The organism is Bacillus sp. 95MFCvi2.1 (assembly GCF_000374965.1).
Classification (GTDB): Bacteria; Bacillota; Bacilli; order Bacillales; family Bacillaceae_G; genus Bacillus_A; species Bacillus_A pseudomycoides.
This window is the reverse complement of sequence record NZ_KB895699.1, coordinates 128,715-186,385: the sequence shown is the minus strand read 5'-3', so window position 1 is coordinate 186,385 and position 57,671 is coordinate 128,715. Positions and strand designations below refer to the sequence as shown.

General features: G+C 35.9%; 65 protein-coding genes, 3 pseudogenes and 2 riboswitches (2 of these 70 cut by a window edge). Of the genes and pseudogenes, 29 read left to right on the top strand and 39 right to left on the bottom strand.

All coding sequences use genetic code 11. The annotated features are described in order from the left end of the window. From C568_RS0115835 to C568_RS0115825, 4 genes and pseudogenes are all read right to left on the bottom strand, one after another. Window positions 1–110: the start of a VOC family protein gene (locus tag C568_RS0115835; RefSeq protein WP_018782088.1), read on the bottom strand. Its footprint begins 253 nt before the window's first position; the window shows 110 of its 363 coding nt (coding positions 1–110); its start codon is at window positions 108–110; its stop codon lies beyond the left edge, outside the window. Between the two features lie 151 nt (window positions 111–261). After that, window positions 262–393: pseudogene (locus C568_RS34300) on the bottom strand (DUF418 domain-containing protein); the annotation flags it as partial. 4 nt (window positions 394–397) lie between these two features. Beyond that, a complete protein-coding gene (locus C568_RS0115830; protein ID WP_003208774.1) occupies window positions 398–547 on the bottom strand; it encodes a hypothetical protein in 150 nt (49 codons plus the stop codon). A 15-nt stretch (window positions 548–562) separates the two neighbouring features. Next, a complete protein-coding gene (locus tag C568_RS0115825; protein ID WP_003208776.1) occupies window positions 563–826 on the bottom strand; it encodes a YtzC family protein in 264 nt (87 codons plus the stop codon). A gap of 110 nt (window positions 827–936) precedes the next feature. Between C568_RS0115825 and C568_RS0115820 the strand changes: the two genes are divergently transcribed. The 6 genes and pseudogenes from C568_RS0115820 to C568_RS0115795 all read left to right on the top strand — a co-directional run bounded on the left by C568_RS0115820 (window position 937) and on the right by C568_RS0115795 (window position 5,708). After that, a complete protein-coding gene (locus tag C568_RS0115820) occupies window positions 937–1,896 on the top strand; it encodes a TIGR01212 family radical SAM protein (protein WP_006096271.1) in 960 nt (319 codons plus the stop codon). Next, window positions 1,893–2,465: a class I SAM-dependent methyltransferase gene (locus C568_RS0115815; RefSeq protein WP_018782087.1), complete on the top strand. Its 573-nt coding sequence runs from the start codon at window positions 1,893–1,895 to the stop codon at window positions 2,463–2,465. The genes C568_RS0115820 and C568_RS0115815 overlap by 4 nt, the downstream gene beginning before the upstream one ends. 127 nt (window positions 2,466–2,592) lie before the next feature. Then, window positions 2,593–2,739: pseudogene (locus tag C568_RS35480) on the top strand (ATP-binding cassette domain-containing protein); the annotation flags it as partial. 245 nt (window positions 2,740–2,984) lie between these two features. Continuing rightward, window positions 2,985–3,668: an aspartate/glutamate racemase family protein gene (locus C568_RS0115805; protein ID WP_018782085.1), complete on the top strand. Its 684-nt coding sequence runs from the start codon at window positions 2,985–2,987 to the stop codon at window positions 3,666–3,668. Window positions 3,669–3,680: 12 nt separating this feature from the next. Beyond that, entirely contained in the window at window positions 3,681–4,223 is a 543-nt protein-coding gene (locus C568_RS0115800) for a hypothetical protein (RefSeq protein ID WP_018782084.1), read from the top strand. A 174-nt stretch (window positions 4,224–4,397) separates the two neighbouring features. Beyond that, window positions 4,398–5,708, top strand: coding sequence for a PepSY-associated TM helix domain-containing protein (locus tag C568_RS0115795; RefSeq protein WP_003208782.1), 1,311 nt, complete (start codon window positions 4,398–4,400; stop codon window positions 5,706–5,708). Between the two features lie 146 nt (window positions 5,709–5,854). Here C568_RS0115795 and C568_RS0115790 read toward each other — a convergent pair whose 3' ends face one another. After that, window positions 5,855–6,916 carry a tetraprenyl-beta-curcumene synthase family protein gene (locus C568_RS0115790; protein ID WP_029427349.1) on the bottom strand — a complete coding sequence of 354 codons (1,062 nt, stop codon included), beginning with the start codon at window positions 6,914–6,916 and terminating at the stop codon, window positions 5,855–5,857. Window positions 6,917–6,952: 36 nt separating this feature from the next. Then, window positions 6,953–7,756 (bottom strand): alpha/beta hydrolase, encoded by an 804-nt coding sequence (locus C568_RS0115785; RefSeq protein ID WP_018764577.1) that lies wholly within the window; start codon window positions 7,754–7,756, stop codon window positions 6,953–6,955. A gap of 74 nt (window positions 7,757–7,830) precedes the next feature. Between C568_RS0115785 and C568_RS0115780 the strand changes: the two genes are divergently transcribed. The 3 genes from C568_RS0115780 to C568_RS0115770 all read left to right on the top strand — a co-directional run bounded on the left by C568_RS0115780 (window position 7,831) and on the right by C568_RS0115770 (window position 10,186). Beyond that, entirely contained in the window at window positions 7,831–8,343 is a 513-nt protein-coding gene (locus C568_RS0115780) for a gamma carbonic anhydrase (protein WP_018782082.1), read from the top strand. 145 nt (window positions 8,344–8,488) lie between these two features. Next, a complete protein-coding gene (locus tag C568_RS0115775) occupies window positions 8,489–9,031 on the top strand; it encodes a phosphatase PAP2 family protein (protein ID WP_018782081.1) in 543 nt (180 codons plus the stop codon). A gap of 12 nt (window positions 9,032–9,043) precedes the next feature. After that, complete coding sequence (locus C568_RS0115770; RefSeq protein ID WP_018782080.1) at window positions 9,044–10,186, top strand: glycosyltransferase family 4 protein; 1,143 nt, start codon at window positions 9,044–9,046, stop codon at window positions 10,184–10,186. 81 nt (window positions 10,187–10,267) lie between these two features. Here the strand turns inward: C568_RS0115770 and C568_RS0115765 are convergent, their stop codons facing one another. Continuing rightward, the gene (locus C568_RS0115765; protein WP_018782079.1) at window positions 10,268–10,876 is read right to left on the bottom strand and encodes a molybdenum cofactor guanylyltransferase; all 609 of its coding nucleotides are present in this window, start codon (window positions 10,874–10,876) and stop codon (window positions 10,268–10,270) included. After that, window positions 10,873–11,382, bottom strand: coding sequence for a MogA/MoaB family molybdenum cofactor biosynthesis protein (locus C568_RS0115760; RefSeq protein WP_003201309.1), 510 nt, complete (start codon window positions 11,380–11,382; stop codon window positions 10,873–10,875). Before C568_RS0115760 ends, C568_RS0115765 begins: the two co-directional genes overlap by 4 nt. A 408-nt stretch (window positions 11,383–11,790) precedes the next feature. Between C568_RS0115760 and C568_RS0115755 the strand changes: the two genes are divergently transcribed. From C568_RS0115755 to C568_RS0115745, 3 genes are read left to right on the top strand one after another with little or no spacing between them, the layout of a single operon-like run. Beyond that, on the top strand, window positions 11,791–11,970 hold the full coding sequence (locus tag C568_RS0115755; RefSeq protein ID WP_003208786.1) for a hypothetical protein: 180 nt from the start codon (window positions 11,791–11,793) through the stop codon (window positions 11,968–11,970). Window positions 11,971–11,976: 6 nt separating this feature from the next. Further along, the gene (locus C568_RS0115750) at window positions 11,977–12,168 is read left to right on the top strand and encodes a hypothetical protein (protein ID WP_018782078.1); all 192 of its coding nucleotides are present in this window, start codon (window positions 11,977–11,979) and stop codon (window positions 12,166–12,168) included. 13 nt (window positions 12,169–12,181) lie between these two features. Continuing rightward, the gene (locus tag C568_RS0115745; RefSeq protein WP_003201303.1) at window positions 12,182–12,706 is read left to right on the top strand and encodes a GNAT family N-acetyltransferase; all 525 of its coding nucleotides are present in this window, start codon (window positions 12,182–12,184) and stop codon (window positions 12,704–12,706) included. Window positions 12,707–13,202: 496 nt separating this feature from the next. Here C568_RS0115745 and metK read toward each other — a convergent pair whose 3' ends face one another. After that, on the bottom strand, window positions 13,203–14,402 hold the full coding sequence (metK, locus tag C568_RS0115740; RefSeq protein ID WP_003201301.1) for a methionine adenosyltransferase: 1,200 nt from the start codon (window positions 14,400–14,402) through the stop codon (window positions 13,203–13,205). 164 nt (window positions 14,403–14,566) lie between these two features. Then, window positions 14,567–14,689: riboswitch (SAM riboswitch) on the bottom strand. A 229-nt stretch (window positions 14,690–14,918) separates the two neighbouring features. Between metK and pckA the strand changes: the two genes are divergently transcribed. Then, entirely contained in the window at window positions 14,919–16,505 is a 1,587-nt protein-coding gene (gene pckA / locus C568_RS0115735; protein WP_018782077.1) for a phosphoenolpyruvate carboxykinase (ATP), read from the top strand. A gap of 325 nt (window positions 16,506–16,830) precedes the next feature. Here pckA and C568_RS0115730 read toward each other — a convergent pair whose 3' ends face one another. After that, entirely contained in the window at window positions 16,831–17,202 is a 372-nt protein-coding gene (locus C568_RS0115730) for an ATP synthase subunit I (RefSeq protein WP_017153754.1), read from the bottom strand. A gap of 453 nt (window positions 17,203–17,655) precedes the next feature. On the opposite strand from C568_RS0115730, the gene C568_RS0115725 reads away from it, so the two are divergent. After that, complete coding sequence (locus C568_RS0115725) at window positions 17,656–17,877, top strand: hypothetical protein (RefSeq protein ID WP_018782076.1); 222 nt, start codon at window positions 17,656–17,658, stop codon at window positions 17,875–17,877. A 28-nt stretch (window positions 17,878–17,905) separates the two neighbouring features. On the opposite strand, the gene C568_RS0115720 is transcribed toward C568_RS0115725, so the two are convergent. Then, complete coding sequence (locus tag C568_RS0115720; RefSeq protein ID WP_018782075.1) at window positions 17,906–18,811, bottom strand: DMT family transporter; 906 nt, start codon at window positions 18,809–18,811, stop codon at window positions 17,906–17,908. Between the two features lie 114 nt (window positions 18,812–18,925). Continuing rightward, on the bottom strand, window positions 18,926–19,249 hold the full coding sequence (locus C568_RS0115715; RefSeq protein WP_006096284.1) for an iron-sulfur cluster biosynthesis family protein: 324 nt from the start codon (window positions 19,247–19,249) through the stop codon (window positions 18,926–18,928). A 126-nt stretch (window positions 19,250–19,375) separates the two neighbouring features. Here C568_RS0115715 and C568_RS0115710 point away from each other — a divergent pair, with 126 nt between their 5' ends. Beyond that, window positions 19,376–20,293, top strand: coding sequence for a Nif3-like dinuclear metal center hexameric protein (locus C568_RS0115710; protein ID WP_018782074.1), 918 nt, complete (start codon window positions 19,376–19,378; stop codon window positions 20,291–20,293). Beyond that, window positions 20,294–20,626, top strand: coding sequence for a hypothetical protein (locus C568_RS0115705; protein ID WP_018782073.1), 333 nt, complete (start codon window positions 20,294–20,296; stop codon window positions 20,624–20,626). Window positions 20,627–20,748: 122 nt separating this feature from the next. Here C568_RS0115705 and C568_RS0115700 read toward each other — a convergent pair whose 3' ends face one another. The 7 genes and pseudogenes from C568_RS0115700 to C568_RS0115670 all read right to left on the bottom strand — a co-directional run bounded on the left by C568_RS0115700 (window position 20,749) and on the right by C568_RS0115670 (window position 27,871). Beyond that, entirely contained in the window at window positions 20,749–21,969 is a 1,221-nt protein-coding gene (locus tag C568_RS0115700; RefSeq protein WP_003201289.1) for an ATP-binding protein, read from the bottom strand. A gap of 335 nt (window positions 21,970–22,304) precedes the next feature. Beyond that, window positions 22,305–23,504, bottom strand: a complete 1,200-nt coding sequence (locus C568_RS0115695) for an ATP-binding protein (protein ID WP_018782072.1) — start codon at window positions 23,502–23,504, stop codon at window positions 22,305–22,307. 363 nt (window positions 23,505–23,867) lie between these two features. Continuing rightward, complete coding sequence (locus tag C568_RS0115690; RefSeq protein ID WP_029427345.1) at window positions 23,868–25,685, bottom strand: acyltransferase family protein; 1,818 nt, start codon at window positions 25,683–25,685, stop codon at window positions 23,868–23,870. A 266-nt stretch (window positions 25,686–25,951) separates the two neighbouring features. After that, a pseudogene (locus C568_RS36455) lies at window positions 25,952–26,038 on the bottom strand (DUF2196 domain-containing protein); the annotation flags it as partial. Between the two features lie 116 nt (window positions 26,039–26,154). Continuing rightward, window positions 26,155–27,117 (bottom strand): metallophosphoesterase, encoded by a 963-nt coding sequence (locus tag C568_RS0115680; protein ID WP_018782070.1) that lies wholly within the window; start codon window positions 27,115–27,117, stop codon window positions 26,155–26,157. 222 nt (window positions 27,118–27,339) lie between these two features. Then, window positions 27,340–27,573 (bottom strand): hypothetical protein, encoded by a 234-nt coding sequence (locus C568_RS35470; RefSeq protein ID WP_018782069.1) that lies wholly within the window; start codon window positions 27,571–27,573, stop codon window positions 27,340–27,342. 1 nt (window position 27,574) lies between these two features. Then, the gene (locus C568_RS0115670) at window positions 27,575–27,871 is read right to left on the bottom strand and encodes a DUF3986 family protein (protein WP_018782068.1); all 297 of its coding nucleotides are present in this window, start codon (window positions 27,869–27,871) and stop codon (window positions 27,575–27,577) included. Window positions 27,872–27,991: 120 nt separating this feature from the next. Between C568_RS0115670 and C568_RS0115665 the strand changes: the two genes are divergently transcribed. From C568_RS0115665 to C568_RS0115655, 3 genes are read left to right on the top strand one after another with little or no spacing between them, the layout of a single operon-like run. Beyond that, window positions 27,992–28,996: an ABC transporter substrate-binding protein gene (locus tag C568_RS0115665; protein WP_018764595.1), complete on the top strand. Its 1,005-nt coding sequence runs from the start codon at window positions 27,992–27,994 to the stop codon at window positions 28,994–28,996. Between the two features lie 11 nt (window positions 28,997–29,007). After that, on the top strand, window positions 29,008–29,772 hold the full coding sequence (locus tag C568_RS0115660) for an ABC transporter ATP-binding protein (RefSeq protein ID WP_006096294.1): 765 nt from the start codon (window positions 29,008–29,010) through the stop codon (window positions 29,770–29,772). Then, the gene (locus C568_RS0115655) at window positions 29,765–30,571 is read left to right on the top strand and encodes an ABC transporter permease (RefSeq protein WP_018782067.1); all 807 of its coding nucleotides are present in this window, start codon (window positions 29,765–29,767) and stop codon (window positions 30,569–30,571) included. Before C568_RS0115660 ends, C568_RS0115655 begins: the two co-directional genes overlap by 8 nt. Before the next feature lie 68 nt (window positions 30,572–30,639). On the opposite strand, the gene C568_RS0115650 is transcribed toward C568_RS0115655, so the two are convergent. Beyond that, a complete protein-coding gene (locus C568_RS0115650; RefSeq protein ID WP_018782066.1) occupies window positions 30,640–30,867 on the bottom strand; it encodes a hypothetical protein in 228 nt (75 codons plus the stop codon). Window positions 30,868–31,074: 207 nt separating this feature from the next. On the opposite strand from C568_RS0115650, the gene C568_RS0115645 reads away from it, so the two are divergent. Next, window positions 31,075–31,734, top strand: a complete 660-nt coding sequence (locus C568_RS0115645) for an HAD family hydrolase (protein ID WP_018764598.1) — start codon at window positions 31,075–31,077, stop codon at window positions 31,732–31,734. Window positions 31,735–31,905: 171 nt separating this feature from the next. Here the strand turns inward: C568_RS0115645 and C568_RS0115640 are convergent, their stop codons facing one another. The 3 genes from C568_RS0115640 to C568_RS0115630 form a co-directional block, all read right to left on the bottom strand. Beyond that, entirely contained in the window at window positions 31,906–34,011 is a 2,106-nt protein-coding gene (locus tag C568_RS0115640; RefSeq protein WP_018782065.1) for an N-acetylmuramoyl-L-alanine amidase, read from the bottom strand. 747 nt (window positions 34,012–34,758) lie between these two features. Continuing rightward, window positions 34,759–35,238, bottom strand: a complete 480-nt coding sequence (mutTA, locus tag C568_RS0115635) for an antimutator 8-oxo-(dGTP/GTP)ase (protein ID WP_003202680.1) — start codon at window positions 35,236–35,238, stop codon at window positions 34,759–34,761. Window positions 35,239–35,323: 85 nt separating this feature from the next. After that, on the bottom strand, window positions 35,324–35,641 hold the full coding sequence (locus C568_RS0115630; protein WP_018764600.1) for a hypothetical protein: 318 nt from the start codon (window positions 35,639–35,641) through the stop codon (window positions 35,324–35,326). 108 nt (window positions 35,642–35,749) lie between these two features. Here C568_RS0115630 and ytzI point away from each other — a divergent pair, with 108 nt between their 5' ends. Genes ytzI through C568_RS0115610 form a run of 4 tightly spaced genes read left to right on the top strand, consistent with a single transcriptional unit; the run spans window position 35,750 to window position 36,640 of the window. Then, window positions 35,750–35,899, top strand: a complete 150-nt coding sequence (ytzI, locus tag C568_RS0115625; RefSeq protein ID WP_018782064.1) for a YtzI protein — start codon at window positions 35,750–35,752, stop codon at window positions 35,897–35,899. 1 nt (window position 35,900) lies between these two features. Then, entirely contained in the window at window positions 35,901–36,131 is a 231-nt protein-coding gene (locus tag C568_RS0115620; RefSeq protein WP_029427341.1) for a DUF3953 domain-containing protein, read from the top strand. A 27-nt stretch (window positions 36,132–36,158) separates the two neighbouring features. After that, window positions 36,159–36,389, top strand: a complete 231-nt coding sequence (locus C568_RS0115615; protein ID WP_018782063.1) for a DUF3953 domain-containing protein — start codon at window positions 36,159–36,161, stop codon at window positions 36,387–36,389. Between the two features lie 26 nt (window positions 36,390–36,415). Next, window positions 36,416–36,640: a DUF3953 domain-containing protein gene (locus C568_RS0115610; RefSeq protein WP_018782062.1), complete on the top strand. Its 225-nt coding sequence runs from the start codon at window positions 36,416–36,418 to the stop codon at window positions 36,638–36,640. A gap of 94 nt (window positions 36,641–36,734) precedes the next feature. Here the strand turns inward: C568_RS0115610 and C568_RS0115605 are convergent, their stop codons facing one another. The 6 genes from C568_RS0115605 to luxS all read right to left on the bottom strand — a co-directional run bounded on the left by C568_RS0115605 (window position 36,735) and on the right by luxS (window position 43,457). Further along, entirely contained in the window at window positions 36,735–37,157 is a 423-nt protein-coding gene (locus tag C568_RS0115605; RefSeq protein ID WP_003208871.1) for a DUF5412 domain-containing protein, read from the bottom strand. Between the two features lie 134 nt (window positions 37,158–37,291). Next, window positions 37,292–38,281 carry a LacI family DNA-binding transcriptional regulator gene (locus C568_RS0115600; protein WP_018782061.1) on the bottom strand — a complete coding sequence of 330 codons (990 nt, stop codon included), beginning with the start codon at window positions 38,279–38,281 and terminating at the stop codon, window positions 37,292–37,294. Window positions 38,282–38,305: 24 nt separating this feature from the next. Then, on the bottom strand, window positions 38,306–39,352 hold the full coding sequence (locus C568_RS0115595) for an aldose epimerase family protein (protein ID WP_018782060.1): 1,047 nt from the start codon (window positions 39,350–39,352) through the stop codon (window positions 38,306–38,308). Then, window positions 39,349–40,854: a UDP-glucose--hexose-1-phosphate uridylyltransferase gene (gene galT, locus C568_RS0115590; protein ID WP_018782059.1), complete on the bottom strand. Its 1,506-nt coding sequence runs from the start codon at window positions 40,852–40,854 to the stop codon at window positions 39,349–39,351. Before galT ends, C568_RS0115595 begins: the two co-directional genes overlap by 4 nt. 165 nt (window positions 40,855–41,019) lie before the next feature. Continuing rightward, on the bottom strand, window positions 41,020–42,201 hold the full coding sequence (locus C568_RS0115585) for a galactokinase (RefSeq protein WP_018782058.1): 1,182 nt from the start codon (window positions 42,199–42,201) through the stop codon (window positions 41,020–41,022). 782 nt (window positions 42,202–42,983) lie between these two features. Further along, window positions 42,984–43,457, bottom strand: a complete 474-nt coding sequence (luxS, locus tag C568_RS0115580) for an S-ribosylhomocysteine lyase LuxS (RefSeq protein WP_003201393.1) — start codon at window positions 43,455–43,457, stop codon at window positions 42,984–42,986. 129 nt (window positions 43,458–43,586) lie between these two features. Between luxS and yidD the strand changes: the two genes are divergently transcribed. Further along, a complete protein-coding gene (gene yidD / locus C568_RS0115575; protein ID WP_018764610.1) occupies window positions 43,587–43,817 on the top strand; it encodes a membrane protein insertion efficiency factor YidD in 231 nt (76 codons plus the stop codon). Here yidD and C568_RS0115570 read toward each other — a convergent pair. Further along, a complete protein-coding gene (locus tag C568_RS0115570; protein ID WP_003201390.1) occupies window positions 43,814–44,377 on the bottom strand; it encodes a beta-class carbonic anhydrase in 564 nt (187 codons plus the stop codon). The genes yidD and C568_RS0115570 overlap by 4 nt on opposite strands. 224 nt (window positions 44,378–44,601) lie before the next feature. Here C568_RS0115570 and cydA point away from each other — a divergent pair, with 224 nt between their 5' ends. Both cydA and cydB read left to right on the top strand, forming a co-directional pair. Further along, window positions 44,602–45,948 (top strand): cytochrome ubiquinol oxidase subunit I, encoded by a 1,347-nt coding sequence (gene cydA / locus C568_RS0115565; protein WP_018782057.1) that lies wholly within the window; start codon window positions 44,602–44,604, stop codon window positions 45,946–45,948. Beyond that, window positions 45,938–46,966, top strand: coding sequence for a cytochrome d ubiquinol oxidase subunit II (cydB, locus tag C568_RS0115560; RefSeq protein ID WP_018764612.1), 1,029 nt, complete (start codon window positions 45,938–45,940; stop codon window positions 46,964–46,966). The genes cydA and cydB overlap by 11 nt, the downstream gene beginning before the upstream one ends. 46 nt (window positions 46,967–47,012) lie before the next feature. Here the strand turns inward: cydB and C568_RS0115555 are convergent, their stop codons facing one another. Then, a complete protein-coding gene (locus C568_RS0115555) occupies window positions 47,013–47,246 on the bottom strand; it encodes a spore germination protein (RefSeq protein ID WP_003201384.1) in 234 nt (77 codons plus the stop codon). Window positions 47,247–47,425: 179 nt separating this feature from the next. Here C568_RS0115555 and C568_RS0115550 point away from each other — a divergent pair, with 179 nt between their 5' ends. After that, a complete protein-coding gene (locus C568_RS0115550; protein WP_018782056.1) occupies window positions 47,426–48,454 on the top strand; it encodes a YdcF family protein in 1,029 nt (342 codons plus the stop codon). A 204-nt stretch (window positions 48,455–48,658) separates the two neighbouring features. Here the strand turns inward: C568_RS0115550 and C568_RS0115545 are convergent, their stop codons facing one another. Continuing rightward, window positions 48,659–49,522: a LysR family transcriptional regulator gene (locus C568_RS0115545; RefSeq protein ID WP_018782055.1), complete on the bottom strand. Its 864-nt coding sequence runs from the start codon at window positions 49,520–49,522 to the stop codon at window positions 48,659–48,661. Between the two features lie 99 nt (window positions 49,523–49,621). Here C568_RS0115545 and C568_RS0115540 point away from each other — a divergent pair, with 99 nt between their 5' ends. Next, complete coding sequence (locus C568_RS0115540) at window positions 49,622–50,776, top strand: MFS transporter (RefSeq protein WP_018782054.1); 1,155 nt, start codon at window positions 49,622–49,624, stop codon at window positions 50,774–50,776. Window positions 50,777–50,986: 210 nt separating this feature from the next. Here C568_RS0115540 and C568_RS0115535 read toward each other — a convergent pair whose 3' ends face one another. The 7 genes from C568_RS0115535 to C568_RS0115505 all read right to left on the bottom strand — a co-directional run bounded on the left by C568_RS0115535 (window position 50,987) and on the right by C568_RS0115505 (window position 57,235). Beyond that, on the bottom strand, window positions 50,987–51,796 hold the full coding sequence (locus C568_RS0115535; protein WP_018782053.1) for a DUF4247 domain-containing protein: 810 nt from the start codon (window positions 51,794–51,796) through the stop codon (window positions 50,987–50,989). 13 nt (window positions 51,797–51,809) lie between these two features. Beyond that, complete coding sequence (locus C568_RS0115530; protein WP_003201369.1) at window positions 51,810–52,316, bottom strand: DUF4178 domain-containing protein; 507 nt, start codon at window positions 52,314–52,316, stop codon at window positions 51,810–51,812. A 22-nt stretch (window positions 52,317–52,338) separates the two neighbouring features. Further along, window positions 52,339–52,743, bottom strand: a complete 405-nt coding sequence (locus C568_RS0115525) for a DUF350 domain-containing protein (RefSeq protein ID WP_003201367.1) — start codon at window positions 52,741–52,743, stop codon at window positions 52,339–52,341. Window positions 52,744–52,983: 240 nt separating this feature from the next. Then, a complete protein-coding gene (locus C568_RS0115520) occupies window positions 52,984–53,649 on the bottom strand; it encodes a PspA/IM30 family protein (protein WP_003201365.1) in 666 nt (221 codons plus the stop codon). Between the two features lie 1,189 nt (window positions 53,650–54,838). Further along, window positions 54,839–55,006 carry a FeoB-associated Cys-rich membrane protein gene (locus C568_RS0115515; RefSeq protein WP_003201403.1) on the bottom strand — a complete coding sequence of 56 codons (168 nt, stop codon included), beginning with the start codon at window positions 55,004–55,006 and terminating at the stop codon, window positions 54,839–54,841. Between the two features lie 16 nt (window positions 55,007–55,022). Continuing rightward, window positions 55,023–57,011 (bottom strand): ferrous iron transport protein B, encoded by a 1,989-nt coding sequence (gene feoB / locus C568_RS0115510; RefSeq protein WP_018782052.1) that lies wholly within the window; start codon window positions 57,009–57,011, stop codon window positions 55,023–55,025. After that, window positions 57,008–57,235: a FeoA family protein gene (locus C568_RS0115505; protein ID WP_003208854.1), complete on the bottom strand. Its 228-nt coding sequence runs from the start codon at window positions 57,233–57,235 to the stop codon at window positions 57,008–57,010. Before C568_RS0115505 ends, feoB begins: the two co-directional genes overlap by 4 nt. A 360-nt stretch (window positions 57,236–57,595) precedes the next feature. Then, window positions 57,596–57,671: riboswitch (TPP riboswitch) on the top strand (it continues 26 nt past the right edge of the window).

Sequence of the window (57,671 nt, the reverse complement as noted above, 5' to 3'; positions counted from 1 at the left end):
CCCATTGGATCGTTACGATATACTTCAAATCCAGCTTTCTCTGTCCAAAATTCAAGTGCCTGTTGTTGATCATCTACGTAAATCGCTACTGTGCCGATATGTGCAATCATTATTTCTTCCTCCGTTACTATTCTTACTTGAAACTTAATTATAACGGAGAGATTCAAAAATACAAAAAGCTGCTCCATTTCTGAAGCAGTTTTTTCTCCAACATTATTTTTTTAAAGGCGTAGCTGTCCAATACGTAATCACACGCCAAATTTATTCGAATGGCCCCATCTTGAAAAACTTCATCTAGATGACACTGAAAATAATTTAGATTGTATAAATTGCGATACATACATATAGAGTCTGCATATACATCAGGTTTCCTGTAAAATTAAACAAGCGACCTGGCTTACTCTGATTGCTTTGATTTTTGTGGTTGTCCTTTTTTACGATTACGCTGTTTTGCTTGTACCACTGGATCGAGTTCATTTGAGAACTCAGCGTTATGTCCATTTTGCGTTTTTTGCTCTGGGTTATTTTGATCTGAGCGCTTTGCCATTACATTCACTCCTTATTAGTGCGGTGTAATAATCATTTGGTGCTGTAATTGACGAACTGCCATACGTGCACGATTTAATTGCTCACGTTGTTCATCATTCGCATGTTGCTGCATAATTTGTAAATCATTATAAGCTTGTTCTAATTGTAATTGTGCATCAGAATACTCCATTGTATTGTAATGCTCTTGTCTACTTCCGATATCTAATTGCTCTTTTGCATATTCTATAGCTTGCTCTGCTTGCGTAATGTATTCTTCAAGTGATTGACGCTCTGCCATGATGTAGCCTCCTTGCCTTTAGTTCTCCCTTAGTGTGTCCCTTCCATATCGACCTTATGAGTATGTTATAATGGATTTTGTTTCATTTTAGGCTTTAGGAGGGATATGTAATGAAGGTTCAAAACCCTTTTCCATATACAAATGACAATAAACGTTACCATACGTGGAATTATCACTTACGAAAAGAGTTCGGCGAAAAAATCTTTAAAGTTTCATTAGACGCTGGATTTGATTGCCCAAACCGTGATGGCACAGTCGCATACGGCGGATGCACATTTTGCAGCGCTGCTGGTTCTGGTGACTTTGCTGGCGATCGCCGCGATGATGTTGTAACGCAGTATCATGAAATGAAAGAAAAAATGCACTCGAAGTGGAAAGATGGAAAGTGTATCGCTTATTTCCAAGCATACACCAATACGCATGCTCCATTAGAAATGCTAAAAGAAAAATTCGAACCGCTGTTGGCAGAAAAAGATGTTGTTGGTCTTTCAATCGCAACTCGTCCCGACTGTTTACCTGACGATGTCGTTGAATATTTAGCTGATTTAAATAAACGCACGTATCTTTGGGTTGAACTTGGACTGCAAACCGTTCATGAGCGCACTGCGAACCTCATTAACCGTGCTCATGATTATCCATCATATGTAGAAGGTGTAAACAAACTTCGTAAGCATGGCATTAAAGTATGCTCCCATATTATTAATGGGCTTCCGCTTGAAGACTACGACATGATGATGGAAACTGCACGTGAAGTCGCAAAACTTGATGTACAAGGTATTAAAATTCACTTACTTCATTTATTAAAAGGAACACCAATGGTGAAGCAATATGAAAAAGGACAGTTAGAATTCCTTTCTCTTGAAGATTATGTCAGTCTTGTTGTGGACCAACTTGAAATCATTCCAGCAGATGTCATTGTGCACCGCATCACAGGTGACGGTCCACCTGACTTAATGATTGGTCCAATGTGGAGCTTAAATAAATGGGAAGTATTAAATTCCATCGATGCGGAATTTATACGCCGCGGAAGCTGGCAAGGAAAATATGCAAATGAGGTGAAACCCGTATGAAATTAGAACGTGTATTACCGTTTGCACGCACGCTTTTGCAAACAGCTGTCAAAGAAGGTGATTATGCTGTAGACGCAACACTTGGCAACGGTCACGATACTTGTTTTTTAGCGGAGATTGTTGGCGAACACGGGAAAGTATTCGGATTTGATATTCAGCGTAAAGCAATTGAAAGTTCGGCTACTCACCTAAAAGAAAGAGGACTTGAAGAACGAACTGTTCTCGTTCATGATAGCCACGATACTTTGTTATCTGTATTACCAGAAGAAGCAAAAGGCAAAGTAACCGGAGCCATTTTCAACTTAGGTTACCTTCCTGGCGGTGACAAGCATATCGTTACAAAACCAAATTCAACGATAGCTGCTATCGAACAATTATTAGAAGTCATGGCACCAGAAGGCATCATCGTCCTAGTCATTTATCATGGTCATCCAGAAGGACAAGTCGAGCGCGATGCTGTCCTGCAATTCGCCGAAGAGCTGGATCAAAAACAAGCTCACGTACTTCGTTACGGCTTCATCAACCAACAAAATAACCCGCCATTTATTGTGGCGATTGAGAAACGCTAAATATATCGGCGATTCAACAAGAATCGTTATAAAAAACGTGCATGTGCTGCACGTTTTTTTATTGTTCCGAGAATAAAATATACCATATAATGGATGCGCGAAATCTATAAAGACGGAGGCAATCATTTTGTTATTAGAACGAAAAGAAATACAAAAGACCTATGGCAAACAACTGCTACTAAAAGACATTCATTTATCTATTCCAAAAGGACAAGCGGTTGCCATTATCGGTGGCAATGGTACCGGAAAAAGTACTTTACTCAAAATGATTGCTTCCATTCATCTCAAAAAAGAAATGCCGGAACTATTATGGGTTTTTCCACCTATCAATAGTTTTCTGATGTTTGGACAATATGAACATCATTTGCTTGTTCACGTGCTTTTGCTTACTGCATGAGCACTTGCATATTCATTTGTTTTAATGAGTTTGTTTCTTTATCTTGTACGAAAAAGAAGGAACATGTAGACGAAAACAAGAATTTCTAAATTTAGATTATGAAATCAGGAGGATATACAACAATGATTGGAATACTAGCAGGAATGGGGCCGAAATCCACAGGCCCCTTCGTTGATACAGTAGTTGAGCAATGCCAAAAAGTATACGGTGCGAAACATGATATGGATTTTCCTCATATGATGATTTATTCCTGTCCAACACCTTTTTATATGGATAAACCGATTGATTATAAAGCTATGGAAAATGCTATTATAAATGGCGCACAAAAACTTGAAAACACAGGTGTCGATTTTATTGCCATACCTTGTAATACAGCGCACTTATATTTTTATGAATTACAAAATTTAATTTCAGTTCCCATTTTAAATATGGTGGATGAGACGATAAAAGAAATACCCGATCACGTAAGGAAAGTAGCTCTCTTAGCAACCGATGCGACTGTTCAATCCGGTATATATCAAGATGGGATTGCAAAACGTGGTATGGACTATATACATAAAAATAGCTGGCAAACGGCTATCACTCAAATTATCTCAAACATAAAAATAGGAGACTTGCCTGACGCAACTAAATCATGGCGTACACTTTGCATAGAATTAGCTGAAACGGTAGATGGAGTTATTATAGCTTGTACAGATTTAAACGTTGTATTAAACACCGGAGCACACAGCCTTTATTTAGTGGATTCATCAGCTTGCCTTGCGAAGGCAGTGGTGAATGAATACTTGTCCAACAAAAAAGTATAGAAGGAGAATTCCATGCAAATAGAAAACATCCCTTTTGAAATGGGCTATACATTCGATGAAAATCTCCGCGAAAAACCACTATCCCTTGCTGAAATGAAGCAAGGGATTACATTTTTAAAAACAAATTTAGCTCATTCAGATATATCATATGCGAAGCAATGCGGTTTAATCGGTGTTTACGACCGAATCGTAGGAAACCTTTCTGAGAGCAAATACTACTTACAAAAGGCCATAGAAAGATATGAAGCCTTACAACATACGCAAGGAATTTTTATTAACAAACTTCGCCTTGCTCATGTATATCATTGGGAAAGTGACTTTGAAAAAGCAAATGAAATCTTTGCTGAACTCTTTCATATGTTGCACCAAAATGATTTAACAAATTACGAAGATTTTCTCTATCAACATTACGGAAAAAGTAAACTAGATGAAGGAGATCTGAATGTAGCTTTGCCTTACTTTCAAAAAGCACTCCAAATTCGAATAAAAAAAGGAAATGAAGAACTTATTCGCTCGACAGAACTATGTATCCAACATTGTTCCTCGCGCCTATAAATATATCAACCCCTCGACAGAAATCGCTAAAAAGACGTGCACATGCTGCACGTCTTTTTTATATGCCCCTAAAACTTTTAACATTTTTCACAATTCTTTCAAAGTAATCACACTTTATCCCGATATATTAAATGAGCATTCATTTTATAAAAGGTTGGACGGAGGATTTAAAATATGAAAAAGAATCGATCGCTTCATTATATTTTCTGGAGATGGCATTTTTACGCCGGTCTCTTCATAGCACCACTACTCATTACTTTATCACTCAGTGGCATTGGTTATTTGTTTCGAGAGGAAGTTGAGAATTTCATCTATAAAGATTTATATTTTGGAAATAGTAGGCAAACAGAATCTCTTTCTATGTCTGAATCCATTTCAACAACAGAAAAGAAATATCCTCACTATAACGTGACGAAAATTAGCTATTTTAAAGATGATCATAATACAAGACTCACAATGGCAAATGAATATACAGGTGATCAGAAGTATGTTTACTTAGATAAACATAACCAAATTGTTGGGGATCAAAATGCTGATGCAACGTTTGCAAATATTATGCGAGAATTACATAGCTCTCTTCTAGTAGGCGGTACCGTTGTAAACTACTTAGTCGAACTAGCCGCTTGCTGGACGATTTTTTTAATTGTTACTGGTTTATATATGAGTATAAAACGCTTCAAGAAACCCCCAGTATCAAACGCTAGAGAGAGATCCAAACGACTTCATAGCATAATCGGTATTGTATTTACAATTCCACTCGTTCTCTTAGTACTAACAGGATTACCTTGGTCTGCTTTCATGGGAAAACAAATTTATAACATAGCAACTTCCAATGAATCACTAGGATATCCGAAATTATATATGGCTCCTCCAGAGTCTAAGTTTAAAGAGTTACCGTGGGCGACTAGACAAGAAACACCGCCACAATCAGATTCAAACGAACAGACAGCTCTTTCAATTGATGAGTTAGAGAAATCGATTCAAATTGAAAAACCATATGTCATTTCATTACCAAATGAGCCAAAAGGAGTATTCACTATTTCAAAATCTAGCGGTTCTGGTATTACAGGAATGCACGTATCACCAAATGAAGAGATTACTGCTTATTTTGATCAATATAGCGGCACTCTCATTTCAAAAATTGACTATCGTGATTATGGCTTATTTGCACAGTGGTTTTCTTATGGCATCCCCCTTCATGAAGGACATTTATTTGGATGGCCAAACAAAATACTATGCTTACTTACAACCTTGTCCTTACTATTCCTCATTTATTTCGGTGTTAAAATGTGGCTAGCAAGAAAGCCACAAGGTAAGGTGGGAGCACCATCAAAACAAAAGGATAAAAAAAGCATATTTGCCTTTATACTTATTATGATTTTATTAGGAATTGTCATGCCTTTATTCGGTTTATCTGTTCTTATTATTTTTGTAGTTGAGTTTTTACTATATCTATTCTCTAAAATACGGGTAAAAAAAGTATAGAAAAAAGCATTTGTACAATTCATCTTGTACAAATGCTCTTTATTTATGACCAATTTTTTCTTTCTCTCACGAATTAAAAAAAGAACATCATCAAAAATCAACATAGAAAAAGACGTGCACCAAATGCACATCTTTTTCTATTTCTATCACTGCGCCATTTTCTTTCGGTACATCTTCCCGTTCCAATAGAAGAATCGTGAAGTGAATCCACCATATTTCACGATGCGCCGTGCCATTTGCTGCATATTCTTTTGCTCTGATACCTTTTGATCAGATAAATAAATCCCAAGGAGACCGCGGCTAATAAGGCGATGAAACTTCGCATGTGGTAAGCCATCAATATTTCTTTCTGCTTCTTCCACAAAATGCTTCATTCGCTCTAATACGACTTGTTCATTTTCATAATAACTACAGAAATTTAAGTCCCCGCCAAGTCGGTCTTCTTCTTGATCAATAAAGTAATCAAGCAAAATATGAAGCCCTTGTACGTACGGGAAATAACCTTGCTTAATCTTTGCAATATCTTCATCAAGTAATTCATCATGAAACGCATACGCCACGAGACAAAAGATTCCAAGTGTTGATCCTGCACATGCCGAAAATTCAAACCAGCTCATTGGCGGTACATTTTCCTTATGAGCCTCAAACCATGTTTGTAAGCGCGGTTCTCTTTCTTCTAGTTTCACATGCTTATGAATTTGTAAATCACAATAATAACAAGCAAGTTCGTGAAGAATCGGAGCGATTTTATCATAGTGCTTCGTTTTCTTTAAAACATCTTGGCATGTTGCAACAAGCTCATCTAAATAACCACCATCATCTTGATCATCTCGATAACGATAGTAATTGCTTCCTTCACTCTCTGGTGTTAATGCAGTCAGCATTGATTCATGCAGTGCAGCAAAATCATTCGGATCAAGCGATGTACTACGATCACATAAATTATCTAAGTAATCACTAATCGTCTGATACGCCACAATAAAACGAATACATTCCTCGCGTTGTTCATTTGCGAGCAGCGCTAAAATACCACCGCCTTCACAATGAAATGTTTTATGCTCAATACTTGCAATCGCTTGACTATGAAGTTCGTCATTTGGAATATGGTAGGCACGCTCTTTCCACATCGCTAGCTCATGGTGTACAACCGGAAACACATCACGGTATACTTTCGCCATGAGCGTTATGGGATTACTCGGTACGTTCACTTCTTCCTTCATCTCCTCTATTAAATGTACAAATAATTATTTATTTGTTTCTATTATGTTATTTACATGTATTTCAGTAAATGACTTGATATAGTTCAAAATCTCATCTTGCTCATACTCATTTAATAGCTCATGGTAACAATTTGACCATTCTTTATATGCCTTATCACTAATATTTAAGTTATCAAACCATTTACGGACACGTGTTTTATCTACAATTTTATCCTCACATGCCTGCATTAGCAAGAGCGGAACGTCTGGAAACTCATCTATTTTGTCATGAGCAATCTCAATAGATTTTATCAATTCACTATACCAACGAACCGATACCTTGCGCAAGAACAATGAATCATTTTCCATCGCATCGCGAACTTCTTTATTTCTCGTTGACATGTTTACTGTAAGTTTGGTGGGAAATTGAAGTTTTGGCGTGAGAATATTTAACACCTTTGAAACAGCTCGAAGCGGAGCAGCAGGTACAGCTAATACACCTAAGCATGGCGAGCTTAATATAATTCCATCTATATCGTCTCTCTTCGTTTCTTCCATCATTCGAATGACAATAAGACCGCCCATACTATGTCCAAATAAAAAAATAGGTAGCCGATACTTTCTTGCTTCTTTCACCCATAATTTTATTTCTTCTATGTATTCATCAAATGAGTCAATATGTCCTCTATTTCTTGAAGTTGTTCCATGAGCTGGAAGGTCTCCCATGACAACATGATACCCGAAATGATTCCACATTTCTGCTAGCGCCTCATAACGTCCGTGATATTCCATCGCACCGTGCACCATCACGATTACCGCTTTGGCTGCTTCCGCTTCATAATTCCACATACGAAACTCCTCCATTTCACTCTTTTCCTTAATTTGATACACTAAAACTAGTTTCTAAGAAAGGAAGGCTTTACATGATATATCCTTATAAAGATAAAAATCCAAAAATTGCGAGTAGTGCTTTTATCGCTGACTATGTTACGATTACAGGCGATGTCACAATTGGTGAAGAATCAAGCATTTGGTTTAATACAGTCATTCGTGGTGATGTGTCTAAGGTAATAATTGGAGACCGCGTAAATGTACAAGATCAATGTACACTTCATCAAAGTCCACAGTACCCTCTTCTTTTAGAAGATGATGTAACAGTTGGACATCAAGTTATTTTACATAGCTGTACCTTAAAAAAAGACTCTTTAATCGGGATGGGATCTATTATTTTAGACGGTGCTGAAATTAGTGAAGGTGCATTCATCGGTGCTGGTAGTTTAGTTTCACAAGGAAAGAAAATTCCACCTAATACACTGGCTTTCGGTCGTCCGGCAAAAGTCATTCGCGAATTAACAGATGAAGATCACAAAGATATGGAACGCATTCGCAAACAATATGTTGAAAAAGGACAGTACTATAAGTCACTGCAAAAATAGTCTCTACTTGCTGCCACCACGATGGCAGCTTTTTTCGTTAAAACTCTAACGTTTTCTTTACAAAATCTTATTATTCCCTCAATAAAGTCTTATTAAAATAGAAGATATAATCTCAATATATATGTAAATGAGGGGGAGAGATTTCATGAAAGCTAAATCCGGCAGCTCCTTATATAAAATAGAATGTTACATTTTCAAAGGAATTAACCGTTACTTTGATCAAAAAACATTAAATATCTTTTTCCGTACCATTACACATATCGGTGGTGCAATCTTTTCCATCTCGCTCACGTTATGCTTTCTTATATTTTCACAGGGTCCTCTGCACGATGCAGCAATTACAGCAGCTCTTTCATTAACAATTAGTCATATTCCTGTGCAAATATTAAAAAGGTGGTATCCACGCAAACGGCCTTATTTAACAATTCAAGATGCAAAATATCCATCGCATCCATTAAAAGATCATTCTTTTCCGTCAGGTCATACAACAGCTATTTTTTCGGTAGTTGTTCCATTTATTTGTTATGCTCCAAACTTATTAGTCGTTTTACTTCTATTAGCAATTATTGTAGGAATTTCCCGCATCTATCTCGGGCTTCATTATCCATCAGATGTATTTGTAGGTATGTGCCTTGGCACATGTTCTGGCATCATCTCTTTTTATCAATTCATTCCATTTTTCATGTAAAGGAGAGATTGGATGAGAGTCGCCATATTTACTGATACATTTACACCGCAAGTAAATGGCGTGGCAAACACACTAGATCGTTTGACCCTTTATTTTCAAAAACAAAATATTGCTTACTCCGTATTCGCACCGCAGCATACAGCAGAAGATGATTTCGTAGCCAATGTGAATAAAATGAGAAGTATTCCGCTAAAAATACTGTATCCAGAATGTCGATTCGCTTTTCCAACTCCGCGTATTAAGCGGGAACTTCTTAACTTTCAGCCGGATATCATTCATGTCGCTACTCCTTTTAACATGGGACTATGCGGCATGTATTACGCGAAAAAATTAAATATCCCTCTTGTCGGTTCTTATCACACTGACTTTGATTCCTACTTGCAATATTATAAAATTGAATTTTTCTCCAATATGTTATGGAATTATTTAAAGTGGTTTCACAGTAGTATGCAAAAAAACTTTGTCCCTTCTCCTGAAACATTACAGCAATTAACTCAAAAGGGATTTCGAAATTTATATATATGGGGGCGCGGCGTAGATTGTTCCCTCTTCCATCAGGCTTACAATAAAGACCTATTCCGAAAAAAATATAATATTACTGCTCCATACATTCTTTCCTATATCGGACGCATTGCCCCTGAAAAAGATATCGAAACACTGCGTACACTGATTCACACAACAATAAAAGAACGAAAAGATAATATTCATTGGCTCATTGCAGGAGATGGTCCCCTTGCTGAAGAATTACGTGAAACTTTACCAGCAAACGTTACGTTTACGGGATATTTACAAGAAGAAAATTTAGCAGAAGCTTATGCATGCTCCGATCTCATGATATTTCCATCGGCCACAGAAACGTTTGGCAATGTCGTTCTTGAATCGCTCGCATGTGGTACACCAGTCGTTGGTGCGAATTCTGGCGGGGTAAAAAATATTATTACAGATGGAAAAACAGGTTTTCTTTGCGAGCCCAAAAATTCGAACTCATTTTTATCATCTATTTATCAGTTGTTAAATAACGAAGAAATGCGTAAACAGATGGGCATAGCCGCTAGATTCTACGCCACTACACAAAGCTGGGATGAAATTTTTCATGGTTTATACATGCAATATGAAGAGGTGCTTCACCAAAATAATACCGAACTACTTGCGTAATAAAAAAATTGACCTCAAAACATATAGCAATGAACTCATCCATCGTATTCATAAAGAGCAAAAAGGTATGACTCTATAACGTCATACCTTTTTGTTCTTTTTCTCATTCAGTAACCGCGCATATTCCTCTTTTGTATTTACATTCACAAATAATTCTTTCGCTACATTCCATTCTTCTTCCATCACATATTTTACGTTGCACTGTGATAAAAGTTGTCCCATACTTCGTTTTTCTTCATTTAGTAATACGTATATTTTTTCTTTTACACGATAATGATACGCTGCTAATAACGGCTGCTTTCTTCCATCAATAACCGGAACAATTGCCTCATATTCACCACTTATTTGTCCTACTAATGCTGTAATCCAGTCATTTGAAAGGTTCGGTGCATCACAAGGCGAAACGATATACCACTCCGTCTCTATATGCTCCATCCCCGATACAATTCCAGCAAGCGGTCCATCTCCTTTATAGGGAGGAATATCTTCTATAACAGGAACGTCTACTAAGGTAACAATTCTTTCTTTTATATCAGGATGACTAATCACAACTACATCTTGTATAGTATCCCGCATCATTTGAACAATCTGTTCGATAAAAGTATGTCCTTGCCACCTTGCCAATGCTTTCGGCTCACCAAATCGTCTCGACATACCACCAGCTAATACAATCCCAGCGAGCTTTTTCATTGACGATGCAGCTCAAATGTAATGTGTCCTAACTCTGGTAAAATTAATTTATTCATCGCAAGGCGAACTGCCCCGCTAGAACCTGGCATCGAAAAGACAACTTTTCTTCCAATTGTTCCGCCAATTGCTCTACTTAGCATTGCAGCGCTGCCGATATCTTCTAAATAACTAATCATCCGAAACAATTCACCAAATCCAACAATTTCTTTATCTAATAATGCCGAAACCGCCTCAATCGTAACATCACGCTTTGTAATACCAGTTCCTCCATTTGTTAAGACAACATCAACATCTTCTTGATGATATCCACTTAATACAGCTTGCCTAATACTTTCTTTATCATCTTTTACAATTTTATAAGCGGTTACTATATGGCCCGCTTCTAATAATAATTCTTTTAACAACTTACCACTCTTATCCGTCTCTTCTGTACGTGTATCAGAGATTGTAATAATTTTACAACGAACCTCTGTGGGTGCTTGTTTTTTATGTTCTATTACGCTCATTTTTATTCGCCCCTTCTTATGAACTACTCATAATTTTATCATATCGTATAGAAACTTTATTACATATGAAATACATCACATATCCACAATTATCTATTACATAACCGAAACATCATGATACAATATAAGTATATATAACCATAAAAAGGGAGTTTATCTATATCTCTTTATAATCTTAAACAACCTGTCCCATGAATTCCTTTTCTTATAATCCTAATTCCCTTCCAATTCATTACCTATAGATTAGATATCAATTTTCTAAAATGATATGTATTCATGCTAGACGACTCTATTCGTTATTATCGAGAACCGTGGTTCCTCTTGCTTTATTTTATTTCAATGGATTAGGAATCGCACGAAATAACCAGATACATACTAAATAAATTTTCATAATTAGGAGGTTCATTCATGGAACTTTATCAAAAACTCACAACGGTATTTATCCTTCTATTTGTCGCTTCCATCAGTGCTGGGATGGCATTAAAGGATGCTGTTCCCTATTCAGCAATTGGCGGCTGGGGATTTGCGACACTCTTTTTACTATGCAGTGCATTTTGTGCTGGAAAAGCGCGTCAAAAGAAAGGATGATGACCATTGTTTCGCAAAAAACCTACAATTTGCAGATCATGCGGAAAAGAGATTCAAACATATGAAAAAGCATGGATTCATATGCCGTTCCCTCCAAGCGGGATGACGAATATGAAAAAATATATTGAGCTTGATGGAGAAGTATATTGTGGTTCGTGTGTTGGAGTATTCACGAAACAAAATAATGAGGTGAAATAGGAGGTATACCGAATTGTTCGAATCAAATCGAATTCGCTTACGAAAGTTTTCAGAAGACGATATTCCCATCTATCATCTTTGGCGGAACGATATAGAAGTTATGAATACCACTATCCTTAATCTTGATGTCCATTCCGTTCAAGAAACAGAAGCGTTTTGCAAACAAATCATCCACTCTCCCACTTCTAAAAGTTATATCATTGAACAAAAAGATAGTCATCTTCCCATTGGTCTCACTTCTTTAATTAACATCGATCCACACAATCGGAATGCGGAATGTATTATTGATATCGGTAAAAAGAATTGCTGGGGACAAGGATACGGGAAAGAAGCCTTAACAGTGTTATTAAATTATGCCTTTTTAGAATTGAACTTACATCGTGTATCCTTACGTGTATTTTCATTTAATGATAAAGCCATTTCTCTCTATAAAAAGCTCGGCTTTCAACATGAAGGTACCTGTAAAGAAGCTGTATTCCGAAATGGGAAATGGCATGATATTGAAATGTTTGCCTTGCTGCAGAACAACTACAAGTAATGTGAAATTTCCATCAGTGAAGAATGTAAAACAACTACTTTTTAAGGTGGTAAATAAATAAAAAAGTAATTCTTACTATAACTAATCATCTGTGTATACTGCTTTCCGTTCGTATATTTTTCCATGTATAAAGATTTCACTGATCGTTCTATGATTGGTTATTTCATTATGCTGCTTGTAACTTCACTACTTGCTTTTTGTTGTAAATGCTTGAATACTACAGCCACTTTTATAATAGGCAATATATTATCTGCAATAATCTCATATTATTTTATCCATGTAACAAGTGATGAATATTTTGGGGGATATTTTAAACCATTAACACCCATCCAATTATTGACATTAGTTAACTTCCTAAATTTGATTCCACAATTATGTGCAATCAAATTAGCCAATATACATTTGAATAAAGTTCAAGATTAACTTTACCCAAATGTGTGTTAACATGCCTAAAAAAAAGCTTCGCGCCTTCGCGCAAAGCTTTTTTCTTCTTATATTATAGACCAGCTTGCTCTTTTAAAGTTGCTGCTTTGTCTGTACGTTCCCATGAAAGCTCTACATCAGTACGTCCGAAGTGGCCGTAAGCCGCTGTTTGTTTGTAAATCGGGCGACGTAAGTCTAACATTTTGATGATACCAGCTGGGCGAAGATCGAAGTTGTTACGAACTAGTTCTACTAATACTTCTTCAGATACTTTACCAGTGCCGAATGTATCAACTGAAATTGATACTGGTTGTGCCACGCCGATTGCGTATGCAAGTTGTACTTCTGCTTTTTCAGCAAGACCAGCTGCTACGATGTTTTTCGCAACATAACGAGCTGCGTATGCTGCAGAACGGTCAACTTTTGTTGCATCTTTACCAGAGAATGCACCGCCGCCGTGACGAGCGTATCCGCCGTAAGTATCAACGATAATTTTGCGTCCTGTTAAACCAGCATCCCCTTGTGGTCCACCGATTACGAAGCGGCCTGTTGGGTTAATGAAGAATTTCGTTTCCTCATCCATTAATTCTGCTGGTACTACAGCTTTGATTACGTGCTCTTTTAAGTCGCGATCGATTTGTTCCCATGTAGCTTCTGGATGATGCTGTGTAGAAATTACAATTGTATCGATGCGTACTGGTTTACCATTTTCATCATACTCAACTGTAACTTGCGTTTTACCGTCTGGACGTAAATATTCTAATGTTTCATCTTTACGAACTTCCGTTAAACGACGAGCTAATTTGTGAGCAAGTGAGATTGGAAGTGGCATTAATTCTTTTGTTTCATTACATGCGAAACCAAACATTAAACCTTGGTCCCCTGCACCAATTGCCTCAATCTCAGCGTCAGTCATTTGACCTTCACGTGCTTCTAACGCTTGGTCAACACCCATAGCGATGTCAGCAGATTGCTCATCGATAGATGTTAAAACTGCACAAGTTTCTGCATCGAATCCGTATTTTGCACGAGTGTAACCGATACCTTGAATTGTTTCACGAACGATTTTTGGAATATCTACATAAGTAGAAGTCGTAATTTCCCCCGCTACCAATACTAAACCAGTTGTTACTGTTGTTTCACAAGCTACACGTGCATTTGCGTCTTTTGCTAAGATCGCGTCTAAAATTGAATCAGAAATTTGGTCACAAATTTTATCTGGATGTCCTTCAGTTACAGACTCAGATGTGAACAGATGACGTTGTTTTGTCATGTGGTAAACCTCCCTACAGTAATCGTATATATTGTACGGAACTCATCCTTAATTTGCCACAAACTGCGACATTCATTTATTCTCCCACACAAGTATAAAGAAAAACCTTTCCTATATAGAGGAAAGGTTTGATTTGCTACTTGCATACTGCTTTTTGCCCTTCGCTCTTATCGTTCGAGACCGTTCGCCTCGCACAGGTTTTAGCACCTATTCACTTGTTTATTACCGTTACAAGTGAGGTTGCTGGGCTTCATCGGGCCTGTCCCTCCGCCAGCTCGGGATAAGAGAGTATCCGTCCCAACCTATACTAAAGAAATGATATTCATTTGTCAATTAATATTCACATATTCCTACAAGTTTTTCGCATTATTTGTTGGACGAAATATAAATAGGAAAATAATACATTCGCACAAACAAAAATAAATAAATAGTATACATTATTTATATGATTGTGTTATACTCTTGATGGGGATTACGAGAAATATTTCATTAAAATGAAAAGGATGGTATATAAATATGAGTACTGTGAATGTCCAAATTGGATTACACGAATTACTGAACGGAAGCAATGCACAGGTTCAATTAAGCGTTCCACAATTAGTGGAAAAAGTACTAATGAGAAATGAAGGAAAATTAACTTCTACTGGTGCCGTCTCTGCTTCTACAGGAAAATATACAGGACGTTCTCCTAAAGATAAATTTATTGTGAAAGAAGCGTCGGTTGCCGATAAGATTGCTTGGGGACCTGTAAATCAACCGATTTCTGAAGAACATTTTAATAAATTATATACAAAAGTATTAGAATACTTAAAGGAAAAAGAAGAATTATTCGTATTTAAAGGATTCGCTGGTGCTGATCGTAACTATCGTCTTCCATTACAAGTTGTTAACGAATATGCATGGCACAATTTATTTGTACATCAATTATTTATTCGTCCAACTGAAGAAGAATTAACAAATCATGAAGCTGAGTTCACAATTGTTTCTGCACCAAGCTTTAAAGCAGATCCAGAGATCGACGGTACAAACTCTGAAGCATTCATCATGGTTTCATTTGAAAAACGCATCGTATTAATCGGTGGTACGGAATACGCTGGAGAAATGAAAAAATCAATCTTCTCTATTATGAACTTCTTACTTCCAGAACAAGATATTTTATCTATGCACTGCTCTGCAAATGTAGGTGAAGAAGGCGATGTCGCTTTATTCTTCGGTTTATCTGGAACAGGTAAAACAACATTATCTGCTGACCCACACCGTAAATTAATTGGTGATGATGAGCACGGTTGGTCTGATAACGGTGTATTCAATATTGAAGGCGGTTGCTACGCAAAATGTATTAACCTTTCTCATGAAAAAGAGCCGCAAATTTTTGATGCCATTACATTCGGATCTGTACTTGAGAACGTTGTAATTAATGATCAAACACGCGTTGCAGATTACAATGATACTACATTAACAGAAAATACACGTGCTGCATACCCAATTGATGCGATTGATAATATCGTCGTACCAAGTGTTGCTGGACATCCAAATACAATTATTTTCTTAACTGCTGATGCATCTGGGGTATTACCTCCAATCAGTAAATTAAATAAAGAGCAAGCTATGTACCATTTCTTAAGCGGTTACACTAGCAAACTAGCTGGAACAGAGCGCGGCGTAACATCTCCGCAAGCGACATTCTCAACTTGCTTCGGTTCTCCATTCTTACCACTTGATGCATCTCGCTATGCTGAAATGCTTGGTGAGAAGATCGAGAAACATGATGCAAAAGTATTCCTAGTAAACACTGGCTGGACTGGTGGCGAATACGGCGTTGGAAAACGTATGAACTTAGGTTATACTCGTGCAATGGTGCAAGCCGCATTAAACGGCGAGCTTGATAACGCTGAAACAGTGAAACATGACATCTTCGGTCTTGAAGTACCACTTCATGTACCAGGTGTACCTGATGAAGTATTAATGCCTGAACAAACATGGGCTGATAAATCTGCTTACAAAGCAAAAGCAATCGAACTTGCAGGTAAATTCAAAGAAAACTTCAAGAAGTTCGAGAACGTTTCTGAAAACATGATCAAATTAGGCGGTCCAATCGCTTAATTTAACCTTTACTGTTTGAATACCCCTTTACTCATATGAATAAGTATGTTGTAGCCTAAAAAGTGCGCGTACTCACCGACAAAACCCATGCGGCTTAATAGGTTACACATACTTACAATAAAAAAGAAGCTTACGATAAAAACGTAAGCTTCTTTCTATATATATTTTGATTTCCCAACATATAAATCGCGGCTTCGAAAACAAAAACAGATTCTCCACTCACTTTCTCCTTTTGTTTTCACGCGACATGGGGCGAAAAAAGGCACTGACCGCTTCTATCCATGGACGGAGCCTCTCTTCTACCTAAAAGAAAAGGTTTTTGTATTTATTTCTTCGCATCCTTCATACTGTAATACCCTAAATTAATAACGATTAAAAAATAACCACCCATAATTCCAACAGCAAATGCCCACATGACCATATGGTGTTCAATCTCATACATAATAATCGCACCAAGTATCGCTGCTGCAAAGCGATTAATCATACCAAGTGTTGGTGCCTTACTCTTTTTTACAATACTATCTCCAAGCTTTTCAATACGTCTTCCTAAAATCCAAACACAATACATACTAACGAGTAAACCAATCCCCACACCTAAAAAGTGGGCTGAAAAAGGTGTCATCGCCCAGCCTAATAGCATCGCGCCCAGCAAATAATACATTTGGATTTTAAATGACCTTAGTGACATACTAATCATGCAATTCTCCTTTATCATTATCATCTTATTTACATATCATCAGACTTTATCTGTTACATTCAAAGAAAAACAACATAACCACTACACTTATGTTGTTAAAATATTTTTCAGAAATAATATTATACAAGATTTCTAGCTTGGAATTAGGATCATTTTGTGACGTTTTTGCAAACATTTTTTCATAGATTTATAAAAAAGTGATATCAATCTATAAGAATATGGATATGATGTATATATATCCGCTTTCATTTTCCAACATATAAAATCGCTGCCACGAAGCACCAAAAGTTACCTGCACTCTTTTCCTCTCTGTTCTAACTTGACATGGGGCAGGAAAGGACTCTGACCGCTACTACGCATAGCCGGATTCTCTCTCCCACCTAAAAAGAAAGGTTTTACGTCAGTTTTTCAATTTACATGCATGTAGTAAGTACACAAAAAAGGGGGCGTATAATGATTTATTTTTTAATGGCTCTCATTCACCTCATTATCCCTGCACTTATAGGACTCTCATTATATTGGTACACAAAAAAACATAGTATCTTCTATGCTGTCCTCAGTGTTCTTCTCTCCGGAATTATTCTCATTGCACTGTTCCGCATACCTTTTCTCAACTTAATCCCACTTATTACTGCCATTTTGTTCCTCATATTTCTACCCAAAATAAAAAAATAGGAAAGCAGATCATGACTGATCTGTTTTCCTATTTTGATATATGTTCTGACGCGACAGGCTGCGTCCCAGGTTTTTCTGATTTCACAAACCATAAACCGAGAAAAATAACACACCCGCCAATTATTTGTTGTAATGAAATCTGTTCCTTCGCCCATACCGCTGCAAATACAACCGCAACAAGCGGTGTAATATACATATATACCATCGTATGAGAAGCTCCAATTTTTTGAACACCAATATACCACATAACTAAACCGAATACCGTTACAAAGAAAATAGAATATAATAGTGCAAACCATGTCATTCCTTGTTCAATTTGAAACGGCATCGAAAAAATATGCCATCCGCTTAGTATAACAAGAGGAATCGCTCCAACAACTGCTGACCATGCAGTCACACGAAGCGCTGAATATTTTTTAATAAGTGGTCCTGCTAACACTGGATATAGCCCCCAGCACATTGATGTAATCAGTCCAATTCCATTTCCGTAAAAAGACCCAACAAGCGAATGTTCAGCTAATAACACAAGCGCTGCACCGCTGCACGCTATGATAGAACCAACTAATTTTCGCTGGGAAAACTTCTCTTGCTTAAGAAAGATTGCAAACATCGTTGTAAAAATAGGTGAAATAGAAATAAGTAAGGAAGCGTTCGTAGCGGATGTATATTTGATGGTTTCCATAAATAATGTTTGATACAATACGATACCAACAATACTCACAACAACGAGCCTTAGTATATCTCTTCTTTCCATATACAATGACTTTTCAATATATAATGTAAGCAATAATAGTAGCGGTGCTGCTGCTATCATACGGAGCGCAGTAAACTCAACTGCTGAAAACTCCTCAAGTCCGTATTTCCCGATCGTATAATTTATCCCCCAAATGATAACAACATTTAAAAGTAATAATTCAATCCCCCATCTTCTCATGCGTAATCCCCTCCGCACAGATGATTATACAGAAAATTAAATTAAATGTACATTTTATGAACTGAAGAATTTCATAAGAAAAAGGAGCGTACAGTTTGCTCCTTTTTTCATAAGTTATACTCGAATATGGAGTTTCATATTCGGATTATAAAACTGATTCGGACTCTTCAATTGAAAATATCCACCTGATTCATGTAAATCAACAGTCAATTTATCATCCATAAAAACAAGCTTTGTGCGATCCGCAATAAACTGTAGTTTATTTGAATCAATATCTACATCACGTTCATCTTTCTCTGATACAGCCACCAAATCAATAATTCCACTCATCACACAGCCGCATCCTTCATTATCATAAAATAATTTTATAAACTTCGCTTCACTTGGAATCGTATCCATAATCTTTTTATATGCTGCATCTGTTACAGTAACGTACATATATTCTCCCTCCTACCTCAGTACATAATTCTTATATTGTACCATTCTTTTTATGAATTCTATCCATTTATTGTATACAGAAAATTAAGACTAATATAAAATGTATGTGATAAAGGAGGATGAATTATGCCAGCTTTACAAGAAATACAACAAGCACTTGATCATTTATTTCAAATTAAAAAATATGGAAAAGACGGTGCCTTCAGCCGCTTTATTCCAGCTGTATACGATCCAATTGATTTTCCTTGGCAACATTTTTTTGAAACAGACTTTGTAAATACCTTTAACGGACTTATGATAAAAGGGGCTGCAACTGTAAATAGCGTCTTTTTAGCAGTCTTCCCAACAGATGATGTTCTTGAAAAGTTCATCTTACAATCGAAACCAGGTGATTTACTTTTTATGCATCATCCTCTTGTGATGGAATGCGGTGATCCTCTTGGAAAATCCGGACGAGGCTTTTTACCGATTCCAGCTCACTATTTACAAGAAATCAAAGATAAAGACCTTTCTATTTATACATGCCATGTTCCAATGGATCATCATCAAACATACGGAACAAGCATTGCGATTGCAAAAGCTCTAGAGGCCGATATAGTAGATGGTTTTGCTTATGATGGTAAAGATATACCATGTGGACTCATTTGCAAAATTCCTGAAACAACAACAAGAAAACTCGAAAACCAACTAAAAGAACTCTTTCACATTCCATATATAGACTTTGAAGGCAAACGACATGAATTTATCACAAAAATTGCAATTATCGCTGGATGCGGTGATAAAATAGATCTTCTTAAAGAAGCAGAAGAAAAGGGCGCTGAGGCGTATATTACAGGTGAAATTCATTGCCATATTGATAACGAATACGGCAAACATAAGTATTCATTAATTATGGAATATGTGAAAGAAACAAATATGTCACTTATCGGTGTGTCACACTCTGCTTCTGAATACTTAGTGAAGAAAACATTAATGCGTGATTGGTTTATAGAAAACTTTGATGTGGATGTTGTTTTACTTCCGCAAAAGAAATGGTGGTATTAAATGTGCATTCGAAAAAATTTTTTCATATTTCTCTTTCTTACCTGTTTTTTATTAGGTGCATGTAAAAATAACCCTGAAGACGAATTAAGAAAAACAGTGTGGGATCAATTATCTGAACATACGAAAGAAGAACTAAGTGATGGCTGGAAGCATGCTACAATTACAACTGAAACATTGCAAGCCGGAATATCTTCGGTCAAAGATTCCTCTTATATAGGAAAAGAGGTTTATCGTATTTCATTCCCATCTGATCGTTCTTACAAACTTGGAAATGTAGATGCATTTGTTGATATGAAAACAAAGAGAGTAATTGGATTTGGTCTACGAGATTAAAAAAGATTCGCTAATACTGCGGATCTTTTAGTTATCAGGAATAGATAATAAATCTAATAAGGTATATGTAACGATCATTTTAAATAAAAAGAGAGGATCTGCTTCCCTCTCTTTCCCATTCATCAGTGAATTGGCAACGTAATTTCAACTGTAGTCCCTACTCCAACTTCACTCTCAAACTGTATCTTGCCTTGATGTTCTTCAATAATCTTATATGTAACCATTAATCCTAAACCAGTTCCATCATCTTTCGTTGTATAAAAAGCTTCGCTCAGTTTAGGCATTTTGTCTTTCGGTATGCCACATCCCTCATCCTTGATTCGAATGATCATTGCATCTTTTAATGTAACCTCAATGATAATTATTCCACCATCTTGCATAGATTCAATCGCATTTTTTATTAAATTTAAAAACACTTGTTTTAAACGTTTTTCATTACATATTATACTTGGTAACTCACCTTTATAAATGGTATGTATTTTAATTCCTCGTTCCGAAGCAGGCTGTCCCATAATTCTTACCACGTATGAAAGAATGTCTTTTATATTATGATTCCCGCATTCCATTGGCTTAGAATTTCCAAGCTCCACCAGTTCGGTGGCAATTGTATCGATTCTTTCGATTTCTTGCTCCATAATATCACAATAGGCTTTATCCTCAGGATACTTTTCTTTTTGTCCTCTAACAAAACCGTTCAACAGCATCAATGGATTACGCATTTTAAAACCGATAACTGTTGCCACCCTTCCAATTACAGCCATCTTCTCCGATTGTTGCAATTCCTTATGTGTCATTTCAATTGTGTGTATATAAGATTGGAATCTCAATAAAATAATCCATCCTATAATGGAAAACAAGCTACAAAGAACAATAGGAATGAGAACAATAAAAGAATTCACAATGAATCCCATTAAAACATACTTTATTATTGTCCCTCCGGTTACTAACCAAAAATAGCGTTTATTTACAAATAATGGTGCAAAAAGAAAGAAAAACCCTTCCACTATATTCCCTGCATCAAACTCTAAATCTGTTCCATAGTAAATGATAAAATTATGAATGAAATCTAATATATTATATCCTATGAAAATAATATATTTCACAGCATATGGATTCTGTCGCTTCGCCACATATATTCCCACAAACACCAATATAACCATGAGAATATACAACCATATCCCTAAACCCATTTCTAGAATTGGACCCCCATCTCCTCCCCCTTCTAGCTTAGGCATAATATAATAATATGCAACATCATAAATGAAAAAAGTTGTAAAGAATAAACTTAAAAACAGCTTTAACGTTCGAATCTCTTCCCTTGTTAATTTATAAACACTGTCCATGTAGTAACTCCTCTATTCACAATACACATACTTCGCGAATCTTGCCTTCTCTATAAACCCATTTTGATTTTTAACATAAATTAGGTTTTCTGTCGATTTTTCAATTTGTGTTTATATAAAGTGAAACTTCCATCACCCGTCGAGCTTTTGCGGGATAACTCCTTTTTGATTTTTCACATATAAGCTGCTATGAAAAACAAAAGGTGACCTGCACTCGTTTCCTCTCTTTGTTTTCACTTGGCATGGGGCTGGAAAAGGATCTGACCGCTTCTATCCATGGCCGGATGCTCTCTCTCACCTAAAAAGAAAGGTTTTATGTCGGTTTTTCAATTTTCTTATATAGGTAAAATAATGTCTACTTTCGTTCCTACGTTTCTTTTACTCGTAATGTGTATTTTCCCATCATGTTCTTCAATAATCTTGCAAGCAACAGTAAGCCCTAAACCGATGCCATTTTTCTTTGTCGTATAAAAGGCTTCTGTTATACGCTGTAAATTCTCTTCCTGCACACCGCACCCATTATCTACAATACTTACTATTACACCATCTTCATTTCTTTTGTTTATATGTATTTGAAGTGTTCCGCCATGTTCCATCGCTTCAATTGCGTTCTTTATTATGTATAGAAATACTCCTTTTAATTTACGATGATCACAATCTATTTTTATTTGATCAGGTGCAACATCATAAATGAGATACAGCTGTTTCCTGTTGATTTCTGCACTCATTTCTTTCAACGCATTTGATACAATATCTTCTATTAAATAACTACTGTAGGTAGAAGGTTTACAAGTTGCCATTACCATAAGCTCACTTATCATATTGTTTATATGCTCAATTTCATCAATCATATGTTCATACACTTTATCATCTACATATTTCTCTTTCTGCAATTGTGTAAATCCCCTTAACGATGAAAGTGGATTTTTAATTTCATGTCCAACAGATGCTGCCATTTTTCCAATAACTACGAGCTTTTCAGACTCTCGCTTTTCTATCATCACGTTGTTTACAGTAGAAAGGTACTGTAAAAATCGATTCAATAGGAGATACGTTACAAATAATAAGAGGCTATACATAACCAACGGCATAAATGCCGCTTTTTTCCCTAGGACCAAAAGTACACTGTATTTCCCCATAATAACCAAAAATAACCAAAGTAAATACCGTTTACTCATAAAGATTGGCACAAATAAAATAAAAACAAATTCAATTGTATGCCCATCATCAAATGCTACTTTATTGTGAAGTGCATACCAATATAAGTTTAAAATTTCTGAACACATATAAGCTATTAAATATATATACTTAACACGATATGCCTGTTCCCTTTTCATCATATACATACTACATGCTATTAAGCAGGCTCCATACAAAAACTTTGGAACTTGAACATCTAATCTTATTAGTGTTTCAGAATCTCCTAGCATAACAGAATAAACTGTTTCATATATAACCCATACAATATTCAATACCCATAAAAAGAGTCGAGCATTTTTCTTTTCTTCTTGAAATGAGATAAAGTTTTCTTTCACTTTAACACTTCCTCAAAAGCTATATACTTTCGCTATATTATTACTAACACTCATTATTATAATAAACGACAATAGTGTTTGACCAAAATAATATCAAATAATGTAGAAAAGTTTACCCCGACTTATCAATTTGATAAGTCACATAATTTTCAATAATATGTACTAAAAAACGCTATTATTTGTTATATACTGAACTTGTCAGGTTAACTGTAAAGAGAACTCCCCGTTCTTTGTGTTTGAGCCTACCCCGTTATTAAATATAAGTCAAAAAGAACTTGTAGCGTATCTACAAGTTCTTTTTTGATTTCAATCAATCTATTGCATCACACTTTGAAGTTATGTCAAAGTGTGATGCAAATCAAATTATTGATTCACCGCTTTTGCTACAAGCGCAGCATATGCTTCTGCACCTGTTTTCGTTAAATGTACGCCATCCGGCTCAAAATACGCCTTATTATCAGCACTTGCTGAATACCAATCGACTAACGTCACATTTTGGTACTCAGATGCGACTTCTTTTAATTTCTCATTCACTAATGATTCCCACGGACGTGGTACCCTCGTATTGATTAATATAATTTTACGTTCATTCCCAATCACTTTTATTAATGATACGAGTTGCTCTTTTGTAAAGGCACCATTTGTACCTAATCCAATAATGACATGATTCCCTAAATTCCCCTCATTCTTTAGCTGTTCCACCACAGGAATTGCTTTAGACAGTTGGCGACCAATTTTTGCATCAATCCTAATATTAGGAAATGAATTTTTCAAATACGGGGCGACGTCAATCATAATAGAATCACCTACAGCTGTAACTGTTTGAGGACCTTTAGGCTGCGCAGCAGCTTCTTGTTGTTCTTTATTTCGAGGTGGCTCATCAGCTGGTTTTTCCCTAACTGCCACTGGATGTTTCGGTTTTTCTTTTTGTTCCGTTTGTACTGCTTCCACCTTATCTTTTTGAGGATTATCCTTCGCTTTACTAGCTGTTGATAATCCAAAAACAGCGATCGTAGAAACGAATAGTGCGCATACTAAGGCTAGCTTACCACTTAATGCTAAGTTTTTCATTCCCCAATTCCTAGAGCGAATATTCTTCAATGCCCCTTGTCGGATTGGATTTTCAATAAACTTCCATGAAATTTGTGCAGCTACTATAATAAGTAAAAATTGAAGAATTGCTCTTGTAAGCGAAAACTCTCCAGCACTTACCTTCGGAGTCGTTAACGTGATAATCGGATAATGCCAAAGATATATCCCATACGATCGTACTCCCATCCAACGCAGTGGTCTAAACCTTAAAAATTGAGCAATTCGGCTAGCTGGGTGAGCAAGGTTCGCCACTAATAAGGCAGTAGCAATTGATAAAATGACCATTCCTCCGCGATATAGAAACGGATCATATTGATTTGTCTTCCAAAACATAACGAGGATAATAATAAGAGCCATTCCTCCAACTACGTCAAGAATGAGACGTGCTTGTGGAATAATTTTATTTGCAAGCCTACTGCTTGGCCAAATTAAGGCAAGTGCCGCTCCAATCAATAAGGAAAAGGCCCTTGTATCAGTACCGTAATAAATTCTGCTTGGATCAGCTCCTGGTTCATACAGAAATGCCATTGCCAATGCAGAAGCAGCTGCCCCTAAAACAATGAATAAAATGATATGTGATTTCTTTTTTATGTAACGAAACGCCAGGCTAATAATAAATGGCCAAATTACATAGAACTGTTCTTCAACAGCTAACGACCAAAAATGATTCAGTGGAGAAAGTTGGCTAAAACTATCAAAGTACGATAATTTATGATAAATATACCACCAGTTACTGAAATATAATAAAGCTGCTAGCGAATCCCCACGCATCTTTCCTAGCAAAGAACTATGAAAAATTGTAATCCATGCTAAAACAATTACAAGCATGACAAGCATTCCAGGAAGTAATCTCCTTGCCCTACTGAGCCAGAATTTCTTCAAGTCAATCCTCTTATTTCTCTTCCATTCTATAGCTAGAATATCTGTAATTAAATAACCCGAAAGTACAAAAAATACAGTAACACCTAGGAATCCTCCAGGCATCCAATTAAAATTAATATGATATAAAATGACGCCTAGTATAGCTAGGCCCCTTAGACTGTCCAATCCAACCATATAGCGACTACTTTTCTTTAATGGTTCGGGCATCCGCCAGTCACCCCCGTATTTCTCTAAAATTACGTGAATATTTACAATATAAAACTCTATCAATATGTATTACCTCTAAAAAATATGAACCGAATCAAAATATTACAAAACCTATTAACAAACACACTCAATTTTTATGATTGCATGCACAGTAACTAAAATTTTACCATGTTATGTATTAACATGAAATAGTCTCATTTATGAACTTTCATGTAAAAAAGGAGGTTATCCTAAAAATTCTATTTTTAGGATAACCTCCTTTCTTATTAACCGATACTCTGAACTCTACCAACTTTCCCATCTTGTAATCGTACTTTAATACCGTATACATGCGTCTCCGTGTTTGTTAAAATAACGAACTTATTTAAGATAACAGATACAAGGGTATAGCTTTGTCGTAATTTATCGAATTTCCACTCAGTTACATCCAATTGTTTGTTTTTTAATAACTTCGCAAACAATAAACACGCTATCTTTTCTCATAACTGCTTGTTCTCTTTAATGAAAAAACAGAAAGTTCCGGCTTACTTAAAAACCGTACCGGCATTCTAGTAGTACCAATACCACGATTCACATACAACTGTAATGGCTTACTCTTTCCTTCCAATGAATAAAGTCCTTCTACATATTTATTTGCTAGTGAAGTAGTAATGATAGAACCTATGAACGGAAGCTGTACTTGTCCACCATGACTATGACCAGATAGTTGAAGGTCCACTGGATATTCAGATATTTGATCAACAGCATCTGGTTCATGTACTAGCAGGAGATTAAAATCCTCTGTTCGAAGGTGCTGAAGAGTAGGTTTAACTTTTGGTTTTCCAAGTAAAAAATCATCTAGACCAGAAATGGTAATGTAATCACCATTGACAACTTTAATCCTCTTCATTTCATTATTCAAAACAGTAAAGCCAGCCTTCTCCATATACTGTTCGTATAAGTGTCCCCCGCCACCTCCTCGATCATGATTGCCAAACACAGCATATTTTCCAAGAGGAGCGCGAATTTGTTTCAAAATCGTTTGTGAGTACTCTCTTTCCACAACATATTCTCCAAATTTATCAATTAAATCACCTGTAAAAACCACAATGTCAGGCTTTAGCTTATTGATTTTATCCACTAATATTTGCTGCTGTTTATGAGGAAAGTTTGATCCGAAATGTGTATCTGAAAACTGTAAGATTTTCACACCATGAAAACCTTCTGGAATATTTGGATTTTCAATATCGTTCCATGTAACTGAAAATGATTTTGTTTCCAAATGAAAAGCATATACATAAATTGTTATTGGAAGAATGAATAGTATGAGGGAAATGATACATATTCTTCTAAACCGCAATAAGGAAGTACCTTCTTTGGCTTGTTCCAAAGAAGGTATTTCTTCGTTCAAATTCATTCTATTTGTTTTGGCGTGTTCTAAATTCGCTTTCATGTGTCCACCTCTAAATTCATCTTCATAAAAAGATACGATTTAAATAATGTTGTAGCATTTCTATGTTACAAACGTATGTCTTTTGAAAATTGAGGTGAACATGAGCAAACTAATTAAACCAAAATTAAGATTTGATGCAGCATGTGGTCCTTCTATTAAGGGGAAAAATGATAGGATATTTACTTCTACTATTAGAAGCAGTTTGGATGATTTTATAAGATTTTACCTTATGAGAGGAAGTAGCCAAATTTCCCATATGATGCATACAATTAATATAAATGTATAATCACCAAAATCTAATTTAGACCCTTTCTTTACATGCATATCCAACCAAATATGCATAAGTTTCATTCCCTTATATTTATAGACATTCTTCTTTGCAAATCGATAAACAAGAAGCTGTAATATCATAAATCCTGCTACAACTATAAGTAACAAAACGAGAAAGTCAATCACTCTATTTCTGCACTGATTTCTCTAATATACGATGTTCCAAAAGCCATTCTTCAAACTTAGCACTTCCAAATTCCCAGCTTAAGTCATTTGCATGTACAGAAAAAACGCGATACCCGGAATAGTCATCCATAAATTCATCTTCCTGTACCTGTACTAGCGGAATCCCATAAAAAGCAAAGTTAAAAAATACATCCCACACATCTTCATGTTTTCTTTTATAAGCAATCGATTCCACATCAAATTCATCTCTAAAATAATCAAGATGTAAATGCATGCTATCATCATATTCATATTTCATTTTATCACCCCTTATATTTGTACTTCTTTATCATCCAAAAAATTCCTTCTACATCCACTCACATCTAGGCACTTACCTACATATTATGGCAGTAGATTCATTTCTAGGAGGTGTCACATTTTGAAAAAATTTATAGCTGTTTTTTGTATACTTGTACTTACTGTTTTTACGTTTGTGGCTTGTAGTAAAAAAGACGATACGAAGCAACAAGTGCAAAAGATTCGCATTGGTGAAGTTACACATTCCCTCTTCTACGCACCGTTATATGTTGGGATTGAAAAAGGATTCTTTAAAGAAGAAGGATTAGATATCGACCTACAAACGACAGCTGGTGGCGATAAAACAATGACTGCGCTATTATCTGGTGGAATTGACATTGCACTTGTCGGCTCTGAAACATCCATTTATGTTCACCAGCAAGGAGCAAAAGACCCGGTTATTAACTTTGCTCAGCTCACGCAAACTGATGGTACATTTTTAGTTTCTCGCAAAAAATTAGACTCCTTTAATTGGAACGATGTGAAGGGCGTTACTTTCCTTGGTCAACGTAAAGGTGGTATGCCGCAAATGGTTGGGGAATACGTTTTGAAGAAAAATGGCATTGATCCACACAAAGATACAAATTTAATTCAAAATGTTGAGTTTGCTAATATCGCTAATGCCTTCGCGTCTGGTACAGGCGAATTTGTCCAGTTGTTTGAACCAACAGCGAGTATTTTTGAAAAAGAAGGAAAGGGCTATATCGTTGCTTCTTTTGGTACTGAATCTGGAACTGTTCCATACACAACATTTATGGCAAAAGAAAGCTTTTTAAAGAAAGACAAAGCAGCAGCGGAGAAATTCACACGTGCATTATATAAAGCACAGCAATGGGTTGATACGCATAGTCCAGAAGAAATTGCCGAGGCTGTTACACCACTTTTTAAAGATACTTCAAAAGATATTACGGTAAAAGTAATCGAGCGCTACAAAAAGCAACATTCGTATGCGACAAATCCATTATTAGACGTGGAAGAATGGAAACAACTACAAAAAATTATGAAAGAAGCTGGAGAATTACAAAAAGAAGTTCCACATGAGGCGCTCGTCGATACAAAAATTGCCGAAAGCGTTATTAAGAAATAGAGGCGAATACAATGAGTTTCTTACAAATATCTAATGTTTCCCACTGCTTTTTTGCAAAAGAAAATGCCCGGCTCGTCCTCGAAGATATTAACTTACACGTAGAAGAAGGGGAATTTATTTCCTTTCTTGGCCCAAGCGGCTGTGGAAAAACAACGCTTCTTTCTATTATTGCAGGACTATTAAAACCAATTGAAGGTATTGTCTTTGTAGAAGATGAGCCAGTGACAAAATCAACTTCTTCAATGGGATATATGCTCCAACAAGATTACTTGTTTCCCTGGAAAACAATTGAAGAAAATATAATGCTTGGGCTGCACATTACAAAAACATATGGAGAGGAAACGAAAGAACATACCTTACAACTTTTAAAGCAAGTCGGCTTGCAAGGCGTAGAAAAGCAATCCCCTCGGGAACTATCCGGTGGCATGCGCCAACGGGCAGCACTCGTTCGTACACTTGCAACAAATCCAAAAATCCTGTTGCTTGATGAACCATTTTCAGCTCTTGATTATCAAACGAAATTAAAATTAGAGGAGCTCGTATTTTCTTTATTACACAAATATAAGAAAACATCTCTTCTCGTCACGCATGACATTGAAGAAGCAATCGCAATGAGTGATCGTATTTACTTGCTTCAAGCAAACCCTGGGAAAATCGCAAAAATATTTTCAGTACCAAAAAGCATTCGCTCCCTACCACCGTTACAAGCAAGGTACCACCCTGATTTTCCAGCCCTCTTTCAAGACATATGGAAGGAGCTGGAGCGCCTTGGATAATATAAAACAATTACACAAACAGTTTCGAAAAAAAGAGCATCAGCGTACTTGGACAGCTGCCTCTTTACAATTTTTACTTCTCATTCTCTTCTTTACATTATGGGAACTCTCCAGTAAACAGGAGTGGATCGATCCTTTACTCTTTAGCTCACCTTCAAGTATTTGGGAGTTATTTGTAAGTAAATGGGGAGACGGATCACTTTGGATTCACATATGGACGACACTGCTTGAGACAGGTATTGGTTTTATTCTCGGTACAGTTCTCGGAACAATTATCGCAACCGTTCTTTGGTGGATACCGCTTATAGCTCGCGTATTAGACCCATACCTTGTTGTGTTAAATGCAATGCCAAAAGTAGCACTTGGCCCGATTATTATCGTTATTTTCGGCCCAAACATCTCCTCTTCGATCGCAATGGGAGTTATTATTTCCATCATTATCACCATTCTTGTTATTTACAGTGCATTTCAAGAAGTTGATTCTAATTATATAAAAGTAATGGATACATTCGGCGCAAATAAATGGCAATGCTATAAACAAGTTATTTTACCGTCTTCCTTTCCAGCTATCATTTCAACTTTAAAAGTAAACGTTGGATTATCATGGGTTGGTGTTATTTTCGGTGAACTTCTTGTTTCCAAACAAGGACTCGGTTATTTAATTAGCTACGGATTCCAAGTATTTAACTTTACACTTGTACTGCTGAGTGTATTACTGACATGTGCACTTGCTACTCTTATGTATGTGTTTGTTGAAGGATTCGAGAAACTATTAATAGGTAAGAAAAAAAGAAGCTGACTCAAAACAAAATACTTGGGTCAGCTCTTTCTTTTTTATACCATTATTTTTAAGAAATCATAGCTTTTTTATTTCTGATCACATACTTTTGTATCGTTCATTACAGTGTTTCCTTGAATCATGACCGTATGAAAACAATCCTTCACACGCACTGTTACGATATTATCTTTCCGATCCACAATATGATACTCATCAAAATGTTGATTTAATACATTACGGATTTGTTCTCCTTCGAAAATCGGAACACCATGAGACATTACCCAGATGAGACCAGCAATAGCAAGAATGGTTTTCATACGCTCTACCTTCTTGAGAATGAATTCATTACATCTTCAACATGCGCGTTATAATCATTTTAATTTTGTGACAATACCTCTTTTATACCTATTCTATTTGGAAATTCTGGTCCCTTCTTCCACGTCAAAAAGTTTTATGCCATGCATTTTTTTAGAAATATGCGATAATTATTTCTAGGAAGTTTTTTCATTTTAAGGGGGATTATTATGATTCGTGCTGTGCTATTTGATTTAGATGGAACATTGTTAGATCGGCATCAATCTTTAGAACATTTTATTCATGAACAATATGATCGTTATGCTCATCATTTTACCAGCATTATTAAATCAGAATACTGTTCTCGTTTCATTCAGCTAGACAATAACGGCTATACTTGGAAAGATAAAGTATACGCTACCCTGCTTAAAGAATATGCAATTACAAGTGTGACAGCCGAACAACTCTTGCATGATTACGTAACAGAATTCGCAAACCACTGCATTCCTTTTCCAAATATGCATGAATTACTTCAGCAATTACAAAACAAGAATATTAAAGTGGGGATTATTACAAACGGCATAACCGAATTTCAAATGAACAATATTCGCGCTTTGAACTTACATACTTATACAAATACCATTCTCATTTCGGAAGCAGAAGGTATTAAGAAGCCACATCCAGCTATCTTTGAGCGTGCCCTCAAACAATTAAACGTCCAATCAGAAGAATGTATCTATGTTGGAGATCATCCGGAAAACGATGTAACCGGTGCTGAAAACGCCGGGATTCCTGCAGTTTGGAAGAAAGATTCATTTTGGGGAGAGTTTGAACATTCTCGTGTAGTTGAAAATTTACTTGAGGTACTTTCATTCGTAAAACTTGGATAAATAAGTCGTCACCCTTAAAGAATTCACTTTTCACGTTAGTATAAAGCTAAAGTTGTAATTCATCAGATACAAAAACGCCATCCTTTCCTATAATTCTAGAGAAAGAATGGCGTTTTTTCATTTTAAGAGTGTATTTCTTTTTCCTAGCTTACTAGCAATGTTACGCTACCTCTAATTAGAAAAATATTTTAGAACTCCTTCAAACACAGATTGTGCCAGTACATTTTGATATTTGTCAGAAGTCAATTTTACTCTTTCATTAGGATTTGATAAAAATCCTGTTTCTACTAATATAGGTGGTGCACTATTATCTGCCTTTAACACACGAAGTTCTGGTCGATCTTTTACAAATCTATTTTTAGCACCTGTATTTTTAATTAAAGCATTCTGTACAGCATTTGCTAAAGTAAGTGCTTGTTTACTTTTTGGGTGTTCAGAATTATATAACGTTTCAATTCCTTCTGCTGCAGTCGCATCAGCTGAATTTACATGCACACTAACAAAAATATCTGCTTTGTTTTCATTTGAAATACGAACACGATCTCCTAATGGAATAAAGATATCTGTTGCTCGTGTCATCACAACATTTGAACCACTCTGAGCTAATAAACTCTTTAACTTCAAACCTACTTGCAGGGCAATCGTTTTTTCATATATATTTTCATATAATGTCCCTGAATCATATCCACCATGTCCTGGATCAACTATAATTGTTTTACCAAATACGATTGGATTTTCAATCCAAACACCATTTGTATCAAAATAGTATACTTTACCATTCTCTTCTAACCATCCGATTTTCATTGCTCCATTGCCTTGCAGGTAGTACCAAGTTGTTCCTTCCTGTAGCCAATCTGTTTTCATCGCTCCGTTGCTTTGCAGATAGTACCAAGTTGTTCCTTCCTGCAACCAGCCCGTTTCCATTGCTCCACTACTTTGCAGGTAATACCAGGTTGTTCCTTCCTTCAACCAGCCCGTTTGCATTGCTCCGCTTCCGTTGAAGTAGTACCATGCTCCATTAATTGACTGCCAATCTGTTTGCATTGCTCCGCTTCCGTTGAAGTAGTACCATGCTCCATTAATTGACTGCCAATTTGTTTGCATTGCTCCACTTCCGTTGAAGTAGTACCATACTCCATTAATTGACTGCCAATTTGTTTGCATTGCTCCACTTCCGTTGAAGTAGTACCATGCTCCATTAATTGACTGCCAGCCTGTTTGCATTGCTCCACTTCCGTTGAAGTAGTACCATGCTCCATTAATTGACTGCCAACCTGTTTTCGCTGCTCCGCTGCTTTCTAAATAATATTTTTTATCACCAAGCTGCAGCCAACCTGTTTTCATTACTCCATCGCTTTCGAAGTAATATTTTTTATCACCAAGCTGCAACCAGCCTATTTTCATTGCTCCATTGCTTTCTAAATAATATTTTTTATCACCAAGCTGTAGCCAGCCTATTTTCATCGCTCCATTGCTTTCTAAATAATATTTTTTATCACCAAGCTGTAGCCAGCCTATTTTCATCGCTCCATTGCTTTCTAAATAATACCAAGTTGTTCCTTCCTGCAACCAGCCCGTTTTCATTGCTCCACTACTTTGCAGGTAATACCAGGTTGTCCCTTCCTGTAACCAGCCCGTTTTCATTGCTCCATTGCTTTGCAAGTAATACCAGGTTGTCCCTTCTTTCAACCAGCCTGTTTTCATTGCCCCATCTTGTTGCAAATAGTACCAAGTAGTTCCTTCTTGCAGCCAACCCGTTTTCTGTTTTCCATCTGGCTGAATATAATACCACTTATTATCTCTATTCACCCAACCTACTTGTGTTTTAGGTGCTGCCTGTACTGTTTTAACAGTAGTTTGATTCGTTTCTATTTCACTAGTACCTAGTGGTTGCTCACTTTTTACACCTGCTGTTCCAGGCTGCTTTGTTATATCTTGCTGTATTGTCTTTTGTTCTTGCTGTTTTTGCTCAGGTAATAGCTGATCTTGCTGTTTAGATTGTTCTTGTTGCTCAGTACTAATTTCTTGTTCTTGCTTCTTTTGCTCAGGTAATAATTGATTGCCCTGTTTAGATTGTTCTTGTTGCTCAGTACTAATTTCTTGTTCTTGCTTCTTTTGCTCGGGTAGTAATTGATTGCCCTGTTTAGATTGTTTTTGTTGCTCAGTACTAATTTTTTGTTCCAAAGGTAGCTGTTCATTCTCTGTTTCAGCCAAAGCTTGCATTGGGCTAAGCACATAGCCTAATGTTAAAACAGCTACTGCAGTTTTCTTCAACATGTGTAGTTCACCTTTCCTTATCCACTTGATTTAAAAATATAAAGATCTAATTCTAGCAAGATAATTAAAAACTCAACATTTGATTTCTATAAACATATTAAATCAAAAAAAAGCAGCCCCCAAACTAAAAGGCCCTATGTAGCGCGATATGACTACATAGGGCCTTTTAGTTTGGAGATTGCCATAAGTCAAGTTCTCAAAATCCACTAGGATTAGGTGTTACTATACACTAATTTTCATAATTCAATTTAACTCTAATGTTATAATATCAACATTCTAAATGCAATTAAAAAGATAAATTTTCCTTTTTAAGTTTTTGTTAACTGAATAATATTAAGACAATATATTATTCAGTTAATCCAGTGAGTTTTTGATTGCATGTAATAGTATTAGTTATAACTCTGTGTGTTTTTATTGCATATATGTACGGTGTATACTCATACGCACAAACCTTCTTTTTATGTTAATGTTCCTTAAATCATTTTTTTATTATAGGATTCGAACGAGTGAAGCATTTTACAGGGGAGCCAGAAAAAAATTAATTTATTTTTATGAAATAGCTATTTTGTCTTCCTCTTATATAAATTTACTCTATGATACATATCGTGAGTTTGTTTCTATCTTTTTTAACACTCCATATAAGTTTTTCCATGAATATATATCGGTAGCACTACATTACAAGCACTCTGCCGGAATATATACCGAAGGAACAAATATAATTTTAATAACAAAAAGAACCCGGCCCCTTTACTTCGTAAAACAGCCGAGTTCTTCTATATGTTTCATCGTACGCGCTAATACATCGTCACGCATAATAAAGCTAAATTTCCTATCAGTTTTAATGTTATCCGGGATTTCTTTTAATAGAACAGACCCTTTTGTCTCTTCATAGTGCGTATGTTCTTCTACTGCACTAATTGTTGCGAAATAAATGTTTTTAATGATTATTTTGTCTTTTCCAGATACTTTGTATTGTCCTAAGTAAGTTAAATCAGAAACAATACCACCGGTTTCTTCATGAACCTCTCGAACTGCCGCTTCTTCCGGTGTTTCCCCCAGCTCCACCTTGCCACCTGGAAATTCAAGACCGCGGCGCAAATGATGCGTTAATAACCATTGATCCCCGTACCGGCATACAACCCAAACATGCTTTGGCTCAGGAGAAAATGGATAACGTTCAAACGATAATTGTACAGTGTTGTGGTAATAATCTTTAAATTTGTACATGCCATTACTCCCCTATAGATGGTTACAAGTTTTTCCTACCACAAATTGTAGCACAATTCTCATTCATATGCATAATGTTATCCAACTACAATCCATTGATTATTCCCATTTGCGCGACTAATTCTTTCGTTTCATGATTCCCTAAATCATAAATCATCTTATAGGCTTTCTGCAGTTGTTCATCATACCGGTCATTATTCGAATCATGATGATACTCAACATACGGAACGTGCGAACGTACAAAAGAGCCAAGATCTTCACGATACGCTTGATCGAAGTATTCCCGAAGCTGGGTAATTTCCTCATCATTCGCCTGGATTTCAAAGCTATATGTATCTGCCGTTTTCACCTGCGAAATCTGACCATTTCCTACTGATATATAGTAAGTTTTCTTATTATCCATATAACACCCTTCTTTCACCCTTTTACTTTCTATTGTTTTCAACAATTACAAAATTATGTAAAACGAAGTTTCATTTAATGGTAAAATTAAGAAAAGGAGGGGAACTGGATGTTAAAAATACTAATCATCGGCGTCATTATTGTGATTCTCGTGTTGGTTCTCTCTGTGCTGACAATTAATAAGGGTTATTCATATAAACATTCGGTTGATAAACCAGAGGATAATCCTTATCTAACAAATAAAAAGGAGAATCAATAATATACTTCGTATACTCCGCCTCTTAACTGCTTTCATTGTCATTATCGTATCCTTATACAGTCTATTTACACAGAATGATTCATTTCTTACACTCTCACAATTTTTCGTAGGAGCCTTAATGTTCATAATCGCGATTGAACAAATACAAAAGAAAGACCCAAGCACAGGTTTGACCTGTATGGTAGCAGGAATTTTCGTGTGGGCTGTTCTCGCAGTAAAGTATATCATGTAACGACTATTTTCTTACGGAGGGATTAATATGCTAAAAATCGCTCGAATTACATTTGCACTCATTGCACTCGCTTTGTCTATCTATAGTTTTATCACAGATAACAGAGGCATTATACTGTATATGTTCATTGCTTTAGGTTTAATGTCTTTCACTATGAGCATCGAGGAATTATGTGAGCAAAAGAAAGTAAGCGGAACAATGTGTTTTCTAGTTGGAGCTATCGTTTTATTCATCGCTATATCAGAATTGCTCCGCTAATATAAATTTTCAAAGGAGAGAATGAAATGCTGACTGGATTACGTATTTTCTTCCTACTACTGACACTTGCTCTTTTAGGCTATTACCATTTTACCAAAACTGATGTACTCCCTTACATGCAGCTCTCACTCGCATGTATGTTCATTATCATGGGCACTTCTGAAATGAAAGCGCGGAGAAAAATATTAGGGATTGCTTCTTTTTTGGTTTCTGGTTTTATCTTCTTCATTGTAATTTCTATACTTTTATGATGAAAAGCTAAAAGCCATCTTCCCACTTAATGTAGAAAAGATAGCCCTTTTCGTTACTCTTGTGCTTTATTTGATCAAAGTAGTTCTATCCCATTTATTGAACAAACTGTTTTGGATATTCTTTTATATGCTTATCATCGTCACGCCAATCATAAGTTTCTTTCTTTGAAATATCTAACGCTTGATCTCCAATTCTAACTCTATCTTTATCTATCCATTCAATGTGTGGATCTGTATCTGGATAGTTCCAATATACATTTTTGGCAGAATTGGAACTAAGGTTAACTAATTCTCCTCTAACAGCATCTGCACTTAATGATCCGGCGTTATGAAAATAAGTTTTTATAGCATGTTTTCCATCTGGAGATTTCACAGTTCGAATCAATTCTCCTTTCGGAACGCCTTGCAAACTAAAAAACTTCCAATATCCGAAGCCAATGATCATTACTAGCGCAATAAATAATACCAATGCTACTTTTCTCTTTGTCTTTTTGATTTGAATTTTTGCATCGTCCACTCAATCATCCCCTATAATCTTGAATATAATCCTTTTAAACCCATATTACACCACACACTAACCCATTAATATACCCCATAAAAAGAAACTCCTGTTTCAATAAGCAGGAGTTTCTTTTTTCATTTATTCATTTACTAAAAACTACTTTTCCTAATGTTTAATTTCGTTGACAAAATTACCTTTTTAGCTACATTCCGTCCTAAAAATCGTTCCATTAATAAATCTACTGCTGTTTCTCCCATAAGTCCCGTATATACTTTCACTGTACTGAGCGCAGGAGAAAGATACTGAGAAATACTGAGATCATTTACACCAATTATATTTACTCTTTCTGGAACAGGAATCTCACATTCATGTAATGCCCGCAAACATCCGATTGCCATAGCATCATTTCCAACAAAAAAAGCCGTCGGTAACTGATCCTGCTGCTCTTCTATCGCCTGCTTCATTAATAAATAACCATCGTTTACTGAAAACTGACCCGTGTATATATACTTTTCACAAAATAATTCTTTTTCCTTTATATATTTTATAAAGGCACGTTCCCTTGGATCTTCAATTTCAGAAGTCTGATCTTTAAATGTTTCCTGTCCTCCTATGTATCCAATCTTTTGATGTTCCTTTTCTATTAAATGATCAATCACCTTCATGGTTACCTTTTCAAAATCTACCACAACCGCATCAAAAATATCTTCATTTGGAGAATAATCTACAAATACAATGTTTTTTGTTATCGTTTCAAATAAACCTATTTCTCGTTCACTAAATTTCCCTATTGCAATCATGCCTTGAATGTTTTCTTGCATCAACTCTTCCATTTGGCTATGAAAAAGTTTTACAATTTTCAAACCTTGCTGTTCACATCTTTTTTCTATTCCTAAACGAATGGACATATAATATAAATCGTTAAGCTCTTCTTCTTCTGTATACCAATGAACCAAAGTAATTTTCGGCAATTCTTTTTTACGCTTTGTACGCTTCTTATAAGAAAACTCCTCTGCTGCCTCAAATATCCTCTTCTTCGTTCCATCACTGACAGAAAGCAATGGATCATTATTTAACACCCGAGAAACAGTAGCGATGGATACGCCTGCCTTCTCTGCTATATCTTTAATCGTTGCCATACCAGATTCACCTACTCTTCTCAATTATTCAATCCGAAACGTATATTTCGTTGAGGAGGAGAATAATTGATTTTTATTTAAAATATGAGAAGGGAAATTCGGATGATGAATGGCATCAGGCAATCCTTGCGTTTCTAGACAAAGCCCTAAATACTTTTTGGATTGTACCCCACATATTTCAAAATCACCTGGTAATTGGTTTCCTGTGTACAAAACTACCCCAACTTCATCTGTCTCCACAACTAATTTGCGACCACTTTCTTCATCCCATAATATGATTTCCTGATCGTAGTTGCTGTTCAAAAGAAAAGGATGATCATATCCTTTTCCTACTAATTCATTTTGATAATAGCGAGAATATACTCCCTCTTTTATTTGCCTTCCTGCTCGGAAATCGAAGGGCGTATCTATTACATCCAATATTTCACCCGTTGGTAATAATTGCTCGTTTAATTCTAGAAATTGATCACTATTCATTTTTAAAGTATGCTGTAAGACATCCCGTTTTAAATTACCACTTAAGTTAAAATACGTATGATTTGTTACGTTTAATATGGTCGTTTTATCTGACTGCGCTTCATAACGAATCAAAAACTCATTCGCGTTATTTAATGTATAGATCACTTTTACATGTACAGTTCCTGGATATCCTTCTTCTCCGTTAGGGCTAGTATAAGTAAATTCAATTCCATTTTCCTTCTCATTTCCTATTATTTTAGCATCCCAAACGATATAACTAAATCCTTTTAAACCACCATGAAGGTGATTGTCTTGATCGTTTTTTACTAGCGTATATGTGTTGCCATCCAACTCAAATTGAGCACCTTTGATTCTACCAGCCACTCTTCCTACAACTGCTCCAAAGTATGGAGAATATCTCTCATAGTTTTCTAATTCTTCAAAACCTAAAACGATATTTTCATAATTTCCTTTCCTATCAGGAGTAATGATTTTTGTAATCACACAACCGTAATTTAAACACGTAACTTCTATATCATTGTCATTTTTTAATGTATAAGCGTACACATCTTCTCCATTTACTTTACCAAATACATTTTGAAAGACTTTCATACCCCTATCTTCCGCTCCTCTAAACTTTGTATAAAACGTTTAAATGCAGCTATTCCTTCATCGTTTCGTTTGAAAACCCCAGCATCTTCTAATGCCCTTAAAAATTTAGCCGCTAACTCTTTTTGAACAATATGGTGAATATCCTCTTCATTCGCTTCCTTTTTATACCGCTCTCTCAGTTGTTCTGCCCATCGTTTGTGATATTCCGCTACACAATTGTCTTTATACAATATATATCGTTCTACCTCTTGTAGTTCTAATTTCAGCCTTGCTGGAAGTACAGCTAATCCCATCACTTCAATTAAACCGACGTTTTCCTTCTTAATATGTTGTACATCCTGATGCGGATGAAAGATACCAAAGGGATACTTCTCACTTGTACGATTATTTCGTAATACGAGGTCCAACTCATACTGTTCATTTCGCTTGCGAGCAATAGGCGTAATCGTATTATGTGGCACACCGTCTGTATGTGCGTAAATATGAACAGATGAATCGCTATATTGCTTCCATTTTCCCAAAATGTAATCGGCTACATTTACTAATAAATTAGAATCCTTACCTTTTAGGCGAATAACCGACATGGGCCATTTCACTACCGAACATTGAATCCCCGGAAATCTATCCAATTTAAATGCATAATCATCTGCTGCTTTTGCCATCGCAAACTCATATTTACCACCTTGATAATGATCATGTGATAAAATAGACCCGCCTACAATAGGTAAATCAGCATTGGAGCCAATAAAATAATGAGGGAACCGTTTCACAAAAGAAAGTAATCTTCCGAAAGCTTGGCAATTTATTTCCATATTCCGATGCATTTCTGCTAGCACAATGCAATGTTCGTTATAGTACACATAAGGAGAATATTGTAAGTACCATCGCTCTCCTAATAATTCCATTCGAATCATTCTATGGTTAGAGCGTGCTGGATGGCCAATTCTGCCCACATATCCTTCATTTTCAATACAAAGCAAACATTTCGGATAATCCGTATTTTGTATTACGTTTTCGTTTACAATTTCCCTTGGATCTTTTTCCGGTTTAGATAAATTGATCGTAATGTCCAATTCTCCATACTCTGTATTAGCTTTATAACTAATATTTTTTTGAACACGCTTCGTTTGAATATAGTTGCTTATTCGACTTAATTCATAAAAATAATTGGTTGCATATTCTGGATGACACTCATAATGTTGATAGAAACATTGATTAATAGTCGATGGTTTTGACATGAAGCAGTTCATAATTTGATTCGCTAATATTTCTCTATTGTGAGAATGACCATCGATAATTCCTTGTTCACTCGCATACTGAACTAAATCTTCTAGTAAATCTGTTATTTCTTTTTCTTCCGCTTTACTTTTTTGCATTTCAAAACGCTCTAAATGAAGAAGGTGAAGAATTTGATTTCTTATATAAATTCTATCTTCTCTTTCGATAAACCGAAGTGAACATGCCCGTTTTATAAGTTGCTCAATGACTTGATAAACATTCATGATACTTTCCCTCCGCTGAATCGTTATATCCATTCGGATTATTTTCATACCCATCCTAAACATCTATAAAGAGAAATAAAATAGTTATACATTAACTGTAACTACTACATTGAAGTTTGCTCTATTAATTGCTATACAAGCACAGGAACTAATGTAATATGCCATTTATTGCATGGCCTCTTTCTGTAATTCTCTTGCCCCATCCCCAATCTCGGCAACATAAAATGTCGCTTCGTAACCGATGGTGTCTCTATATTTTTGTCCAACGTTACAAATAAATTGATCCGTATATTCTTTCTCAACGATCACAATCCCACAACCACCAAACCCTGCACCTGTCATGCGTGCTCCTATAACCCCTTCTTGTTTCCAAGCTGATTCAACCAATGTATCTAGTTCTCGTCCTGTCACTTCATAATCATCACGTAAAGAACAATGAGATTCATTCATCAATCTTCCAAATTCTTTTATATTATTTTCTTTTAACTCTTTTACAGATTGCAATGTTCGACAGTTTTCATACACAACATGTTTAGCCCGTTTTCTTAAGCTATCTTCCTTAATTACATGCTTATATTGTTCAAACATTTTTTCAGTTAGTTCTCCTAAGGAGCTTATATCAATTACCTCTTGCAATTTTGCAAGTGCCTGTTCACATTCCATTCTTCTCTCATTATACTTAGAAGCAGTAAGCTCTCGACGCTTGTTCGTATTCATAATAATGATATTGTAGTTATCCAACTGCAATGGCGCATACGTAAAATTCAGTGTTTGACAATTCAACAACATCCCATATCTTGCTTTTCCCATCCCAATAGCAAATTGATCCATAATGCCACTATTTACACCGATAAAATAATTCTCCACCTTTTTACCAATTTTAACTAATTCTATACGATCTAATTCAAATTGGAATAATCCTTCCATCGTTACTCCTGTTACAAGCTCAATAGAGGCAGATGATGACAATCCCGCACCGTTTGGAATATTTCCATAAAACATAATGTTAATTCCTGAATCAATGCTATATCCAGCTTCTATGAGATAACGAATCATACCTTTTGGATAATTCGCCCAATCATGTTCTTGCTTATAATCTAATTCGTGTAAAGAAAATGAAATAACACCCTTTGCGGGGAAGTTCAGAGAATAGGCACATATTAACGTATCATCTCGTTTACTTGCTAACGCATAAGTGCCGAAAGTAATGGCACATGGAAACACATTTCCTCCGTTATAATCAGTATGTTCTCCAATCAAATTAATCCGACCAGGTGCAAAGAAAGTACGATACTCCTCTTGGTGAAATATTTTCTTAAAACTCTCCATTAACTGGTTATGTATCATCTAAGATCCTCCTCATGCTATTTATCACGCATTAACGGGCAGTAAGACCCCCACCTCAAATTTCAGCAAGAGCAAAGAAGTTACGTCGGGAATCAACTGCCCGTAAAAGCCCGATTGGTGAGGGCTAATAATCAGTGGGGGATGAAGAACCTCCCCAATGATTAAAGTTTCACTTTATACTGAATTTCCTTTATCCCATACACAACTCGGCTTCTAAATCTGGTTTACTGCCCATTAAACTATGAAATCTATAATGCCCACTATCCCCCATCTTCGCACGAGTTGTTTTCCTTCCTAACTTCGAGTTCATTCCACTAAAAAATAAAGTCATATTTTCTTTTTACTAAAAAAATTCAAAAAAGTCAAAATATTTTTAGTGAAAAACATTGTCATATCGCTATATATTTTAGTAAAAAATACTACACCTTTTCACTTCATATTTTAAACTGGACTGAAAAATATACATAGGAGACCACGAAAGAAAATCTAACTAAAAACCACGCTCTCTGTTTTTCAGAAAAACGATCATTTAACTGCTAATCCATTATCTAATTTTATTAATGATGCTGGAGTGATTAAAGAGGCTTATTTTTATTCGATTAAAGTGAAAACAAAGTATATTTTCTTAATTTGACTTGACAGTAAAAGTTAAATATGATGATTCAAGCCCTCATAATTGGTTTAATCACGCAGAAAACCCTCTAAATTTTTATTTATTAACTCCTCTAAGATGTTCTTTAAACTATAAAAAGCTGCCTTTTCACAGGCAGCTTTTTCATCTATTAACCAAATACTTTCTCAAGATCATCTTTATCTTGGCTTAACCAGAAATTCATTAAGCGTTTTGCTCCTTCTAAATCATGAAGCTTCGCTTGACCACACTGCGTTTCGTTTGCAGCTGGAATTTCTGTAATTTGAACCGCATCTTTTAATGTAAGTTCTAATAAATCAATGACTTCACGAACAGTTGGTGTCCCGCTTACAACAAGATAATATCCTGTTTGGCAACCCATTGGTGAAATATCGATAATGTCAAAATGCGGATAACGATCAATATATTTACGTAAATTAAACGCTAATAAATGTTCTAACGTATGAATAACATCTGGCTTCATCGCTTGTTTATTCGGTTGGCAAAAACGAATATCGAATTTATTAACAATACCGTCACTACCTACTTTATGAACACCACAATGTCTTACATAAGGTGCCTTTACAATCGTATGATCTAATTCAAAGCTTTCTACTGATGGCATAAAACATCTCTCCCGCTTTAATTTTAATTCCGTTATATCCAATATGATATAACGGAAATTCGAATTAGTAAAGTATTATGTATAGCCCGTGCTATAATACTAGAAGAATATGCTGGAAAGGAGACCGTTATGAAACAGATTTTTATCGGAATCATACGCTTTTATCAAAAATTTATTTCTCCGATGACACCACCTACATGTCGCTTTTATCCAACATGCTCCCATTATGGATTAGAGGCGTTTCAAAAACACGGTGCTTTCAAAGGTTTTTGGCTCACACTAAAACGTATTTTAAAATGTCACCCTTTTCATCCAGGAGGATTTGACCCCGTCCCGGACAAAAAAGAAAAAAGAAATTAAGCTTCGTAGCCATTCACAACAAGATCTAATTTTCCTGTATCAGGATGAATAACAAGACCGTGGACAGGCACTTCTGCTGGAAGTAATGGATGGTTACGAAGTACAGAAACGCTATGTTCTACACTTTCTTCTACGCTAGAGAATCCTTGTAAGAATCTCTCTAAATCGATTCCAGAATAACGAAGTGTATCTAATTTCTCTTCTGTCACGCCGCGCTCTCTCATTTTTTCAATTGTGCTGCTCGCCTGTATTTTTGCCATACCACAATCATGGTGACCAACAACACATACTTCATCTGCGCCAAGCTCATATACAGCAACTAAAATACTACGCATAATACTTCCAAATGGATGGGAAATAACAGCACCCGCTACTTTAATAATTTTCACATCACCATTACGCATATTCATTGCTTTTGGTAATAATTCAACGAGACGTGTATCCATACAAGAAATGATTACCATTTTTTTATTCGGGAATTTTCCTGCCTCATACTCTTCATATTTTTTCTCTTCAACGAATTTTTCATTATACTGCAAAATCTCTTCTAATGACTTCATAGTAAATAGCCCCTCTTTTCTTTCATTTAAACTACATACTAAGTGTACCAAAATCAAAAAAATACCAAAAGGATATTACTTTATTGCAAATATATAATTTTTCAGACAACCGACATAATTTCTTCATAATATACACACAGCTCTGTAACAACTCTCCCATACTTTACTCACGTTTCCACTATAAACTAAATGTAGATAATGTTAAAAAGGAGTGAATCTTTATTATGTCCGACGTTCTGTTACTGAGTCGTTTTCAATTTGCAATTACTATTTTTTATCACTTTTTGTTTGTACCTTTGACAATCGGACTTGTTATTTTAGTAGCGTGTATGGAAACACAATATGCACGTACATTAAATCCCACTTATCGAAAAATGGCGAATTTCTGGGGTAAGCTATTTACGATTAACTTCGTAATGGGGATTATAACCGGTATTACAATGGAGTTCCAATTTGGGACAAACTGGTCTGAGTACTCAAAATATATGGGGGATATTTTCGGATCACCACTCGCAATCGAAGCACTTGTTGCTTTCTTCTTAGAATCTACTTTCATGGGAATTTGGTTATTCGGTAAAGATAAAATCTCACCAAAGTTCCGTGCTTTTTGTATGTGGATGGTTGCACTTGGAACAAATATTTCCGCGCTTTGGATTATTACAGCAAACGGCTTTATGCAAAACCCTGTTGGCTACGTGGTGCGTAATGGCCGCGCTGAGTTAAATGATTTCTGGGCACTTGTTACAAATCCATATGCATGGCATATGTTCTTCCATACAGTTGTTGGCTGTTATATTGTTGGTTCTTTCTTCGTTATGGCAATCAGTGCCTATCATTTATTATGTAAAAACGATGTGGAGTTCTTTAAAAAATCATTTAAATTTGGTTTAGTTTTAGGATTATTTGCGGCAACTGCAACACCTTTCATCGGTCACCAATCCGGCGCTTTCGCTGCAAAAATGCAACCTGCAAAAGGTGCTGCAATGGAAGCAGTTTGGGAAACTGGTAAAGGTCAAGGCTTCTCAATCATCCAAATTCCCGATGTGAAGAATGAGAAGAACTTTGAATTATTAACAATTCCAAAACTCGGCAGCTTCTTCTATACAAACTCATTTGATGGAGAAATTGTCGGTTTGAAAGATATCCCGAAAGAAGATCGTCCGAACGTAAACCTTGTTTACTATAGCTTCCGTTTAATGGTTGCACTTGGCGTATTCTTCATGGCATTAACTTGGTTTGGTTTCTATTTAAACCGAAAAGGAAAACTAGAAAACTCAAAACGTTTCTTAAAAATTACAATGTGGTCTGTATTACTTCCATATGTTGCGATTAATGCTGGATGGATTGTTGCTGAAGCAGGTCGTCAGCCATGGACAGTATATAAATTGATGCGCACAGCTGAATCTGTCTCACCAATTTCCGTTCCACAAATTTGGTTCTCGTTAATTAGTTTAGTATTGTTCTACACATTGCTTTTAATTGCCGATGTATATCTAATGCTGAAGTTCGCAAAAAAAGGACCTGCAGCATTAGAAGAGCCTACTCAGGGAGGTGCAGCTCATGTCTCATGATATGCTTGCAGTCATTTGGTTCGGTTTATGGGGCGTAATTTGGACAGTTTACTTTATTCTTGATGGTTATGCACTTGGTAACGGAATGATTTTTCCGTTCGTTACCAAGGACCGGAAGGAACGAAATCAAATGCAAGAAGCAATTGGCCCGTTCTGGGGTGGTAACGAAGTATGGTTAATTACAGCAGGCGGTGCAACCTTCGCCGCCTTTCCGATCACATATGCGAATATGTTTAGCTACTTATATACACCACTATTTTTAGTATTACTTGCTCTTTTTGCTCGTGCAGCAGGGCTTGAATTTATGCATAAAGATGACTCACCAATTTGGCAAAGCATTTGTAAATGGGCGTTTGCAATTGGTAGCTTTCTTATCGCCTTCTTATTCGGTGTTACATTTGCTAACCTTTACTACGGTCTGCAAATCGGAAAAGACGGCTACGAAGGAACATTACTCAGCTTATTAAACCATTACGGTATTTTAGGCGGGCTCTTCTTCACCGCAATTTTTGTCGTATCCGGTGCACTTTGGGTTATGATTAAAACAACTGGTGAAGTATCAGATCGTGCTTATAAAATTGCAAAGCCATTTTCAATGGCAGCTGCGATTATTCTTGCAATTTTCTATGTAGCTACTGCAAACCGTACAAACTTATTCCAAAACTTTACGGAATATCCTGTACTGTTCATTCTTCCGCTACTAGCAATGTTAATGAGTGTCTTAGCAATCATTATGGTTTACAAACATAAAATTGGTTTTGCATTTACATTTGTATGCTTAACAATTGCTATGTTTATGACAACCGGCTTTGCAGGTATGTTCCCAAGAATGTTACCATCACGTATTAACGATGCATATAGTACAACACTATACCAAGCAGCAGGCAGTGAACTAAACTTAAAAATCATGTTCTTCGTCGCAATGGTAATGGTACCAATCGTTATCGGATATCAATTATGGAGCTACACGATTTTCAAAGAAAAAATTCATAAAGACTCTGCAAAAGGATATCACTAGAATGAAAAAAGACGCTCGCTTAGGAGCGTCTTTTTTCATTTAAGGCTTATAGCGTAAATTGTATCCCTTGATCATTCACATCGTTATCATACACATCTGTAGCACTAATTCCATTAAAAGCTCTCACACTAAATCCTACATTAGACGATCCAGAACCGTTATATGCTTTCGTTTGTTCGATTGGATGTACATTATATTTATCACCTAAATTAATTGAACCATTACAGTTTTCAATAACTACACCATCAATAACAGCAGGCATCGTATCACTCACCTTCATTATGTTATTTTCAGTTTATGAAAAGAGCCTAAAAAATAGCATGTTTACAGTAAAAAAGAAAAAGATATTCTACAACAATGTTTATAATGAATTATTTTTCAACTACGTTATTTACGAAATGTAATATATAATAAATGAGAAAATTATTCATATAAAAAAATGAGGTGTTTACAAAATTGATGTTTTTTGGAAGTATTACGCTTATTTTACTCGTTATTTTTCTATTCTTTTATTTAAGAGATCCTCGAAGTTTATTAATCGGATTTCTATTTAATTTATTCTTTTGTTCATCCCTTATCCTTTTCCTCTATTTAGGTTTCAGCTCGAATTATGCGATATTTAGATTTATTGCAATTATACCATTTATAATCATTTTCTTAATGCTAACCTTTGGCGTATTTGCTTTAATGATTGGACTATTTCTCAATGCGAGAATTTTAATGAGAAAAGAAGGACGTCGTTTATCTAACTGCTTAACTTTAATTGCTGGAATGGGTATGTTGCTTATTATGCTGTCCTTAATAGTTGATCCAACTCGATTTTTCTCTCCTCACTTCCAGCCCATTTTTACAGGAATATTTTTCATTATGGTCTATTTCTTTTTCCATATATCGACTTTCTTAACCGCTTATTTCCTGTATCAATTTAATAGACCAAGACGTAATCAAGATTTCATTATTGTTCTTGGCAGTGGGTTAATCAATGATAAAGTGCCACCACTTTTAGCAAGCCGAATTAATAAGGCGATTGATTTTTACCATAAGCAAGCAGCGGTCGCTTCTCCGCCTACAATCATTTTTTCTGGTGGACAAGGCCCAGATGAAAATCTTCCTGAAGCTGAGGCTATGCAAAAATACGCTATTGAAAAAGGCATTCCTATCGAACATACAGTGCAAGAAAATCGTTCCGTCAATACGCATCAAAACATGCTTTTCTCAAAACAAATTATGGATTCTTTAAAAGATAGGTATAAGAGCATCTTTACAACGAACAATTTTCATCTTTTCCGTGCTGGACTATATGCAAAGCAAGCTGGATTAAACAGCCAAGGAATCGGCTCAAAAACTGCTTTCTATTACTGGCCAAATGCGATGATTCGGGAGTACATTGCGATCGTCGTTATGAGTCGTAAGCGTCATACTAAGGTCGTAGGAGTTATTTTAGGATTCTCTGTTTTCTTATCAGCCCTTAGCTTTTTATTTAGTTAATTTATGTTGGAAAAGCCATCCTTATGAAAGGATGGCTTTTTTGAAACTGATATTTTTATTACACTGTGCCGAATGGTCGATATATTGTAAAAATCGCCGATATATGAATCGTTTCCATCGATATATCTTAAAAATCGCCGATATGTGGACATGTTATACTTTCATTTCGTTTCCTCTTCTAGCCTTTTTAATTTCCATACAATCTTAGGAATAAATCGACAATTGATTGCATGTTAAAAAAGCATCTATTATAGGTGACCTTTCTTTACATGCTAAATGAATGTGCCGATATTGTTTCTGCTTTAATTTTTTTATTTCAATATTCTTATGTGATTTAAAAAATAACTCTGGCCCCATCGTAATCCCAATATTTTGTGAAACCATATTAACAATCGTTTCACAATTCAACACTTCTAATATGATATTTGGGCATACTTGGTAGTCGGATAAATTTTTTATCACTAATGGCTGATACGGTCCCTTCGGCATAATAAAGTCCATTCCATCAATTTGTTGAACATCCACTACTTTTTGATTCATCAACGAATGATTTTTCGGTAGCCCTAATACAATTTCATCTTTGCTAACTGGGATTGATTTTATTTGATTCTTTGTATTTGATTCTAATACAAATCCAATATCCACTGTACCATTCTCAATCCATTCTGCTACTTCTCCATATGTACCTTCAAATAATAAAACCTTAACACCTGAGTAACTCTTTTTAAGCTGCAATAACATAGACGGTAGTATTTGTGCCGCCGCACTCGTAAATGCCCCGATTTTGAGCGTACCTTCCAATCTCTTATTTTGTATAGACACTTCTTGTTTAATCGCCGCTTCGCTCTTTAGCACATTTTGAATATGCGGAAAAATACGATTTGCAAACTCAGTTCTTCTTATTTCAGCCTGCTTATTCCTGTGTAATAAAGGATGACCAAACTCTTTTTCTAAACTAGCAAGAGCATGACTCACAGCTGATTGTGTCATGTTTAATTGCTCTGCCGCTCTAGTAAAATTCCCTAACTCTACTACCTTTTGAAAAATTTCATATCTAGCTATCGTCATGAGTTTTGTTCATACCTCCTATGTAAAATATGAATTTCACTAATTTCATTATACTCGTTACGATAAAAATAGAACACTTCATCAAAAGGAGGACTCACATTGAATAAGATTTTTTTATTAACATTTGGGATGTTCGCACTAGGAGTAGATGCTTATATAATGGCAGGAATCTTGCCTCAAATCGCCGATGATTTTCACGTTTCAATCGGGACTGCTGGGCAAACCGTAAGTATCTTCACAATCTGTTATGCCATTGCGGCACCTTTATTTGCTACATGTATGAGAAAGACGAATACAAAACATACATTATTAGCAGCATTATTCCTTTTCACAGTCTCTAACTTCCTGACTGCTGTGACTCATCATTTTATTATTCTATTAATTTCTAGAGGCCTAGCTGGCATAGGTGCTGGTCTTTATTCACCATTGGCGTCATCTGCTGCTGTTACATTAGTTTCTGAAAAAAGAAGGGGGAGAGCTTTAAGCACTGTTTTACTCGGAATGAGTGCTGGAACCGTAATTGGCGTTCCATTTGGTATATATATCGCTTCAATTTATGAATGGCGCATGGCGATGTGGTTTATCGTCACAATTGGGGCAATCGGGATATTTGCTCTCTTTACTAAATTCCCTATGATAGAATCTAGTCCTTTGCCAACATTAAAAGAACGGCTAAGTATGTTCAAAAACAAAAAGATTTCACTCGTTATGGTTATCACAATGGTATTAAGTTTTTGCAGTTTAGGTTTGTATACATACTTAGATACCATCATTACTGCATATGGATTCCAAAAATCTATCCTATTTATTTGGATGTGGGGAATTGGTGGAATTGCGGGAAGTTTTATTATCGGATTTATTATGGATTTCTATAAGAAACCAAAAATCATATTACTGTACTTAATGGGAATCATGTTTTTCTCATTTATATGTATGGGAGTTTTCCACGAAACTGCGTTATTGTTAGCCATCTGTTTAATTCTTTGGGGAAGTACAGGGTGGGCGGCACTGGCCACCCTGCAAAAAACACTCTTAGAAATTAGTCCAGATCACGCTACCATTTCAATTGCCTTACTTAGCTCTATTAATTATTTTTCCGGTTCCATCGGGACAATGACAAACGGAATATTTTTAGAAAAAGGAATAGAACCTATCACTTTGCCTTATATAATAGCCAGTATATTACTTTTAGCCATAGGAGGACAAATCCTTTTTATCGATAAAAAAATTGTAAAAGTACGTAAATCTCACTAAATCATTATTTAAAACAATAAGCCTCTATCTTCTTCTTTTAACACGCTATCCGAAAGATTTCTCCTTCCTCAAGCGTGTGTAGGGCGATAGCCCGACGCTAGGTGGGAGTATTACTGCCTGCGAATAGCGGGATAAATAATTATATTTGTATCATAGTGCTCGAAAAAAAGCCCAAGAAGCATTTCCTTCACTTCTTGAGCTTTTCTATGTTTATCTTCTCTTCGTAATCTTCCCAGATCCGCCAACTCGTGTTTTAGGGGGAGACGTATTCTTCGGCGGGCTTTTAATCGAAGATTTCGGCTTCACATCTGAACCACTAGAACCGCCCGGTGATTTAATAATCTTTCCTTTATTCTCAGTAGACGGTGGTACAGTTTTCGTCTCTTTTTCTGTAATACTTCCTTTATCGCCTACGGATGTCTTTGGATCTACTTTATCACTTCTCTTAATAATAGAACCCTTACCTTGCTTTGTAATAGGCGGTGGTGTCTTCTTCTCTTCTTTTGTAGGCGGTCTTTCTAGAATAACCGGTTTATGATTTTTCCGATCTGTATATCCACGGTAATCGCCATGATACGATTTACGCGAATCAAATATATCGTCTAATATACTTGCTAAAATATAACCTTGTAAGAAAGATGGCTGATAATTTTGACGGACAAACTCTTTGTTACTTATCTCAATTAATGTATCCGATGGTTTCTCTTTGTCTTTCTGAATGTTGTATATTTTATCAGAATACACAAGGAACATCTGATTTTCATCTTCTTTAGACGCTTGTTTTGGTTCCTTTTCATCAATCAGCTCCTTTGCCACCTCTGGAACTGATCGATTGGCGGCCCTATACACATATGATTCTTGCTTGCCGTCTTTTGCAACTGATTCTAATGGGTAACGATCTTGAATCGATTTTTCATTTTGACACCCCGATAAAGCAAAACCAGCAATTACAAGTAACGTAACAATGGCAAATATAGGGATTATGAATGATTTAATCATGGTAAACAATCGGTTTGACATGATTACCTCCCCCTTACGTTGCCCTTATAATTTGTACATCAGCAGAAAGAATCGATTCTCCCTCATACATCATTGTACGGCCATCTTGCCACTCAATGCGAAGTAGCTTCCGGTTGTCAGATTGGAACTCCCATACGTGTTGTTCATCAGATATTGCAAATGGCGTTTTCCCCATCACAACGGCACGTCCGTTATATTGCTCTTCCATATGATACTCGATATCATCCATTTCAATCGTTGTTGGAATCTCATTTATAGAATCTAAACGACCATCAATTGGTGCATATAGTTTATAATAGGTGCTTTCACGATTTTCAATTTTTAAATAGCGAATGGTCTTTCCGTCCTGCAATGTTAAAATAATTTCATTCCGAGAATGCATACTTGTTTTTCCAATCATTTCGTACATCACTAATGAAACTTCGATCATATCACCAGGCGTTAACGTTAATAGGCTTTTTTCTGGCTTAACGGGCTCCGGACTTTTCATTATATTTTTAATTCGTTTGAATAAACTCATAATCTATCCCCTCCTTTTCTCGTTATAGACAAGCTGCTAAAATGAGGGCCCCGACAACATGTAACGAACCAGCTAATAAAGCGTGTGCAACATTCCCTTGTTTCGTTCCCCCTTCTAAATCTAAACCAGCCACTTTTTTCAAAATGAGTTCGATAAACATTTCTACAACTAACAAAATAACGAATGAAACTGCCGATGCAAGCAGCGCTTGCCATAAATCATTTGCTTTCGTAATCGACTGTGACAAAATATATCCTTGCGCAAATAACTTCATAATAAAGCGCGTTGTCACAGCAATATTCCCTTTTTTAATTTCTGCCAAATCATTATATTTTGTAAAGATAGAATCAACCCACATAAGTACAAATAAAAGAACAGCGCTTGCTCCTGTCCATACAAGCATGGCTAACACATTCATCCATGTCATGGTGAAACCTCCTCTAGAGAATAATAGAAAACCGACATGATTGATTTTCATGACATGTCGGTTCCTTTATCTTCTATATATCCATTTTGATTTTCCAACACATAAACCGCGGCTATGAAAACAAAAACAGGTCTCCTCTTTTTGTTTTCACGCGGCATGGGGCGAAAAAGGGCACTGACCGCTCCTATGCACGGGCGGATCCTCTCTCCAACCTAAAAAGAAAAGTTTTTCATTTTTATATTATTTCTCATACTGTTTCATAATACGTGCTAGTTCATCATCCACAGCTGAGTTTTTATTTAAAGCCGCAAATTCATCATCTAACGACTTTTCTTTTTTATAAATTTCACCGCTTGCTTCTGCTTCAGCCTCTAATTGAAGAGCTTTTTCTTCCATACGGCTTAAACCAGCTTTTGCTGTATTTGCATCAAATCCAGACATTGCTTGATTAATATTCTTTTGTGCTTTCGCTGCGTTCACACGCGCCACAAGTGTTTCACGTTTATTTCTCAGTTCAGTTAATTGTTTGCGCATTTCTTCCAATTTCGCACGAAGATTATCAGCAGCTGCTTTATTTTGCTCATAGCTCGCTTTGTATTCATTCATCTTTTGCTCTGCATTTTGTTTTTCTTCTAAAGCACGGCGCGCAAGATCAATATTATTTGCTTGAACAGCCATATGTGCTTGTTCTTCACGTTTCTTTACAAGTGCTTCTTGTTCTTCAAACAATAATTTAAACTTTTTCTCAAGCGCAATTTGAGCTGCTACACTCTTCTCAGCTTCTTGTACATCCTCTTGCATATCGCGTAAATATTGATCCGTCATCTTAACTGGATCTTCTGCCTTTTCAATTAATGCATACACATTTGACATCGTTAAATCTCTTAATCGTTTAAAAACAGACATTTAAACTCCTCCTATAAACTGCTTCATATTTCAAATTCAATACCTGGAAAACTAAAAATTCTTCCTCTACAGTAAGAATATTCATTTTTAAAGCCTATGTGTACATTATATCAAAACTAAAATGTCCTTACATGTTATTTCTTGAATATGCAAACTATAATATGACATTCCCTTCTCAACATTGACCTCATATCAAATCCTTTGATATCCTCAAAATCAATTATTCAAACCACTATAAATAAAGAAGTCAAAACAAAAAGGCACATCTGATTGATATACAATCAATTCGAAGCAATTCCCAGCACCCTAAGGACTATCCAAAATAATAATGACTCATACTAAAAATAGATATAGATGCTTAGATGAAATGAGTGATATGTATATACCGATGGAACAAGAGGTTAGAGAGTATTTAGTTACAGGTTCCTATCTTGTAGTTATTGTTTCTTTAATACTTCTAATATATTGGTTCATTAAGTACAAAGAAAAAATATCATCTGGTTTATTGCACACTTCTTAATCCTTTCTTTAAGCTTATTCCTCCTGATAACCCTCCTAATTGGACCTAACTTTTCTAACTACAATATGGCATCAGAAGAAAATTCACTTCAATTAGCCTTATCAGGAATCACTTGGGTAGTAAGTATTCTTTTCCTGTTAAAAGGAATTTCGGAGTTTATTAAATAAAACGTTCGTAATACAAATAACATCTAATCAAAAAAGGTTATGTTTTTAGTTGCCATTTCTCACACTTTTAACTCTTTTCACTAAATTACATCATTGTAATGTTACTGTAAGCTAACTCGATAGGTAGAAGGGCGTTATTCTTATAAAATGAAATCAGAAGTCGAGGTTAAAACCAAAAACACTTTTGCTTCTCTAAATTTTAAAAACAATACATTTGTATTTACTATTATATAAAAAGGAGACAGGAAAAATGAAAAAATTAGTAGGGATCGGGTTAGACGCATCACAACTTGTGAAAATTAAATAGCAAGTCATAAAGTGAAACTTTAATCAGTGGGGGTTTTCTCCATCCCCCACTGATTATTAGCCCTCACCAATCGGGCTTTTACGGACAGTTCATCTCCCATCTAACTTCTTTGCTTTCGCTGAATTTTGAGGTGGGAGTGTTACTGTCCGTTAATGCGGGATAAAAAAAGCTTTGCGAAATCCGCAAAGCTTTTTTCTACTTATTAACGACTTGCTCCATATCAGGACTACAACTATTTGACTGACATGATTTATTTAAGGAACATGCTGCGCATTTCCCTTTTTTACTTCTCTTCACAAAATTGAATAATGTATATCCTGCATAACCAAAAATGATAGCTCCAATTACAATATTGACCATCATTATGATACATCTCCTTCTAGAATCCGAGTAAGGATCCGACTTGGTATATAACGAACGTTAATACATAAGCCACTATAAGTGGATAAACAACAGAGAAAATTGTCCACTTGACAGATCCTGTTTCACGACGAATAACAGCTACTGTCGCCAAACATGGAACATATAATAAAATGAAGAACATAAACGCATATGCTGATAATGCAGTATAGTGCGCTCCCATTACATTTCCTAATACATCTTCTTTCACCGCATAAATAATGGCCATTGTAGAAACAACAACTTCTTTTGCTAAAAATCCTGTTAATAATGATGCCGCTGCTTGCCACGTTCCAAAACCGAGCGGTACTAAAATTGGTGCCACGAACCCACCAATCATTGCTAAGAAACTATCTCCCATATCTACGCCAAATCCAGATGGACCAGCATAGTTGAGTAACCAGATAACAACAGATCCACCAAAGATAAATGTACCAGCTTTACGTACGAAACCTTTTCCTTTTTCCCACGTACTAAGCCACAATGTTTTTGCTTGTGGTACACGATAAGGCGGAAGCTCAATAACGAAAATAGATTTTTCTTCTTTTAAAACAGTAAGAGACATTACTTTTGTAACGAGTAAAGCAAGTACAATACCTGCAATGTATAAAGAGAACACAACAGTCGCTTGACTATTCGGGAAAAAGACTCCCGCAAATAATGCATATACAGGTAAACGCGCTGAACAAGACATAAATGGTGTTACTAAAACGGTAAGTAATCTTTCTTTTTCCTGCTCAATCGTTCTCGCTGCCATAATCCCAGGAACGTTACAACCAAAACCGATAATCATAGGAATAAATGCTTTTCCGTTTAAACCAAAGAATTCCATAATACGGTCCATTACAACTGCAATGCGGGCCATATACCCTGAGTCTTCTAATAACGAAATAAAGAAGAACAATGCAAAAATTTGTGGAACGAATACTAATACCGCACCAACGCCGGCAATAATCCCCTCTGTAACGAGCGCTTGAATAAACTCAGAGGCACCAATGTTTGTTAAACCTGCCGTTACCCAATCCGTAAACTGCCCACCAAGAAATTCATCAAGCATATCTGATAAAGGCGTACCGATCCACGTAAACGTAACCTGAAAAATAAAAAACATAACTGCTAAAAAGATTGGAAGTCCTAAAATTTTATGTGTAATTAACTTATCAATTTTTTCTGAAAAGGGAATCTTTCCTTCCTTTTCATGCTGAATGACATTTGTTTTTAACTTTTCAATATACGCTGCACGTGTCCGGTAAATATGCTGTTCTAGCGTACTATCAAGTTTCGCTTCTAATTTAGAACGAATTGCTACAAGCTTTTCATAAACAGGCAATCTTTTAACTTCTTGTTCTACTACTTCGTTATTACTTAAAAATTGAAGTGTAAGCCATCTAGGATGCTCATAATTTGCTTGAGTTAAAAGATCCATGATTTCTTCAATACCTGCATCTACTTCTTTACCATAAGAAAGAATGAAAGACTTTTTCTCTTTCTTCTCGTTCTCATGAAGAGTAGCCAGTAATTCTTCACAACCTTTACCACTTCTCGCAACAACAGGAACGACCGTTACTCCTAATACTTCTGACAATCTGTTCGCATTAATAACAATTCCGCGTTGCTTCGCAACATCAATCATATTTAAACCGATAGAAACTGGTTTACCAAACTCTAGTAGTTGCAATGTTAAATGCATATTGCGCTCAAATTGAGAAGAGTCAACAATATTTAGCATATGATGAAATTCTTCTGTTAGTAGAAACTTTGTAACGACACCTTCATCACGAGAAACAGGATTTAAATCATATATACCTGGTAAATCAATTAATGTCCCTTGCTTCCCCTTTAACTTACCAACCTTCTTTTCTACTGTTACTCCGCTCCAGTTTCCTACATATTCATACGAACCCGTCAGCGCATTAAATAATGATGTTTTCCCTGTATTCGGGTTCCCTAGCAATGCAACCTTATTCACGCTAATTCCACCTTTATCATTTTCGCGTCACAATGACGAATACTAATTAATTGTCCACGGCACTCTAATGTACACGGCCCTTTAAACATCGCTTTTTGTTTCATACGAAGTTCACTTCCTTCTGAAAGACCAAAAGCAGCTAATCTCCGCTTTAATAATTTATCTAACGTTTGTAAATTTTTAACTAATACTTTTTCACCTATTTTAATATCAACTAAGCTCATAATCTTCCCCCTCGAAAGAGAATGATAATTATTTTCAAGAAAATTATATCACATTCTATGAATCAAGTACTATATATTTTTTCTTCCTATTTATTAACATTTCGGGAGAATTATATATATCCATGTTGATTTGCTGGCATATAAGTCGCTGCTATGAAAATAAAAGGAGATCTCCACTCGTTTTCTCCTTTTGCTTTCACTTGGCGTGGAGCAGGAAGAGAGTCTGACCGCTTCTATCCATGGCCGAATCCTCTCTTCCAGCTAGAAAGAAGGTTTTTATGCCGTTTCAATTTGTATTTATATATTCATTTGCCATTCTCATCCATTTCAATTACAATAAACCTAACAAATAAAGAATCTCGTTATCACAGGGGGAGCTTTGCTGCTGAGAGGGAACACTTCGTTCCGACCCTTAGAACCTGTTAGTTAATGCTAA

Bases quoted from the DNA above. Each gene is read 5' to 3' on its own strand.
- C568_RS0115830 (WP_003208774.1), bottom strand. From the start codon at position 547: ATGGCAAAGCGCTCAGATCAAAATAACCCAGAGCAAAAAACGCAAAAT.
- C568_RS0115825 (WP_003208776.1), bottom strand. From the start codon at position 826: ATGGCAGAGCGTCAATCACTTGAAGAATACATTACGCAAGCAGAGCAA.
- C568_RS0115820 (WP_006096271.1), top strand. From the start codon at position 937: ATGAAGGTTCAAAACCCTTTTCCATATACAAATGACAATAAACGTTAC.
- C568_RS0115815 (WP_018782087.1), top strand. From the start codon at position 1,893: ATGAAATTAGAACGTGTATTACCGTTTGCACGCACGCTTTTGCAAACA.
- C568_RS0115805 (WP_018782085.1), top strand. From the start codon at position 2,985: ATGATTGGAATACTAGCAGGAATGGGGCCGAAATCCACAGGCCCCTTC.
- C568_RS0115800 (WP_018782084.1), top strand. From the start codon at position 3,681: ATGCAAATAGAAAACATCCCTTTTGAAATGGGCTATACATTCGATGAA.
- C568_RS0115795 (WP_003208782.1), top strand. From the start codon at position 4,398: ATGAAAAAGAATCGATCGCTTCATTATATTTTCTGGAGATGGCATTTT.
- C568_RS0115785 (WP_018764577.1), bottom strand. From the start codon at position 7,756: ATGTGGAATTATGAAGCGGAAGCAGCCAAAGCGGTAATCGTGATGGTG.
- C568_RS0115780 (WP_018782082.1), top strand. From the start codon at position 7,831: ATGATATATCCTTATAAAGATAAAAATCCAAAAATTGCGAGTAGTGCT.
- C568_RS0115775 (WP_018782081.1), top strand. From the start codon at position 8,489: ATGAAAGCTAAATCCGGCAGCTCCTTATATAAAATAGAATGTTACATT.
- C568_RS0115770 (WP_018782080.1), top strand. From the start codon at position 9,044: ATGAGAGTCGCCATATTTACTGATACATTTACACCGCAAGTAAATGGC.
- C568_RS0115765 (WP_018782079.1), bottom strand. From the start codon at position 10,876: ATGAAAAAGCTCGCTGGGATTGTATTAGCTGGTGGTATGTCGAGACGA.
- C568_RS0115760 (WP_003201309.1), bottom strand. From the start codon at position 11,382: ATGAGCGTAATAGAACATAAAAAACAAGCACCCACAGAGGTTCGTTGT.
- C568_RS0115755 (WP_003208786.1), top strand. From the start codon at position 11,791: ATGGAACTTTATCAAAAACTCACAACGGTATTTATCCTTCTATTTGTC.
- metK (WP_003201301.1), bottom strand. From the start codon at position 14,402: ATGACAAAACAACGTCATCTGTTCACATCTGAGTCTGTAACTGAAGGA.
- pckA (WP_018782077.1), top strand. From the start codon at position 14,919: ATGAGTACTGTGAATGTCCAAATTGGATTACACGAATTACTGAACGGA.
- C568_RS0115730 (WP_017153754.1), bottom strand. From the start codon at position 17,202: ATGATTAGTATGTCACTAAGGTCATTTAAAATCCAAATGTATTATTTG.
- C568_RS0115725 (WP_018782076.1), top strand. From the start codon at position 17,656: ATGATTTATTTTTTAATGGCTCTCATTCACCTCATTATCCCTGCACTT.
- C568_RS0115720 (WP_018782075.1), bottom strand. From the start codon at position 18,811: ATGAGAAGATGGGGGATTGAATTATTACTTTTAAATGTTGTTATCATT.
- C568_RS0115715 (WP_006096284.1), bottom strand. From the start codon at position 19,249: ATGTACGTTACTGTAACAGATGCAGCATATAAAAAGATTATGGATACG.
- C568_RS0115710 (WP_018782074.1), top strand. From the start codon at position 19,376: ATGCCAGCTTTACAAGAAATACAACAAGCACTTGATCATTTATTTCAA.
- C568_RS0115705 (WP_018782073.1), top strand. From the start codon at position 20,294: ATGTGCATTCGAAAAAATTTTTTCATATTTCTCTTTCTTACCTGTTTT.
- C568_RS0115700 (WP_003201289.1), bottom strand. From the start codon at position 21,969: ATGGACAGTGTTTATAAATTAACAAGGGAAGAGATTCGAACGTTAAAG.
- C568_RS0115690 (WP_029427345.1), bottom strand. From the start codon at position 25,685: ATGCCCGAACCATTAAAGAAAAGTAGTCGCTATATGGTTGGATTGGAC.
- C568_RS0115680 (WP_018782070.1), bottom strand. From the start codon at position 27,117: ATGAAAGCGAATTTAGAACACGCCAAAACAAATAGAATGAATTTGAAC.
- C568_RS0115670 (WP_018782068.1), bottom strand. From the start codon at position 27,871: ATGAAATATGAATATGATGATAGCATGCATTTACATCTTGATTATTTT.
- C568_RS0115660 (WP_006096294.1), top strand. From the start codon at position 29,008: ATGAGTTTCTTACAAATATCTAATGTTTCCCACTGCTTTTTTGCAAAA.
- C568_RS0115650 (WP_018782066.1), bottom strand. From the start codon at position 30,867: ATGAAAACCATTCTTGCTATTGCTGGTCTCATCTGGGTAATGTCTCAT.
- C568_RS0115645 (WP_018764598.1), top strand. From the start codon at position 31,075: ATGATTCGTGCTGTGCTATTTGATTTAGATGGAACATTGTTAGATCGG.
- C568_RS0115640 (WP_018782065.1), bottom strand. From the start codon at position 34,011: ATGTTGAAGAAAACTGCAGTAGCTGTTTTAACATTAGGCTATGTGCTT.
- mutTA (WP_003202680.1), bottom strand. From the start codon at position 35,238: ATGTACAAATTTAAAGATTATTACCACAACACTGTACAATTATCGTTT.
- C568_RS0115630 (WP_018764600.1), bottom strand. From the start codon at position 35,641: ATGGATAATAAGAAAACTTACTATATATCAGTAGGAAATGGTCAGATT.
- ytzI (WP_018782064.1), top strand. From the start codon at position 35,750: ATGTTAAAAATACTAATCATCGGCGTCATTATTGTGATTCTCGTGTTG.
- C568_RS0115615 (WP_018782063.1), top strand. From the start codon at position 36,159: ATGCTAAAAATCGCTCGAATTACATTTGCACTCATTGCACTCGCTTTG.
- C568_RS0115610 (WP_018782062.1), top strand. From the start codon at position 36,416: ATGCTGACTGGATTACGTATTTTCTTCCTACTACTGACACTTGCTCTT.
- C568_RS0115600 (WP_018782061.1), bottom strand. From the start codon at position 38,281: ATGGCAACGATTAAAGATATAGCAGAGAAGGCAGGCGTATCCATCGCT.
- C568_RS0115595 (WP_018782060.1), bottom strand. From the start codon at position 39,352: ATGAAAGTCTTTCAAAATGTATTTGGTAAAGTAAATGGAGAAGATGTG.
- galT (WP_018782059.1), bottom strand. From the start codon at position 40,854: ATGAATGTTTATCAAGTCATTGAGCAACTTATAAAACGGGCATGTTCA.
- C568_RS0115585 (WP_018782058.1), bottom strand. From the start codon at position 42,201: ATGATACATAACCAGTTAATGGAGAGTTTTAAGAAAATATTTCACCAA.
- luxS (WP_003201393.1), bottom strand. From the start codon at position 43,457: ATGCCATCAGTAGAAAGCTTTGAATTAGATCATACGATTGTAAAGGCA.
- yidD (WP_018764610.1), top strand. From the start codon at position 43,587: ATGAAACAGATTTTTATCGGAATCATACGCTTTTATCAAAAATTTATT.
- C568_RS0115570 (WP_003201390.1), bottom strand. From the start codon at position 44,377: ATGAAGTCATTAGAAGAGATTTTGCAGTATAATGAAAAATTCGTTGAA.
- cydA (WP_018782057.1), top strand. From the start codon at position 44,602: ATGTCCGACGTTCTGTTACTGAGTCGTTTTCAATTTGCAATTACTATT.
- cydB (WP_018764612.1), top strand. From the start codon at position 45,938: ATGTCTCATGATATGCTTGCAGTCATTTGGTTCGGTTTATGGGGCGTA.
- C568_RS0115555 (WP_003201384.1), bottom strand. From the start codon at position 47,246: ATGAAGGTGAGTGATACGATGCCTGCTGTTATTGATGGTGTAGTTATT.
- C568_RS0115550 (WP_018782056.1), top strand. From the start codon at position 47,426: ATGTTTTTTGGAAGTATTACGCTTATTTTACTCGTTATTTTTCTATTC.
- C568_RS0115545 (WP_018782055.1), bottom strand. From the start codon at position 49,522: ATGACGATAGCTAGATATGAAATTTTTCAAAAGGTAGTAGAGTTAGGG.
- C568_RS0115535 (WP_018782053.1), bottom strand. From the start codon at position 51,796: ATGTCAAACCGATTGTTTACCATGATTAAATCATTCATAATCCCTATA.
- C568_RS0115530 (WP_003201369.1), bottom strand. From the start codon at position 52,316: ATGAGTTTATTCAAACGAATTAAAAATATAATGAAAAGTCCGGAGCCC.
- C568_RS0115525 (WP_003201367.1), bottom strand. From the start codon at position 52,743: ATGACATGGATGAATGTGTTAGCCATGCTTGTATGGACAGGAGCAAGC.
- C568_RS0115520 (WP_003201365.1), bottom strand. From the start codon at position 53,649: ATGTCTGTTTTTAAACGATTAAGAGATTTAACGATGTCAAATGTGTAT.
- C568_RS0115515 (WP_003201403.1), bottom strand. From the start codon at position 55,006: ATGATGGTCAATATTGTAATTGGAGCTATCATTTTTGGTTATGCAGGA.
- C568_RS0115505 (WP_003208854.1), bottom strand. From the start codon at position 57,235: ATGAGCTTAGTTGATATTAAAATAGGTGAAAAAGTATTAGTTAAAAAT.